The sequence below is a fragment of the Paenibacillus arenosi genome (assembly GCF_014841135.1).
GTDB classification, from domain to species: domain Bacteria; phylum Bacillota; class Bacilli; order Paenibacillales; family Paenibacillaceae; genus Paenibacillus_B; species Paenibacillus_B arenosi.
The window spans coordinates 403,699-461,369 of sequence record NZ_JACYTN010000003.1; the positions used below are offsets into that span (position 1 = coordinate 403,699).

Consider the following 57,671-nt stretch of genomic DNA (forward strand, 5'->3'; position numbering starts at 1 on the left):
CAAGCATTTATCTTCACGATGCTGACGATGGTATACATCGCTCAAGCTTCGATTCATGAGGAACATTAATGAACTAGAAGTTATGACTCACCTCGAGAATGACGAAGGTAAGGAATGTTCTACTAAATTTTGATTTCAAAACTATTAACCAGTTCTAAGGAGGATGTAACAAATGGAATTTTTGGCAGCAGCATTAGCAGTAGGTTTGGGCGCATTGGGCGCAGGTATTGGTAACGGTATGATCGTATCCCGCACAGTTGAGTCTATCGCTCGTCAACCAGAAGCACGTGGTCAATTGCAAACGACTATGTTCATCGGTGTCGGTGTAGTCGAGGTTATCCCTCTTGCAGCTACTCTTATCGCTTTCTTGATTTTCTTCGGAGCTTAATTCATAGTCAGACGGTTTGGCGGGGAAGGCCGATGCCATCCGCGCCTTCGTTTTGTAAGGACCTGTAAGTGAGGTTACCGGAAAGGAGTGACTGTAGTGGCGTTTATTTGGGAGAATTTCGTGTTTGCAATTCTGGGTTTCCTTATTCTATATGTGCTACTCCAGAAATATGCGTTTAAGCCATTGCTAGAAGTAATGGAAAAGCGTCGTCTGTTGGTTAAACAGCAAATGGATGATGCAGCAACTAGCCGTACACAAGCTCAAGCGTATGTGGAAGAGCAGAAAGAAGCTCTCTCTACAGCTCGCAAAGAAGCGTACGATATTATTGAGCAAGCGAAGCAGACATCTGTTCGTCAAGCTGACGAGATCATTGACAAAGCGAAGCAAGAAACGGTTCGTCTCAAAGATGAAGCAGCACGCGACATCGAGAATGAGAAGAACAAAGCAGTTGATGAGCTTCGTCAAGAAGTTGGCAGCTTGTCTGTCGCAATCGCTTCCAAATTGTTGAAGAAGCAAGTGGATGAGAAGGACCAAGCTCAATTGGTTGACGAGTACCTGAATGAGGTAGGAGGCAAACAATGAGCCGAGAATCCGTAGTTGCTAAACGTTATGCCAAGGCGCTGTTCGAATTGGCGAACGAACGTCAATCCGTTGTTGAGACGGAGCAGCAATTGCGCTCGGTCGTAGAGGCAGTACGTAACAACCATCAGTTGGAACTGCTTCTGACAACGCCAAACATTAACAGTTCGGAAAAAGTGGATGTATTGAAAGCGGCTTTCGCAGGAAATGCTTCCGAGATCGTGTTGAACACGCTGCAAATGCTCGTGGAACGCGGTCGCATCTTGCTGCTTGGCGATTTGTTGGACTATTATGTCCGCATTGCAGGCCAAGCGCTCGGAGTAGCAAATGCTGAGGTTCGTTCAGCAGTTGCCCTTAGTGAAGAAGAACAACAGCAGATAGCTGCTGTGTTCGGCAAGAAAGAAAGCAAGACGATTCGTGTGCATAACGTCGTCGATCCTACATTGATCGGCGGTATCCAAGTCCGTATCGGCGACCGTCTCTATGATGGTAGCTTGTCCGGTCAATTGGCACGCGTACAACAACAATTGAATGCAATTGCACGGTAATAGATAAAGCACGGAAGAATGGGGTGAAGCGAGTGAGCATCAGACCTGAAGAGATCAGCACGCTGATTAAAAGTCAAATTGAGAAGTACCAGTCTCAAATCGAAGTGGCAGAGGTCGGTACCGTTATTCAAGTCGGTGACGGTATTGCCCGTGTTCACGGCCTAGAACAATGTATGTCCGGTGAGTTGCTCGAATTCTCAAACGGCGTCATGGGTATGGCCCTGAACTTGGAAGAGAACAACGTTGGTATCGTTATTCTTGGTCCTTACAAAGACATTCGCGAAGGTGACCAAGTTAAACGTACAGGACGTATCATGGAAGTTCCAGTCGGCGAAGCATTGCTTGGCCGCGTCGTGAATCCGCTTGGTCAGCCAGTAGATGGCAAAGGACCAATCGCAACGACAGAGTTCCGCGCAGTTGAGTCCCCAGCACCAGGTGTTATCGACCGTAAATCGGTACATGAGCCTATGCAAACTGGACTTAAATCTATCGATGCGCTCGTTCCTATCGGTCGTGGTCAGCGTGAGTTGATCATCGGTGACCGTCAAACAGGTAAAACGACAGTTGCAATCGATACAATCATTAACCAAAAAGGTAACGGCGTAAAATGTATTTACGTTGCTATCGGCCAAAAACAATCCACTGTAGCTCAAGTAGTTGAGACGCTTCGTCGTCACGGTGCTTTGGACTACACGATCGTAGTAACGGCATCCGCATCTGAGCCGGCTCCGCTTCTCTTCTTGGCGCCTTACTCTGGTTGCGCGATGGGTGAGTACTTCATGTACAAAGGCGAGCACGTTCTCGTTGTTTATGATGACTTGTCCAAGCAAGCGGCTGCATACCGTGAGCTTTCGTTGCTTCTACGTCGTCCTCCGGGCCGTGAGGCATATCCGGGTGACGTATTCTACTTGCACTCCCGTTTGCTAGAGCGCGCAGCTAAGCTGAGCGACGAGAATGGCGGCGGTTCCTTGACGGCATTGCCGTTCATTGAGACGCAAGCGAATGACGTATCTGCGTACATTCCGACCAACGTTATCTCTATTACAGACGGACAGATCTTCCTAGAGTCAGACTTGTTCTACTCGGGTCAGCGTCCAGCGACTAACGTTGGTATCTCTGTATCCCGTGTAGGTGGTGCTGCACAAATTAAGGCGATGAAGAAGGTAGCTGGTACGTTGAAGCTTGACCTCGCACAATACCGTGAGTTAAAAGCATTCTCCCAGTTCGGCTCCGACTTGGATAAATCCACTTTGTCCCGTCTTAACCGTGGTGACCGTTTGATGGAAATTTTGAAGCAAGGTGTTAACCAACCGCTTGCGGTTGAGAAGCAAGTAGTGAGTCTTTACATCGCTACTCGTGGTCATCTTGACGAGATTCCATTGTCTGATATCCGTCGCTTCGAGCAAGAGTTCTTGGCTCACGTTGAGTCTAACGCTCAAGCGATTCTTGATTCGATCCGTGACACAAAAGATCTCTCCAAAGAGACTGAAGATCAGATCGTTGAAGCAGTGACAAAGTTCAAGAAAAGCTTTGCCGTTTCGGCTTAATGAAATATAAAGGGTAACCGGGTGCGCATTGCCGCGTCCCGGTTCACCACGTTCAAGCGAAGAAGCAAGCTCTGCCTCGGGCAGGGCTGATAAGGCAGGTGAAACGTAAGTGGCTAAAGGTATGCTCGAAATAAAGCGCCAAATTAAGAGCGTTCAGAGCACGAAGCAAATCACGAAAGCGATGGAGATGGTTGCAGCAGCTAAGCTTCGTCGTGCACAGGAAGCTGCGCAAGCAGCTCGTCCTTATGCAGATAAGCTTAAAGAAGTTGTAAACAGTATCGCGGCAGGTACGCAAAGTGCTCAGCATCCAATGCTAGTAAAGCGTCCTATCAAGAAGACGGGGTATCTCATCATTACATCAGATCGCGGATTGAAAGGCGGTTATAACGCCAACGTCATTCGTAAGCTGATGGATACGATCGCAGAGCGCCATCGTTCGACAGATGAGTACGCGTTGTTCGTTATTGGACGCAAAGGCCGTGACTATTTCCGCCGTAGAGGATTGCCAATCGTAGAGGATGTTACGGAAGTACCAGATTCACCAACGTTTGCCGACATCAAAACAATCGCCTACAAAGCGGTTCAATATTTTGAAGAAGGTCAATACGATGAATTGAATCTGTTCTACAACGAGTTCATCAATGCGATTACGCAAACTCCGGTTGAAAAGCGTTTGCTTCCGCTAGAAGATAACGCTGCAAGCGGTGCTAAAGCGGTGCAAGCTACGGCAACCTACGAGTATGAGCCAGATGCGGATACGGTGTTGGCTCACTTGCTGCCGAAGTACGCAGAAACGCTTATCTATAGCGCAGTACTCGACGCGAAAGCGAGTGAGTTCGGTGCGCAAATGACGGCGATGGGCAGTGCGACGAAGAACGCAACGAAGATGATTTCTTCTTTGACACTGACATACAACCGTGCGCGCCAAGCGGCCATTACGCAAGAAATTTCCGAAATCGTAGCAGGAGCGAGCGCTCAGGCTTAATGGATAAGGCAGTTTTTCAGTAGGAGGGAACGAGATGAACAAAGGACGCGTGTTAAGCGTTACAGGTCCGGTTATTGACATTGAATTCGAACGTGGTCAACTTCCGGAAATTTTGAACGCGATCAAGATCGAACAAAAATCGACAGCTCCTGGCGTACCTGATATCAATCTGACGTTGGAAGCATCCGTCCACTTGGGCGATAACGTAGTTCGCTGCGTTGCGATGTCTTCTACAGACGGCTTGGTTCGTGGTATCGAAGCAGTAGACCTCGGAGCACCAATTACAGTACCAGTTGGTAATGTAACATTGGGTCGTGTATTTAACGTATTGGGTGAACCAATCGATAACGCTGGTGAAGTAAACCGTGACTTGGTTAACCCAATTCACAGAGAAGCACCTACGTTCGATGAGTTGTCCACTCAAGCAGAAATTCTTGAAACAGGAATTAAAGTTATCGACTTGCTTGCTCCATACGCGAAGGGCGGTAAAATCGGCCTCTTCGGTGGTGCGGGTGTAGGTAAGACGGTAACGATCCAAGAACTTATCAACAACATCGCGCAAGAGCACGGCGGTATCTCCGTATTCGCAGGTGTTGGTGAGCGTACACGTGAAGGTAACGACTTGTATCACGAGATGAGTGAATCCGGCGTTATCGCGAAGACAGCGATGGTATTCGGTCAGATGAACGAACCTCCTGGAGCTCGTCTGCGTGTTGCTTTGACAGGTTTGACGATGGCGGAATATTTCCGTGATCAAGAAGGTAAAGACGTATTGCTCTTCATCGACAACATCTTCCGCTTCACGCAAGCAGGTTCTGAGGTATCTGCATTGCTAGGACGTATGCCATCCGCGGTAGGTTACCAGCCTACATTGGCAACAGAGATGGGTCAATTGCAAGAGCGTATTACTTCTACGAAAAAAGGTTCCGTTACGTCGATCCAAGCGATCTACGTTCCAGCGGATGACTATACGGATCCAGCTCCAGCAACGACGTTTGCTCACTTGGATGCAACGACGAACTTGGAGCGCCGTATTTCCGAGATGGGTATCTTCCCTGCGGTTGACCCATTGGCATCTTCTTCTCGTATTTTGACACCTGAAGTTCTAGGTGAAGAGCATTACAACGTTGCTCAAGGCGTTAAGCGTATTCTTCAACGCTACAAAGAGCTTCAAGATATTATCGCAATCTTGGGTATGGACGAGTTGTCCGAGGAAGATAAGCTGACTGTTGCGCGCGCACGTAAGATCGAGCGTTTCATGTCCCAGCCATTCCACGTGGCAGAGCCATTCACAGGTCACAAAGGAAAATACGTACCTGTTAAAGAAACAGTACGTTCCTTCAAAGAGATTTTGGAAGGTAAGCATGACAATCTTCCAGAAGCAGCATTCTTGTATGTTGGTACGATCGAAGAGGCTGTTGAGAAAGCGAAATCGCTATAATAACAGCTTGATGTGATACGGTCCGATTCTTTCATCTAACGAAGTTCGGAACGGAAGGAGGAACCGCGTTTGAACACCTTTATGTTGGAGATTGTTACTCCCGAGCGCAAAGTATTTGCACAGGAAGTGAACAGCATCAGCGTGAAAGGCGTTGAAGGGGAGCTCGGCATTTTGGCTGGGCATATTCCGATGGTCACACCACTTCAGATCGCTCCAATGAAGATCAAAGTGGACGGCAAAGAGCATTTCGTAGCTGTTCATGGCGGCTTCTTGGAAGTACGTAAGGATAAAGTGGTCTTGCTGGCAGAAAGTGCAGAATTGCCTGAAAATATTGACGTGGATCGTGCGAAGGCTTCTAAGTCTCGTGCGGAGCAGCGTATATCGATGGCAGATCGCAGTAAGCAGGATCATGTTGACTTCCGTCGTGCGGAACTGTCGCTTCAACGTGCAATTGCGCGTCTTAAAGTATCGGAGAACCGATAATAATAGAGAGGCTGCCTTATCCAATTAGGATAGGCAGCCTCTTTTGTTATATATCATGGTGGGGGATAGTAAGATAATATCGATACTGCACAGTCCTCTACAAGTAAGCAGGAATGGATTAATGAGCGTCATTCCAAGTTTGTAGAGCTACAGCGTTCAAGTAGTTCCACGGTTTATTGAAATGCGGCTGGAAGAAGAAATCAACCACAGCTAGCTCATCTACGGTCATATGATTTTGAATACATACCGACATCGTATTAATTGCTGGTGTTAGGTCGATTGTCGAAGCGAGCTGTGCACCCAAGATACGGCGTGTATCTGCTTCATAGACGACTTTCAACGTTAATGGCTCTGCTGTTGGCATGAATGTTGGACGATACGTATCAACTAATGTACTCGTTGCAATCTTCATACCAAGTTGTTCAGCTGCTGTTTGTGTCAGCCCTGTCGATGCGATATGATGCTCATAAATTTTGATACCCGATGTTCCTTGCGTTCCAAGCGAGCGCATACGGTTTTCTTTCAAGTTGCAAGCTGCAATGGTACCCATGCGCACTGCATTTGTAGCAAGTGGGATATACACTTGTTCACCTGTTGGGTTATATAGAACGGAACAGCAATCCCCGGCAGCCATGACGTCAGGATGGCTTGTGCGCATGTACTCGTCGACCTTAATTGCGCCGTTATCAAGCATCTCCAATTGTCCTTGGAACAGCTCTGTATTAGGTTTGAACCCGATGCACAAAATAACGAGGTCGGCATCGTAATGGCCTTTGTCTGTCACAACTGCCTGAACGTTGCCATCTGTACCTTCGAAACGCTCTACTTTTTCGCCAAGTGCAAGGTTCACACCACGTTCTTGGAACGATGCTTCTACAGGAGCTGTAAATTCAGGATCAAGATATTTCGGCATGATGCGCTCTTCCATATCTATCAGTGTTACATGTTTTCCAGCTTCTTCGAAAGCTTCAACTAGTTCGATACCGATATAGCCAGCTCCGATAACGACAATGTTTTTAGCTTCTTGCGCTTTCTCCATAATTGTATTCGAATGGTTATAGTTTTTGCAGAGCAAAATATTGTTCAGCTCAATGCCTTCAAACTTAGGAACGATTGGCCACGAGCCTGTTGTAATGATTAGCTTGTCGAATGTATCTTCTCTTTGCTCATCTGTCTGCAAGTCACGGACGTGCAGCGTATGGTTTTCAATATCAATGTCAGTTACATCGTGCAGCATATGCATCTTAACACCAAGCTCTTTCATTTTCTCTGGCGAAGAGTAGAAGAGTCCTTGTGCATCTTTTACAACTCCACCAACGTATAAGGCAATTCCGCAAGATAGGAACGAGATATTATCATTACGTTCATATACGGTAATTTCAGCATCTGGATAACGCTTTGCTGTCTCGACAATTGCTGCTGTTCCTGCGTGTGTACAACCAATAACGGCTACTTTCATATGAAAATTCCTCCTTAAAGGGAATGAGATAGTTTTATTTTTAATGATTGAACAGTATAGTGAAAGTGAAAATATTCACTAACTAAGCGAAATAAAAAAAGTGGACACTTACTTTGTTTGATTAATCATGTGATATTAATCACAATCACTTGCATATCCATAGTATATATCATGTGAAAAGATTCTCAATAGGGTTTTCAATAACAATTGTGAACGTTGTGTGAAAAAAGGAACAAGCACTTGAACGGGTAAAGTAACAATGGAATGTTGTAGAGGAGGAATAAAAATAACCATCCTAAGAATAGGATGGCAGTAAATCAGTCACTCAGATGTATTAATGTAAAAGGCAGCTCAATTCGTTCGTATGTATTCAGTCGATAGGGGCAAGATATCATGTTGAATCCATTTTTCAGTCACTTGATTGAATAGCTCAGGATCTGCTAAAGAAACACCATGACCCATTTTAGGAAATACAAAACCTTGGCACCTAGGGTTGCTATTTATAATTTTAATCATGGAGTCTTTCATCATTTTCTTCTCTTTTTCACCAACCGTGACTAGTATGTTCCCATTTGCTTGTTCAAAACTTTTTGGGATCGTAAACGACATATTTTCGCTTAGTATTCTGGCTAGTGTATCCTTGGTCATACGTGAATTTTCATCATAGTAGGTTTCATAGAGTGGTTCATCTATGTACATTGACTTGGCTTGGATTCTGGAAAATGTTTTATTACGCGTAAGTGGATGAACAATCCCTAGCGATTTTGTAAATATTTTTGCGTAGGAGATGGGTTTTACTAAAGCACTATTTATCATGGCGTATTGGATTAAGTCAGGCCTTTTGCTGAGAATAGCTATTAACACTTGAGCTCCCAAAGAGAACCCGATAGCTACAATGGTTTTCCCTTGGCCTTTTTCCTCAATTAACTCAATGATTTGGTCCGCACTATTATTAATGGTGAATGGACGGTCATCACTGCTTTGCCCTTGTTCCGGCATATCAGGAACTAGACAATGAAAGTTCTTAAAGTACTCAACTTGTTTATTCCACATCCACCCACTAGCTCCACCGCCATGGATAAACACCATAAGGGGAGCGTGCTTATGTCCATATTCCTTGTAGTGTAGAGACAAACCACTCACCTCAATGTAAGTATTTACATAATTATACCATATGCAAACAAAAACGGAATATAAAAAGGTGAAACAAGAACAAAAGGTTATGCAGTATCTCTAAAATATTCATTAAAAAATGATCATTCAGATGTGTTGACAATTGAGAAAGATTATCATATACTGAGTTTAGTTAAGATTGATAATCATTCTCAAGGACAAAATTGAGAACGGATTATCCCCCCTTATCAGTTAAGACTTACTTCTTGGTCAGACGTTGCAGTAGGTTGGTTGTAAGGTAGTTTCCTCATCCTCCATTGACCGCGGGTGGTAGCCGCGGTCCTTTTTTTTATTCCCGGAAGTTTATATATCTCCCTCTTATTCTGTTCAAACCCTCCTAATCACACAAATACGATTTGTTCCTGTTTATTAAGTGAAAATTTTATTCTCATTTTAGGCGAGCATCATATACATCTTTAATAGGTGGCTTGTTTGGCTATCTCTATGCAGGGTGAACGACGGGCAAATAAGGAGTGCGACTTTTTGCCAGGCGGAGGAGATGATTATGGCCTATTACAACAATTATGTCATGGTAGTTATTTTTATAGCATTAGGCATACTGCTGCCCATTGCTGCACTTACGCTTGGAAGGTACTTACGGCCGAATAGGCCAACAGCGATGAAGATGACGACTTATGAGAGTGGGAACGAGCCTGTGGGGGCGGGACAAGTCCGATTCAACATTCGCTATTATTTGTTTGCGTTGATGTTCGTTATTTTTGATGTGGAAACCGTTTTCTTATATCCATGGGCTGTCGCCTACAATCACTTGGGCTTATTTGCGCTGATTGAAATGTTAATATTCGTAGCCATGCTGCTTGTTGGGTTGATGTATGCCTGGAAAAAGAAGGTGTTGAAATGGAATTCGCGTTAGATTCGATATCCGCTGATGAACGTCGTGAGCTTGAACGTAACGTGTTTATGGGAACGCTAGAGCAGTTAAAGGCATGGGCCCGCAGCAATTCGCTGTGGCCATTGACATTCGGACTTGCTTGCTGCGCGATTGAGATGATGGGGACAGGAGCTTCTCATTATGATTTGGATCGTTTTGGAGTTATGTTCCGCACGTCGCCTCGCCAATCGGATGTCATGATTGTAGCTGGTACAGTAACGAAAAAGATGGCGCCACTGCTGCGCCGGTTATATGATCAGATGCCTGAACCAAAGTGGGTAATTGCGATGGGCTCATGTGCAACAGCTGGAGGCCCTTATGTGAAGTCTTATGCGGTTGTAAATGGTGTCGATCAGGTTGTGCCTGTAGATGTGTATATTCCGGGCTGTCCCCCGAATCCTGCCGCTTTAATTTATGGAATTAATAAGCTGCAAGAGAAAATACGCTACGAGGCGAAGACAGGAAGACGGGTGACAATCCGATGAGTGATAAGCCGGAGGAACTCAGTGTGCAATCATCCCAAAATGAACAAGAATTATCATCTGATGCGAAGCAGCCCATGGCACCCAAAAATATAGCTGAACAAACTGAACATGTAGTAGATACTCCTCAATCTAGACTTGAGCAGTTAGTTGAACAATTGAAGCATGATATAGCGGAAGATGTGGTGGATGAAGCTGTTATTAACGAAGTAAACGGACAACTGCCGACGATTACTATTAAAAAGGAGCATTGGCTTGCAACTGCTCGGTGGTTTCAACTGGAAGAGGAGTGGTCATGCGACTACTTAAGAAATTTAGCTGGCGTCGATCAAGGAGATGAGCTTGAGGTTGTTTATCATCTAATCAGCCTGCAAACTAGGCGGGAGATTGCGGTTCATGTGAAGACAGAGAGGGAACAACCGTGGATACCTTCTGTAACACCACTGTGGCCTACAGCGAATTGGAATGAGCGTGAAGTGTATGATTTGCTAGGGATTGATTTTCCGGGACATCCAGATTTAAGGCGCATCATGATGCCGGATGATTGGGTGGGTCATCCACTGCGTAAAGATTATGATCCGTCAGATTCGGAGGTGTAATCCCATTGATTCGCACGGAGGAATTGTTATTAAACGTTGGCCCTCAGCATCCGAGTACACATGGTGTATTTCGCATTGTACTGAAGCTGGATGGTGAAATCATTCGAGAAGCAACTCCCGTTATGGGCTATTTACACCGTGGCACTGAGAAGTTGGCGGAGCAATTGAATTATACACAAATTATTCCTTACACTGACCGGATGGATTATGTCTCTGCGATGACGAACAATTATGTGCTTGTGCATGCTGTGGAGAAGATGATGAACATCGAAGTTCCAGAACGGGCAGAATTCATGCGCCTCATAGTCATGGAGCTGCAGCGGGTTGCCAGTCATCTCGTATGGTGGGGTACGTATTTACTGGATATCGGGGCGATGAGTCCATTTTTATACGCGTTCCGTGATCGTGAAGTGATTATTGATTTATTCAATGAGCTGTGTGGTGCGAGACTCACTTACAATTACATGCGTGTAGGAGGCGTCAAATGGGATGCTCCGTCTGGTTGGATCGACAAGGTACGTGACTTCATTCCTTATATGCGCAAGCGGTTGAAAGAATACGACAAGTTGGTCAGCGGAAATGAAATTTTCCTTGCACGGATTAAAGATGTAGGCAAATATGATGCGCAGACGGCGATTGCTTACGGGTTGAGTGGTGCTAATTTGCGTTGTACAGGCGTGAACTGGGATTTGCGCAAGCAGGAGCCATACAGCCTTTATGAGCGCTTTGACTTTGATGTGCCGCTGTCCTTCAACGGTGACTGCTATGATCGCTATACGATTCGAATCGAAGAAATTGTACAGAGCTTGCGCATTTTGGAACAGGCGGTAGAGCAATTTCCGTCTGGGGGCGAGACTATGGGGAAAGTACCACGCGTCATTCGTCCACCTGCTGGTGAGGTCTATGCTCGGATTGAATCGCCTCGTGGCGAAATCGGCTGTTATATCGTTTCAAAAGGCAAGGCAGAACCGTACCGCTTGAAATTTCGTAGGCCCTCATTTGTGAATCTTCAAATTTTGCCTGAACTGCTCGTTGGTCAGTCGATGACCAATCTAATTACGATTCTTGGTGGAGTCGATATCGTAGTTGGGGAGGTGGATTGCTAGTGACTGAATTGCTTCAACAGGCGTTAACTTGGCAGAACGGCCTTATTTTTCTTGGCTGGGCAATCGTATTTCTATTTATCGTACTCGGATTCGTTACCTATGCTATTTATTTCGAACGCAAAGTCATCGGATGGATGCAGTTCAGACATGGCCCAACTCGTGTCGGCCCCTTAGGATTGCTCCAATCGGTAGCAGACGTGTTAAAGCTCCTCATCAAAGAAGACACCATTCCACAAAAGGCAGACCGCACCCTATTCATACTCGCTCCTATTATCACATTTGTTCCTGCCTTTGCTGTCTTAGCGGTTATCCCGTACACACCTTCCTTGTATTTTGCAGACTTAAATGTAGGGTTGCTCTATTATGCAGCTCTTTCTAGCTTGTCTACAATCGGTATTATTTTGGGCGGCTGGGCCTCTAACAATAAATATTCCTTAATGGGCGGTATGCGTTCAGCAGCACAAATGATAAGTTATGAAATTCCTCTCGTTATATCTGTAGTTGGCGTTGTTATGCTGAGTGGAGGCTTAAGCTTGAACACGATTGTAGAAGGGCAGGGCAATAACTTTTGGGAATGGAATTTGCTGCCGCAAATGATTGGCTTCGTTGTGTTTATGATCGCTGCCGTGTCCGAGCTGAATCGAACTCCTTTCGACTTGCCTGAAGCAGAGTCGGAGTTGGTAGCGGGTTATCATGTGGAATACAGTGGGTTCCGCTTTGCTTTCTTTATGCTGGCAGAGTATGTGTACGTATTTGCGATTGCTAGCTTAACAACGGTGTTATTTCTTGGTGGTTGGCATCCGCCACTCGCCATATTGGACTTCATACCCGGACTACTCTGGTTCATGTTGAAATTTGTGTTTGTGGTATTTTTCTTATTTTGGCTGCGGGCAACGATGCCTCGGATCCGTGTCGATCAATTAATGAGTTTCGGCTGGAAGGTACTGCTGCCGCTTGCGTTAATCAATATTTTTGTCACAGCTGCGTACATCGAGTTGTTCCTAAAGTAAGTGAGAGAGATCTACAAACCCGCAGCTAAAGCGGGTACACGAGGAGAACCACCGAAATGGGGGGAAGTCTGTGAAAGGGTTATTCAAAGGATTGGCGGTCACGCTGAAAGCCATGACATCCAAAAAAGTTACGTATGCCTATCCTGATGTACCGATGCAGATGCCTGAGCGATTCCGTGGAGTCCAGCATTTTGATCCTGACAAATGTATCGTTTGTAACGCCTGCGCGCGTATTTGTCCTACGGACTGCATCACGCTAACTGGTAAGCCGCATCCAGACCCTACTAAGAAGGGAAAGGTTATCGATACGTACGATATTAATTTTGAAATATGCATTTTGTGCGATTTGTGTACAGAAGTATGCCCCACAGAGGCGATTATGATGACGAACAACTTTGAGCTGGCTACATACAGTCGTGATACGTTGTTCAAGGATAGAGAGTGGCTAAATGCTAACGATCAGCGCATTCGCTACGACAATATTTCAATGCTTCCGAAGGGAGGTGGGAAAAAAGATGTTTGACCTTAGCTTTGTGTGGAATGGTCATTCGATATTATTTCTCATCTTGGCTGTATGCATCATATCAGGTGCAGTATTCATGTTGAACTTCAGCAAAATTATACACATGGTCGTATCGCTGGCCTTTACGTTTATTGGTCTAGCAGGCGTGTATGTGCTGTTGGAGGCGGAATTTGTAGCGACTGTCCAAATTCTTGTCTATGCAGGGGCTATTTCCATTTTGATGATATTTGGCATCATGATGACCAAGCATGACCAGTTGGAAGAGGAACCCCGTATCCAATGGAAAGGAGTATTTGCTGCGGTGGGGTGTTTAGCTCTTTTTGTGGCTATATTTTTCGCTATTCGCAGCACTTCATTTCCAACGGCACCTGCAACGGGGCCACTTGCTGAGGACAATACGTTGGAATTAGGAAAGCAGATCTTCACAGCACACGTCATCCCATTTGAGTTGCTGTCGGTGCTGCTAACCGTTGCTTTTATTGGGGCCATCGTTGTAGCTAAGCATGAAGATGCAGAGGAAAGTGAAGTAGTAAGCTCTCCATCTCAAAAGGAGGCGGAGTAAATGAGTTCAATGCTGGCCTCTTATTTAACTTTGGCTGCTATTTTATTTTGTATTGGACTATATGGGGTGTTAACGAAGCGGAGTGCTGTCATTGTATTGCTGTCGATAGAGTTGATGTTGAATGCAGTCAACTTGAATTTGATTGCATTCTCAAAATATGGGGTTGTACCAAGCTTAAAGGGACAAGTGTTTTCGTTGTTTAATATTGCGATTGCTGCAGCAGAAGTAGCCGTTGGTATTGCCATTTTGATTGCATTGTATCGCAATCGAGCTACGACAAATGTGGATGAGTTTAATGAACTGCGAAATTAACTGGAAAGGAGGGTGACGATATGGAGAGTGTCTATGCGCAGTATGTGTGGGCTGTTCCCATTGCTCCTTTACTTGCATTCCTTGTGCTGACGCTGATGAGATGTGTAGTTAAAGGGAGTGCGGCCTTTATTGGTGTTGGCAGCTCATTGATAGCCTGTGTCTTGTCTATTCTTATACTGCTAGAAAGACTATCGGCAAGCACAAATGTGTATACAGTGAACGTAGAATGGTTGAGCTTCGGAGCTGTTCACTTTGAACTCGGTTATGAGTTGACTAACTTGAATGCGCTTATGCTGGTCATCGTTACAGTAGTTAGTACACTCGTCAATCTTTATGCTAAAGGATATATGGCAGATGATGAGCGCCAAACTGTATTTTTTGCATATATAGGCTTGTTTACCTTCTCCATGCTAGGGTTGGTCATTTCACCTAACTTGCTGCAGCTGTATATATTTTGGGAGCTAGTAGGCGTATGTTCGTTTCTCTTGATCGGTTTCTGGTACGAACGTCCAGCGGCGCGTGCTGCGGCCAAGAAGGCTTTTATTATGACGAGAATCGGGGATGTCGGGCTGCTTATCGCTATTCTAATCTTGTTCTGGCACATGCCGAACCATGCGTTGGATTTTCAGTCGATTGGTCAGGTGTTTGCTAGTGTGGATACGATGTCCCAATACGGGATATCAGCAGGCTTAGCGACTTGGATCGCTTCTCTCATCTTTCTAGGAGCAATAGGGAAGTCAGGCCAGTTCCCGCTTCATACATGGCTTCCTGATGCGATGGAAGGACCGACACCCATTTCAGCGCTAATCCATGCGGCAACGATGGTGGCGGCTGGCGTCTATTTGGTAGCTCGAACCTTTGATATTTTCCAGCTGTCTCAAACCGCAATGTTAATCGTAGCTTCAGTTGGGGGATTTACAGCGATATTTGCTGCGACGATTGCTATTGCTCAACGAGATATGAAGCGAATACTGGCTTATTCTACGGTAAGTCAATTGGGCTACATGATGCTTGCACTAGGATTGGGCGCCGTTACAGCGGGTATATTTCATCTGTTTACCCATGCATTTTTCAAGGCGCTATTGTTTCTGGGAGCAGGCAGTGTCATTCATGCGGTACATACTCAAAATATTTTTCAAATCAACGGGCGTGGTCGCAGTATGAAAATAACAGCATGGACCTTCGCCATTGGCGCACTGGCTTTATCCGGAGTACCGCCATTGTCTGGGTTTTGGTCGAAGGATGCGATACTGAGTGCGGCTTGGGAAAGCAACAAGCTGTTATTTGCAATTGGCGTAGTAGCCGCATTTTTGACGGCATTTTATATGTCGAGGCTATTTTTTATCGTGTTCACAAGAGCAAAGCGTGTACATACAGAAGGTACCGATTCTCCTATTCACGAGTCACCAGCCGTGATGACAATTCCCTTGGTTGTGCTGGCTGTACTGGCTGTGGTGGCAGGCTTTGTTTATACGCCGTTTTATAGCGGTTTCGAAACATGGATTACTGGAGTGGCGGCTAGTGACCATACGAATGTGATTGTGATCATCGTTTCTACCATTGTTGCATTGAGCGGGATTGGGCTCGGGTATTTCATCTATGGACCGAATGGGGTTCGAGAAGATCGGTGGAGCAACGTGATTAAGCCGTTATATCATCTCGTAGAGCGCAAATATTATGTGGATGAGCTGTATAAACTGTTTGCTGTCTACCCTCTCAAAGTGCTGGGAAAAGTACTTGATGTTTTCGATCGTTATATAATCGATGGGATTGTTCGGTATACGGCAAGCTGCACGGTTCAATTCGGTAAGCTGTTTACACGGATACAAAACGGTCAATTGCAGTCATATGGCTTGCTATCGTTGTACGGTTTCTCCGCTTTATTGCTTTTGCTGCTGCTGCTCGGAAAGGGGTTGTGGTAGATGATTCCATGGTTAACTTTACTTGCGTTTTCACCGCTAGTTGGGGTGTTACTGCTCAGTTTAGTGCCTTCTGATCGTGTGAAGCTGTTGCGATGTATCGGTATTGCAGCCTCGCTGTTGCCTTTATTGCTAGCCTTCTTCATCTATGCCTATGTGAATGTTGAAGGGCAAGGTAGCAGCTTAACCGAGCGATACAACTGGATTGCGATACCATTAAATATCGAGGCGATACAGCCTTATGTGCAGTCTTGGGCGTTCGAGATCGATTACCATTTGAGTATCGGCGGGTTGTCACTTCCGCTAGTGGTGATGACAGCGATTGTGACAGCTATGGCTGCATGGGCTTCCTTAACGATTAAGCAGCGCGTGAAGAGCTATTACATATGGTTTTTGCTGCTAGAGGTAGGTATGCTAGGTGTGTTTATGGCACGAGACTTGTTCTTATTTTTCTTATTTTTTGAATGGACACTTGTGCCGATGTTTTTCTTGATCGGGATATGGGGGTTCGCCAAGCGAGAGAAGGCGGCCAATCGTTTCCTTGTATACAATGGTTTAGGTTCTGCCTTGCTGCTGGTAGCCTTTCTTATCCTAACTGTAACAGCAGGTCTTGCTGTTCATGGGGATGCAGGAGCCTCGTCGCATCTCGTTTACAGCGGTGATTTGGAGCAAATGATTCGTCAGCTAGGTGATGCACAGTCGTTCGTCAATACGCTGCCTGGACCAGCCAGCAGCTTTAATCCTTTTTATTTATCGGAAGCTTGGAGAGCTACAGCTTTTATTTTGCTCCTTATCGCTTTTGGTATTAAGCTTCCGATTTTTCCTTTTCATACGTGGATGCTGCGTGTCCATGTGGAAGCTCCGACACCAGTAGTCATGCTTCACTCAGGAGTATTGCTGAAGATGGGGGCGTATGGACTGATTCAATTCGGCCTTGCCATACTCCCTCAGTCATTTGCTTCTTGGTCAACGGTACTGGCTATCATCGGTCTTGTGAACATCGTGTATGGAGCCCTTCTTGCTTATGTACAAAAAGAACTGCGTCTCTTACTGGCTTACTCCAGCATCAGTCATATGGGATTTGTCTTACTTGGGATTGCGGCAATGAACGATATTGGCTTGCAAGGAGCTGTCTTGCAAATGGTATCGCATGGCTTTATTTCAGCCTTATTCTTCTTGTTAGTAGGCTGTTTGTTAGAACGAACAGGTACGAGTCGTATTGATGAGCTAGGAGGATTAGCCAATCGGCTTCCGTTCTTAAGTGCATTGCTGCTGCTAGCGGGCTTAGCTTCTCTAGGGCTCCCAGGACTATCAGGATTTATGGCGGAGCTGTTATCTCTGCTAGGCTTGTATGGCCAACTGCCGTGGGCAGCCATTGCAGGAGGGCTTGGCATCATCTTGAGTGCTGTATACGTCTTGCGAGGTGTGTTGGCCATTACGTATGGGCCATTGGATATGCGATTTGCACAGCTTAAAGGTACACAAGCTGTTGAAGCATTGCCAGCTGTTGTATTAACGTTTGCCATTATTTTAATAGGTGTACTGCCAGCCGTTGTTACCATACCAATTGAGCAAGGAATAGAGCGTATGATCCACATTATCCAGGCGGGGAGGTAAGAGCATGAATACACAGCTGTATCAACCGTTGCAAGGGAGCGACCTCCTGTTAATGGCACCAGAGCTGACGCTCGTCATTGCAGTTATTGTCATGTCTATCGTTGACTTGCTACTTCCTCGCCGCATCAATCGCAGTTGGATCGGTGGAATGTCTCTTACTGCGGTGCTGGTATCGCTAGGAACGGTTATTTGGACACTAGTAGATCGTTACCAAGGCGCGATTGCTGGCCATAAAGTTGGTGTGATCGAGTTATTAGGAGGCAGTTATCGGATCGATGATTTCGGGCTGCTGATAAAGGTTGTTCTGTTACTTGGAACTGCACTTGTAATCATGATAAGTATTGGCCATATTCGTGAATCTGATATTCAGCATCGTGGCGAATACTACTATTTACTGCTGCCAGCGGTGCTTGGTGGGCTCGTACTGGTATCCTCCACTGATCTGATTACGTTATTTGTCGGTTTAGAATTGTTAAGTATTAGCTCTTACTTATTAGTGGCGATACGTAAGCGGGATCGTCGATCCACAGAGGGGGCTTATAAGTACATTGTGCTAGGCAGTACAGCATCCGCATTCATTTTGTATGGAATGTCATTCTTATATGGGATGACAGGCACGACTCATCTTGGACAAATTGCGGAGGCGCTCGCTCAAAATGCGGGTCAATTTCTTCCTCTCCTCTATCTCAGCCTGTTGTTTCTTCTTGTCGGTTTCGGATTCAAAATAGCTGCAGCTCCTTTCCATGCTTGGTCGCCAGATGTATATGAAGGAGCCCCAACTCCAGTTGCTGCCTTTTTATCTGTCGTATCCAAGGGTGCTGTTCTTGCCTTATTATTTCGGCTTGTATTCCATATTCTATTTGGCTTTCAGTTTGCTGGTGGGTTGGGCGACCTTTCGTCTGCGGGTGCTTTCATTAATGAGGATTTATCCCTTATCCTATTATCCATTGCAGCACTATCTATGATCGTAGGCACAACGATGGCACTTCGACAGGTGAAGGTGAAGCGCCTTCTCGCTCTATCTGGTGTTGCTAATGCGGGCTATTTGCTTGTACCGCTAGGTTTGAATATTTTTCAACCTGCTGCATGGTATAGTTCAAACTTTTCGACATTCTGGTATTACTTGATTGCCTATGCATTTACGACTATAGGTGCTTTTGCGATTTTAGCAATTGTATGCAGAGCAACTGAGCACGAGGAGCTTAAAAGTTTTGCTGGATTGTACTATAAAGCGCCATGGCTCGCTGTAGCGATGACCATATTTGTACTGTCTCTGGCAGGTATTCCGATTACAGCTGGATTTTTTGGAAAGCTATACATTTTGCTGGGAGCAGTTGCAACACATGCATTGTGGCTTGCCATTATTATGATGGTGACGAGTGTCATTTCGTTTTATGTGTATTTTGGTTTTATTCGGCAAATGTTTATGCGTGACTCTGACAGTATGTCACACTCACAGACTGCCAAGGCTCAAAGTTTTGAACTAGTATCACCCAAAGGACATGTTGGACCTGTTAGTTCTACACGTATTCACGTGTCTGTTGCTTCGGGCGCTGTGGTTGCGTTTAGTGCGGTGTCCGTCATTATATTGGCCATTTTTCCAAACGAGTTAATGACTTGGGTAAATACGCTTCTATCTCTTGCGAACGATATTTATGCAGCTTCTTAATTCCTATATTACCGTTTGAATCTGCTCTATGTGGTGGTAATGATAAGTAGCTAAAGCAGCAGCCTGAACACACGGATAGTACGTCCGATAAGAGGATGCTCGATCATCCTTTCAAGATTCGTTGAATGATCTGCTGACCCAAGTAGGGTACATGAATGGTTTCGTTCAACTGATGCAGCCCGTACTACGATGTGATTCAGGCTTTTTGCTGTGATTTGATTTTTGGAAGAAAAAATAAATTACTACCACATTTTGAAAGAAAGAGTATGGTGCTTGGCAATATGATATAATGATGCCTATTCTTAACGATTCATGCCAGATGAAAGCTGTATAGCAGGACTATCGTACTAAAATCGCAGTGGCAGACAGGATTGAGAGATGTTGTGAAGAATGGTTACGTATGTGAATTAGGTAGGTATTTTTGAAATAGGGAATATCGGTTAGAACATCATGGGAAGTGAAATCAATGTGGGAACGATCTAGTAGAAGTATGCTCCTTGTATGGGTGGTTGTACTGCTGTTAACGACGATTCTAAGCAGCGTAGGTCCAACTAATTCGAAGCTAGGATGGGGAAATGATGGGTATCCATCGAACTCCTCAGCTGTGGAGTTAGCGTCTTCGCGCAGTAAGCATGCGAACGAGGAAGCGGGTTGGATTGTGAAATGGAAGTCAGGGAGCAGTCCCGACCCTACCGTTATGAGCAGCAGCAGCGTGTTGAGTGTACAGGAAACGATGAATATTTCGGTTATGAAGCCCGCTGAGGGAGTGGAACTGAAGCAGTGGATGAAATTGCTTCATGCTTCGCCCGCTGTGCAATATGTAGAACCGAATCAACAAGTGCAGACATTGGCAGTGCATGCGGAGCCGAACGATCAATATTATAACCGTCAATATTATTTGAAACAGACGGGTGTCGATCAAGCATGGAATTATTTACACAGTGAAAATAAAGGAATGAATAGCTCCAATCTTACCGTTGCGTTAATTGATACGGGTGTGGACTTGGAGCATCCTGATCTAAAGCCGAATCTGACAAAAGGCATTAATCTACTTCATGATGGACTGCCGAAGGATGATAATGGACATGGTACGAGTGTAGCGGGAGTTATCGCTGCGGTGGGAAATAACTTCAAAGGGATTGCCGGAGTAAGCTGGAACACAAAGGTAATGCCTATAAAGGCGCTAGATTCACGTGGATATGGTGACGAAGATAAGCTCGGCGCAGGTATTTTATATGCGGTAGATAACGGTGCAAAAATTGTTGTCATGTCTGTAGGGCTTTACCGATACTCCAAGTACATGCAGGACATCGTTAATTATGCGGAGCAAAAGGGTGTGCTGCTAATTGCTGCGACAGGAAACGATGCGATGAAGCTTGAAGAACGCGCTGCTGTTAAGTATCCTGCTGCGTATCCTACTGTGCTTGCAGTTGGTGGAGTAACACCGCTTAACCGTGTAGAGGCACGATCTAATCGTGGGCCTGAAGTAGATATCGTAGCACCATGGCATGTGTACACGACAGCGCTTGGTGGAGGTACTCGTGAACAGGAAGGTACCTCGATGGCTGCCCCACAAGTGGCTGGGGTGGCAGCTTTGTTGTGGAATAAGCATCCTGATTTGAAACCGTATCAGATTAGGGATCATTTACGGATGACAGCTGAGGATATTGAAGATGCGGGTTGGGATCCTTCTAGTGGATATGGCTTGCTGCGCGCAGAACGTGTTGTACAAGAGCCAATCAAGCGCGAAGCTGGAGTAGATAATACGACTAAAAATAAAGCCACTATTTTTCCGATTGATACGAGCCGGAGTGGGTATATAGATGATAATGGTCGTTCCGATTGGTATCGAGTGGATGTTCCCTATGATGGAACGTTGCAATTGAAGTTGGAGCGAATTGTGGGGAATGGAACGTTAGAAATTCGCCATGAGCATGAGCAAACTCAGAAGGTGAGGCACTATAGTGGAATTAGCCGCTCAGTAAGTCTCCCTGTGAAAAAAGGCAAACATTACATTCGAATTCGTCAAGAGCAAGCAACTGTTGGGCAGCCTTTTGCGTACAAAATATCGTCTCGCTTTATTATTTATGAAGATCCGTTCGAACCAAATGATGAACAGTACAAAGCACATATGTTACCGGCACGTAATCAACAAGTTGTAGGCACGTTCAGTCATACACGAGATGCCGATTGGTATCGCATTCAGCTTGATACGAAGACGACATTAAAACTGAAAGTAACGACAACAACAGCACGAATTGATCCACTCATCACAATGAAGAGTACGGAGTGGAAGGAATCTCAATTTTTTGATGAGACTCGTGAAGGTGAGACAGAAACGGTTGTCTTGGAAGGGCTAAATCCAGGGAGATACGATATTAAAGTTCAAAATGCAGTTACATCTCGTTCTGAGCCTGCAAGCGGACTCTATAAAATGGAGGTAGAGATACTTCCTCAGTATTCAGATCCAAATGAGCCTAACAACAAAATGTATGAGGCGTTATCCATTGTTCCGCAGTACGACTATTCAGCCGTTATCCATGCGACTGAGGATGAGGACTGGTACCAATTTAAAGTTACCGAGCCTGTAAATGCGTCTTTAAGTGTAAGCCAAATTCCGCAAGGGCGGAAAATGGATGTTAGCCTACAGACGAAGAGGCAAGAAAAATTGATAGGTGCTCGAAACGAACGAGGACAAACGAAACTGGTCACCGGGACGAAATTAGAGCCGGGCACTTATTTCATTCAAGTTAGAGCCGATGCGGCCTTCTCTCATCAGCCTTATAAGCTGCGTTTAGAATTGGATAAACTGACTGCAACCTCAACTGCATCAGTAGGTGATGGGTCGTCGAATGAGCAGAGTTCTTTGAACGCGAAGCCATTTCCTCTTGATGCTGATGAAGAAATGACGCTGCAATCGAACGAAGGAGATGCTCCAACTTCCATGATGACCAGAGCGGATCGATTGCGATTATGGTTCGTATTTTTGAACTGGCTATGGTAATTATGTAGAATAGGAAGAGTATCATGCTAAAAGTGGTATGGTTCTCCTTACGCATGAAACAGCAATGGCAGGTTGCATGAGGGGGGAAGGCGATGGAGGATACGCTGCGAGACGTATCTATGGCCGCTGGAATGAGCGGTATTGTGAACATGGTTATTGCGCTGATTTGTATTGCTCTTTCTTGGTGGGCGTTGCAGCATCTGAAGCTGGACCTGTTTATTAGGCAGCCCCAAGGTCCACAGGGCAGGGTTATTCGCCTGTTATTGGCGATTATTATGGGGCGCGCTGTAGCAAGTTTTTTCATTGATTATTTGACTTGGACGAATGCGCTTCGATTTTTAATCTAGTCAAAAATGGAAGTATGTCGAATAACATATGGTGTAGTTGTCAACAATGGTGATAACTGCTAGAAACTTGTGGAATGCTGTTGTCGAAATTTACGCTTGTCCATCTTTCAACGAGAATGTTATTATGTTAGGTGGACATTTAGAACACGTACCATTATGTATAGATATAAAGATTAGATGGGGCGGAAAAATAGCGCGGAGGGAAATAGGATGAGTAAATTTATCGTCCGCGGAGGCAAGCGACTGAAAGGAACTGTGCGTGTTAGTGGCGCGAAAAATGCAGTTCTTCCCATTCTTGCGGCTTCGTTGCTCGGAGAAGAAGGCATCAGTGTTATTCACGATGCTCCTCCACTTGAGGATGTAAAGACGATACATCAAGTACTTGAAAAGTTGGGTGCGAGCCTAAGTTATGAAGGCGAAACCGTTAGAATCAATGCAGAAACATTAGTTTCTCATGAGGCTCCTTATGAATTGATGCGCAAGATGCGCGCCTCTTTCTTGGTGATGGGACCGCTTCTAGCTCGTACTGGAAAAGCACGTATTTCACTGCCGGGCGGCTGTGCAATCGGATCAAGACCGATTGATCAGCACTTGAAGGGCTTCGAAGCAATGGGAGCCGAAATTGGACTTGGACAAGGTTATATTGAAGCAAAAATTGACGGCCGTTTAAAAGGCACAAAAATTTATCTAGATGTAGCTAGTGTTGGCGCAACTGAGAATATCATCATGGCAGCTACACTTGCTGAAGGTACTACTGTACTGGAAAATGCAGCACGTGAACCAGAAATCGTTGATCTTGCGAACTATCTGAACAAGATGGGTGCTAAAGTTCGTGGTGCTGGTACAGGAGTTATCCGTATCGAGGGTGTTGAGCGTCTGCGTGGAGCAGAGCATACTGTTATTCCAGACCGTGTTGAAGCTGGAACGTACATGGTTGCTGCTGCGATGACAGGCGGAGATGTATATGTGGAAGGCGCAATCGCTGATCATCTAGGTCCTGTTATTTCTAAAATGGAAGAGATGGGTGTTACGGTTCAGCCGGACGAGAATGGTATCCGTGTTATCGCGGACAAACCGCTTAAGGCTGTAGATGTGAAGACATTGCCGTATCCAGGATTCCCTACAGATATGCAATCTCAAATGATGGCACTTCTTTTGGCAGCTGAAGGTACTTCTGTTGTTACTGAGACTGTATTTGAGAACCGCTTCATGCATGTTGATGAATTCAACTTGATGAGTGCAAATATCAAAGTCGATGGTCGTGCAGCTGTCGTTACTGGTGGATTGAAGTTGACAGGAGCTAAAGTTACTGCAACTGATCTTCGTGCAGGCGCGGCACTAATCTGTGTAGGTTTGGTAGCGGAAGGTACGACAGAGGTCGGCGGAACGCACCATATCGATCGTGGATATGTTCATTTGGCTGAGAAGTTGTCCGCTTTAGGCGCAGATATTTGGCGTGTACATGCAGAGCCATCTACTGCTGATGAAGACGGAAGTATCAAACGCAGTGATGCATCGAGAGTTAAGTCAACAATGGCGTAAGCTATGTTAGGTCAGATGACATTAATGATGCATATTCATCATTGAATCATATTTGAATGGAGAAGCCGTTTCCTTAGGGGACGGCTTTTTTTGTATGGTTCGATTGGTGTATGGGGAGTTGCAGATGATGTCAGCAGCACTCTACTTATATAGACGCGAGAGTCGCCTGTATAGTTCCATATTTTTACGAAAAATAGTACGTTAGGTCTATAGGGTAAGGCTAATTGGTTCTATCACCTCTTAATCTTGCATATTGTTGAACATAGAATTGGTGATAAGAGAGTGAAGAGAAGTAGAAAAGGAGAGCGGCGGATGTCGAGACGTTGGAGGCTTGGGAAGTCTCTTAAATCAAAAGGTGCTATGCAATTCTATTCGCGGTACTGGAAAAAGGAGAAGCGCAAGTTCCTAACTATAACGGCAGGTGCTTGTCTGCTCGTTCTTATCCTAATGCTGCTGCCATTAAGCATTGTCGAACCTAGTAAGTATGGATCGGGCAACAAAGCAGGGGCAATTGTGCATACAGATAAGCAGGTCCCACAAACAGAGGCAGGTTCAAAACGTAATGCCATATCAAACTCTGAACAGAAGAAATCCACCGAACGGCGGAATGATTTAGTTCAAGAGCGTGCCAGCGCTGACGAAATGATCAAAGAGCCTGATGACCAAGCACCTTATGTGGGCGTATATGTAGCGGACAAGCAAGCGGTAGAGCGTGTGCCTTTGGAAATCTACGTGCGCGGCGTTGTAGCAGCAGAGATGCCTGAGCGCTTCGAGCTAGAAGCGCTCAAGGCGCAAGCGATCGCAGCACGAACGTTTATTGTCCGTCGGCTTATGCACGCCAAGAACCACGAAGTGCCTCAAGGTGCCGATGTGCTTGGTTCAGTCGCTCATCAAGCATATGAACCGTTAGCTAAGCTAGAAGATCGCGAAAATCCGATGCGGCAGAAGTTGAACCGCGCGGTTAATGAAACGGCAGGCCTAATCCTTACTTATAAGGATCAGCCTATCCAAGCGGCATACTTCTCAACAAGCAATGGTCATACAGAAAATGCAGAAGACTACTGGGCTTCCCCGCCAATCCCATATTTGAGAAGTGTGCCGAGTCCTTGGGATCGCGCAATATCTCCGCGCTTCACAAACATAGTCAAGCTCGACGCTGCCGATATGCTGCGCAAACTAGGCGTCGCTTCGTCCGCCGTTCCCGCCTTCGAAGCGCTCGCGGTGGACGAGGATGCGGCTTCAGAGCAAGGAAGCCGCACAGTACGTGAGAGCATCAAGGTCCTCTCCCGCACGAAGGGCCAGCGTATCGCCGAGCTAAGCATCGGCGATACCAAGCTAACCGGCCGGCAACTTCGAGAACGCCTTGGATTAACGTCTAGTTCGGTAGAGTGGAAGTGGGAAGATGGCAAAGTGGTGCTCACCTCTTACGGCTATGGGCATGGAGTAGGGATGAGCCAGTATGGGGCACAGGGTATGGCGCTGAAAGGCAGCAAGGCTGAACAGATTGTAACCTATTATTATGTCGGTACCACGTTGAAGAAGATAGAGGATGTGTGGCCGAAGAAGCCTTGATCGTTCGAACAAGGAATTCGTTAATTATCCCGCTAGTTTCGTATCTTACTAGCATGAAAATTAGAAAACTTAGAAAATATCAAATGAATACGTATAAAAGGAAAAGCCGCGGTAACAATGGTTACTGAGGTGATACCAATGAATGAACAGAACCAAAATAACAAAGGTTCGAAAATGAATTCGTCTAGCACGCAACCGTCTTCTATGGAAGCTTCAAAGCTTTCAGGAACTCCAGCGGTTCCAGCAACTGGATGGAGAAAGCTGTTGTCTAAGAAGTGGGTATTTCCAGCCTTGTATGTCACCGCAGCAGCCCTTATCTTAACGTTAGTATGGATCTACCAAGGATCCAATCAGCAGCTGAAACAGAACCCAGCCGCGGTTCAAACAGAGGGTAAGTCAGTGACGGAGAGCAACTCAGAGCGAGCAGCAGGAGAAGCTGTAGAAGTAATGGCGGGCAATGAAGTGCTTGGCTGGCCTGTACTAGATGCACAAGCCGTTGATGTTGTCATGGGCTTCTATGATGCAAATGCAACGAAGGAAGAGCAAGAAAAAGCAGTAGTACAGCATAACCAAACGTTTACACCGAATGTTGGCATCGATTTGGCTAGAAAAGATCAAAAGCCTTTTGATGTCGTGGCAGCATTGAGCGGTACAGTGGTTCGAGCTGAAGCTCATCCAACGATGGGGAATGTGGTAGAGATTGACCACGGGAATGGACTTAAGACATTGTATCAAAGTGTAACGGACGTTAAAGTGAAAAAAGGCGATGCTGTTAAAAAGGGTGACGCTCTTGCGATTGCTGGAACAAGTGAGCAGGAAAAAGGCTTAGGCGTACATGTACACTTTAGTGTGTATGAAAATGATAAGCCTGTTAACCCGACAACTTTGCTTACGAAAAATCAATAAAATAAACAGAGCTGTCCCGAGTGTAGCGTGTAAGAGTCTGCCTCAGTGGGGCGGCTCTTTTTTTGCTTCCCAAAAAAATTACAATGTCCCTAAGCTTGTCAGGCTTGGTTATAAAGCATAAGTGGGAAGACCCCTCATATAATGTACCAAACTAAGTCAAGTAGGGGAGGCGGGAACGTGCACGATTACATCAAGGAACGGACTATTAAAATCGGCCGCTGTATCGTGGAGACCAAACATACGGTACGCACCATTGCCAAGGAGTTCGGTGTATCCAAGAGTACGGTGCATAAAGACCTGACCGAGCGGCTGCCGGAAATAAATCCGGATTTGGCGGACCAAGTCAAGCACATTCTCGAATACCACAAGTCCGTTCGCCACTTGCGAGGGGGAGAAGCAACCAAGATAAAATACAAAAAGACAACTGGCAAAAAGCGTGAGGTGCTTGCAGCTGGTAAGTCTTGACTCACTCGCTACATGTGAACAGCAGTACGCCTTTGTCCGTTCCGTAAATATAGTACACGTTCTCATTAGTCATTGAACCGAGAGCTTAATATATGATATCTTTATCGAGTAAATAACTTGCTGGAAATGGTCGGAAATGATCGTAATTTAGAAGAAATATAGAATGTGGAGGCTCTCGATGCTATGTTGAGCAAGGATATCGGAATAGACTTAGGAACGGCGAATGTTCTCATTCATGTGAAAGGGAAAGGAGTCGTCTTGGATGAGCCGTCAGTAGTCGCGATTGAAAGCGATAGCAAACGCGTATTAGCTGTCGGCGAAGAAGCTCGTAAAATGGTGGGGCGTACACCTGGAAATATTGTACCTATCCGTCCGCTTAAGGATGGAGTAATTGCAGACTTCGAAGTGACAGAAGCAATGCTCAAGCACTTTATTCAACGTGTCGGCGGTCGCAAATGGTATTCCTATCCGCGTATATTAATTTGCGCGCCGACGAACATCACATCGGTAGAGCAGAAGGCAATTCGAGAAGCAGCTGAGCGTAGCGGCGCCAAGGAAGTCTTCCTAGAGGAAGAGCCAAAGGCAGCCGCTATTGGTGCGGGTATGGATATCTTTGAACCAAGCGGCAATATGGTTGTTGACATCGGTGGCGGTACGACAGACGTGGCGGTATTATCTATGGGCGACATTGTAACAGCTTCGTCCATTAAAGTAGCTGGAGATAAGTTCGATGCTGCTATTATGCGTTATATCAAACATAAATATAAGCTGCTCATTGGTGAACGTACATCAGAAGATATCAAAATTACAATCGGCTCTGTTCGTCCCGAAGGCACTAAGCAGGAAATGGACATTCGTGGACGTGATATGGTGTCTGGTCTTCCGTATACGGTGACGATAACATCTGCTGAAGTGCGTGAAGCGCTGTGGGATTCGGTTTCTGCTATTGTTGCGGCATCCAAGTCGGTATTAGAACGGACACCACCTGAGCTATCTGCAGATATTATTGATCGTGGTGTTATTTTGACTGGTGGCGGAGCGATGCTAGATGGCTTGGACGAGCTAATGGCGGATGAATTGAAAGTACCTGTACTTATTGCTGAGGATCCGATGCACTGTGTTGTAAAAGGGACAGGAATTATGTTGGACAATCTTGATCGTGTCGTTAAGAAAAAGCGTTTCTAATCCGATATATAGATTATATATCTATATGCGATGCCTTTTACCCTCATAGGGTAAGGTGTTACGGGAGGAAGATGTAGCATGATCCGTGGATTATATACGGCAGCTTCTGGTATGATCACGCAGCAGCGTCGACATGATACGATTACGAATAATATTGCAAATGCACAGACCCCTGGCTTCAAATCCGTACATACTTCTGTGCGCTCATTCCCAGAGATGATGATTCGTCTTATGGGCAGTGACAAAGCAGCTGGTGCTCAGCTTGGTCAGCTAGGTACAGGTGTGTTCGGGGAAGAAAGTCAAATGTTGTTCGTTCAGGGCGATCTGATGCAGACGAAACAGATGGGAGACTTTGCACTCGTATCTGATATCGAAGTACCTGGTATGAACTTTGATGCTTCTGGCAAGTCCATTGATGCGCAAGGGAACGTGACTTATAAGCCGGAAGTATTCTTTACCGTTCAACAAGGGGAAGAAGTTCTCTACACAAGAGATGGACATTTTACAGTGAACCAAGATCAAGAGTTGGTTACGGCAGATGGAGCTCTTGTATTGGGTGCTAACAATGCTCCAATTATTTTAGTTGATACGCCTATACAGGATTTGCGTGTAGATCCTCAAGGACGAATGTTTAATGCACGTACGGGTGCAGATTTGGGGCAACGCTTATTGCTGTCGCGCGTTGAGAATCCAAATGATATGATTCGAGCTGGACATGGAAGTTTCCGTCTGGAGAATGGTCAAGCAGCTGTAGTGGCTCCTGAACTTGTTCGTGTAGAACAAGGCTATCTCGAACGTTCGAACGTGGATACGTCACAATCTATGGTAGATATGATGTCTGCCTTCCGAGCGTATGAAGCGAATCATAAGATGATTCAATTCTATGACAAGACGTTAGAGAAGACCGTCAACGAGATTGGCCGTGTATAGTCACGAATACGTAAGGGTAGGAGCGTGTTGATATGAACATTTCTATGATCACTGCATCGACTGCGATGAATGGTTTGCAAAATAAATTGGATGTTATTGCGGATAACGTTGCTAACGTAGATACAAATGGATACAAGCGGAAGACCGCTACTTTTGCTGATGTTATGACAAATGTTCTTCAGCAGGGTGATGATTTCGAGCAACCTGGCCGTGCTACTCCTTCTGGGTATACGATGGCATATGGTTCAAAATTGAACAGTATTCAGCGTGATTTTTCATTAGGTGAACTTGTATCAACAGGTGTGGATACAGACATAGCGCTGCAAGGGAACGGCTTGTTCGAAGTTCAGACCGCGGAAGGAAATGCTTTCGTTCGAGAAGGACAATTTCAGCTTATGCCAGATGAACGTGCTGGTGCTGCCCCAGGCGGCATATTGACGACAAAGCAAGGTCATGTTGTCTTGGGTGCTAACGATCAGCCTATTCGAATTCGAAATGGATTTGAGCTTCGTGTAGACTCTCTTGGAAGAGTATTTGAATACAACAGTGCTGTAGGCGACCCTATCCAAGTGGGGGTGTTGAAAATTGTCGAGCCTACTAAGCCTGAACTGCTTATGCAGGCGGATGACAATTTGTATGTCATTCCAGCAGGGACGCCAAGAGAAATGGTAGTAACGACGTTGAACTTGACGAATATTCCACCAGATGGTATGTTGCCATTGACGGTGCGACAAGGTATGTTGGAGAAATCTAACGTCTCATTAACGGATGAGATGGCGGATCTTATTCAAGCCCAACGCGCCTATCAGATGGCAGCTCGGGCGCTTACTTCTGGTGATACCATGTGGGGATTAGCGAACAGCCTGAGGGGCTAAAGCAAAGCAGGTGAATAGTTAATGGAGAACGGGAAAGAGCGAATAATGACGAATTCACAACCGTTGAGCCGCTCTAATCGTTATAAAGAAGAAGGCGGTTTGGAACGAAGTAAGTCTCCTTCCTCTGCTAATACAGAATCAGCTAATAAGAAGGGGCAGCATTCCCATTCTAACGATGTTGGCAAGAAATCCTCTACGTTAAAATGGGTGTTTCGACTTGTTGTTGTACCGATGCTTTGTCTGCTTATGGCATATATCGGTTTGGCTCTTGGCTATGTTGTAATCGGTAATGGGGAATTATCCGAGGCGCTATCTTTAAAGCCTCTCATACATGTATATAATCTTGTGTTTGGTTAGTGCTCTATGAATGGCAAATACACACCTTGTGACGATTTCGGGCGTTCATCCCGTGTGTTACAGGGTGTTTTTTGTGCGGTTTTATTTTTGAGTAGGGGCATGTATAATAGGTTGAAGGAAAGAAGAAAATGGGGGTTACTGGAGGTTTTGGGGTGAATGTACCGAATTTTCTGACAGCGATTCGATTTGTGCTCATCCCCGTCTACTTAATGCTCTTCTTTGTCGGAGAACGATACATTGCTTTTGTTGTGTGGCTATTTGCAGGATTGACAGATGTGCTGGATGGTTATCTAGCGCGTAAGCGCAATGAGATCACCTTTGTAGGAAAAATGTTGGATCCGCTTGCAGATAAGCTCATGATCTTGGCAGTAATGTTCTCTTTACTATGGTCTAAGGACATGCCGATTGCGGCAGTGGCTGCCATGCTTGTTCGAGATGGAGGTATGATTCTTGGCTCGTTATGGTTCTATTTGAGGGGTAAGAAGACATTAGCGGCGAATACTATGGGTAAGCTGACAACGGTGCTGCTGTATGCAGCAATTGTCATGATTTATTTTCAGTGGCAGTATGCAGTAACAGTATTGTGGATCGTAATCGGATTTTCTTACTTAACATCGCTCTTATATGTAATACAAATTATAAGGGTAAACAGTCAAACGAAGGATGTCGTTCATTAAATGTTTGCTTTAATCGTTGTTACATAATGAAATGGAATGCAGTTGCATGTGTCAATGTGCAGATGAAAAGAGCTTCTTGTGAACGGCAGAACCGCATGAAGAAGCTCCTTATCTAAACCTTCACGCCTGCAGTCGATGAAGGATGTTCTTAGTGTTTGCCTAATCAAGCTTTTTTATTCAGGAAGGAGCCAATAATCATGGAGCTTAACATTCAACAAATTCAAGAAATAATTCCACACCGCTATCCATTTTTGCTTGTAGATCGAATTATCGAGATTGAGGAATGCCAACGTGCGGTAGGAATTAAAAATGTCACGATAAACGAACCGTTCTTTGCAGGACATTTTCCTGGATACCCTGTAATGCCGGGGGTACTTATCATTGAGGCGCTTGCACAGGTAGGTGCTGCAGCGATGCTTATTAAAGAAGAAAATCGTGGACGCATCGCATTTTTCGGCGGTATCGACAATTGTCGTTTCCGCGGGCAAGTAGTTCCTGGTGATACGCTTCAACTTGAAGTTGAAATCACACGCATAAAGGGAACAGTCGGTAAAGGCAGAGGAGTTGCAAAAGTGGGAGACAAAGTCGTAGCAGAAGCTGATATTACGTTTGCTCTTGCTAAGTCAGAATCTTAATTCAGCGTTGCGCCAATTCCAATTCAGTATAAAGTGAACAATCCGCATTATGTGTAAGCATACATGAGAACCGAAGCTGAATAGAAAAGCTGTTAGATAGCAGCGAGCACGGCAGCTGAGTGGAACGTTTCAAGGAGGGAAATACGTGCTTAATAAATTAGAAGAGTGGAACCGTGGTGCGAAGAAGTGGTTATGGCTTCTTGTCATTATCGGTGTGATTGCTTCATTAGCGGTTACGGTACAACGTGTGCAGACTGAGCAATCATCCAAGCAGGTTGAAGTTGTTATGGATTACCGCGACCTGATTGATGTCTCATTGTACCAAGTGAATCCAAAAGCGTATCTAAATGAACGATTGGATGTGCTAAAAGAAGCTGGTGTTCAATCGATGGCCGTGTTCGAAAGCTCCTTGCGTGAGCTTGAGAGTGCCAAACGTATTTATTTGTATAACTCAAGTCAGGTAGCTATGCTTCAAGGCAAGCTGCCATCTATGACTGAAAACTATACTTATGTGTTATTTAACAGCGAAGAAGAGGCGAAGCATCTTGCTCCCGTGATTCGCAGCACCTTTACTCAGCTTGAGGTGACGGTCCGCGATTGGAAGCTGGAGGATAAAGTGGGTCTTGTTCTTGAAACGCCAATGGAATTTGCAACGTTGCAAGCATTGCCGCATGATCCGATAGCGTTGGAATTACTGGCAAGCAAAGGGTTTACAATTGTGCCTCGCTTGTCTGACTCTATTCCCTATGATGCGGAGCAAGTGGATAAGCAGTTGGAACAATTTGCGCAGCTTGGTGTGAAGCGAATTTTGTTCGATGGTGAATCGGTAAAAGGATTCACGGATGATGAAGAGAAGAAAAGTTTGGCGAACTTTGCTGAACTTTTGAAGAAGCATCAGATTGGTATTGCTACGATCGAAGGTTTGAAAGCTCCACAGAAAGGTTTTAACCGTCTGGCTTTCTTGATTGACTATAATGTAGTTCGAATCCACTCCATTGGAGAATCAGAATCTTTCAATGAGCCAGAAGTGCTAGGGGATCGTATGGCACTTGCTGTTAAGGATCGCAACATTCGTATGTTCTACTTGAACGCGATGGTGAAACGTGACGCAAAGAAGAACATCGTTGTTGATTCTACAGACAATTTGATTCGTTCGATGCAAGAACCTGGCAAAGGCTTAGCTATGATTGCAGAAGACGGATTCTCATTTGGACAAGCAGTTCCGTTTGAAGTTGTGGATGCTAGTTGGCAGCGATATGCAAAAGCGCTTGTTGTTGTAGGTGCTGTAGCGTTAATTGCGCTCCTCCTTTCATATTTTGTTCCATTTGTGATGCTGCCTGCATTCGTGTTAGGCTTAGTAGGAGCCGCTGGCTTGTTTGTATTAAAGAAGTCAGGATTGCTGGAACAGGCCTTGGCGCTTGGTGCAGCAATTAGTGCACCGACTATTGCAATGATATTGGCGATACGACGTATCGAGATGTCGCCACGAGTTACTTCAATTGGTCGTCGACTTGGCTTGGCGATTGCATTGTTCGTACGAACTTCGCTTATATCGTTAATTGCAGTTCCTTTTGTCATTGCATTGCTGAACAATATTACTTATAGTCTCGTGCTAAACCAGTTCCGCGGCGTAAGTTTATTGCATCTTGCACCAATAGCATTGACAGCTTTGTATGTATTCCTCTATCGTGGCGAGTCTGTATTCAAGGAAGCGAAGCGTTGGCTTGCTATGCCAATTACCGTTCTTTGGGTATTATCTCTAGGTGTAATCGGTATTATCGGTATGTACTACTTGTCTCGTACAGGTAACGCAGGTTCGGTAAGCTCTCTGGAGATGGCATTCCGTACTTTTCTTGAAAGTACATTTGGTGTCCGTCCACGTAACAAAGAATTTTTATTGGCACACCCAATGTTGTTAGCTGGTGCGTTTATCGCACTTCGTTATCGTTGGGGTTCGTTCTTATTTATTATCGCGGTAATTGGGCAATTGTCCATGGTGGATACTTTCGCCCACATTCATACTCCGGTTATGATTTCGTTGGCGCGTACGCTGCTTGGCATGGGGCTGGGCTTAATTATCGGCGTCATTGCAATTGTAATTTGGACTGTGGTAGAAAGGTGTTGGGAGGCATGGCGTCCGAAGTTCGAACAGTAGTCATATCTGGCTACTACGGCTTCAATAACAGTGGAGATGAAGCAGTTCTTAACTCGATCCTGAATGCGTTGGAGCGTGCAGGTCGGGAGGCTGGAATTCGCATTGAACCTGTTGTGTTATCTGGAGATCCGGCTGCTACGACAGCATTGTATGGCGTTCGTGCTGTACATCGTATGAAGATTGGTGAAGTTAGACGAGCGTTGAAGAACAGTCACGCCCTCATTAGTGGGGGCGGAAGCTTGCTCCAAGATGCAACTAGTGCAAAGACGATTCCTTATTATCTTGGAGTTATTAAACTTGCACAGTGGCTTGGCAAGCCGACATTTATATATGCACAAGGAATTGGACCTGTCCAGCGCAAGCTGTTCTATCCATTTATCAAAAATGTGTTTTCGCGTTCTGCGTATGTATCGGTGCGTGATGTGGAATCGGCTGCTTTGTTGGAGAAGATGGGTCTCAATAAAAGTACCATTGAAGTTGTACCTGATCCTGTTATGGGAATGAGGCTTCCATCTGGTACACCTCAATCTTCTGGGTTGGATGAAGAGGGAAGACCAATTGTCGGTGTGTCCGTTCGTTTTTGGAATGAGGATCGATCGGATATGGATCGTATTGCGGATATGCTGCAGCAATGGATGGAACAGCAGCAATTGCATATTCGTTTTCTTCCGTTTCATGGTCACTCGGATGAGACGGCATCCCGTTATGTCATGGACCGTCTAAGCAATGTGGACAAGCATGGCTCGGCTGTCAGCATCAGTCCGATATATCCACATCCTTTGGACATGCTAAAGGAAGTAAGTCGTTGCCGTGTACTTGTTGGTATGAGGCTGCACTCTCTTATTTATGCAGCATCTCAGCACGTACCTGTATTGGGAATATCCTACGATCCTAAGATCGACCAGTTTCTCAATCGCTTAGGTGAGCAGGCGATCGGAACGACGAAGCAGCTTCATCCTCAGCATGCGGTAGAGCAAGCGTCTTCTGTATTAAGTAATACAGTAAGATGGCGTGAGCAGCATCAAGAGGTTATTCAGCAACTTATACAAGAAGCAGAGCTGCCAGCGAAACAAGTGGTGCAGTTACTGCGTCAAACGAACTAGGTGATATGATGAACCCGACAAGGGATTATGCAACAGTCTCAATATATGGTGTGCCATTTTCTAAAATGACGATGCAGGAAACGGTCGACTGGATGACTTCTGCTATTGCAGAGCGGAGACCTACTCATGTCATTACTGCGAATCCGATTATTCTGATGAATGCAATTGAAAATGAGCGTCATATGCGGATTATGGAGCAAGCGGACATTATTGTAGCTGACGGAACAGGTATCGTATGGGCAGCTGATTACATCGGAGATCCTTTGCGGGAGCGAGTTACAGGATTTGACTTGCTTTATGAACTGATGAAGCAGGGTAATGAAAAGGGTTGGAAAGTATATATGCTGGGAGCAGCTCCAGAAGTGGTCGAGGCCGCTGCCAGTCGATTGCAGCAGCTGTATCCAGGTATACAGATCGTTGGGTGCCGTGATGGATTCTTTACTGAAAAGGAAGATGAAGCCGTTATTAACGAGATTATACAGGCTCAACCTGATCTGCTATTTGTCGCTAGGGGAGCTGAAACTCAGGAACCGTGGATTGCTCGCTATCGGGAACAGTTAAATGTTCCTATCATGATGGGTGTTGGCGGAAGCTTCGATGTTATCTCTGGAAAGTTGAAACGAGCTCCGAAATGGATGCGTTCTTTACGTCTAGAATGGTTCTACCGCTTAATTAAAGAACCTTGGCGCTATAAGCGAATGCTTGCGCTTCCTAGATTTGTGTGGAAAGTGGTGCGTGACAAAGGAAAGGTGAAGAAAAAGTAATGAATTCGCCTATAATCTCACGATTTCGCCTATTTTCCTACTGATTTGGGCGCTGGTGTTTCCATTTCGAACGGAGTATAATTCAATCCGGAGTCAAATGGAGGTTGATAATAACCGATGGTAACCGTATATGTACTTGGTGGGCTGCTGGCATTGCTTTTAGCCACTGGCTTAACACCGTTAGTTAAAGCTTTTGCTATTAAGATCGGAGCAGTTGATGTACCTAATGCTCGAAAAGTACACACTCGGATTATGCCTCGCATGGGTGGACTCGGCATTTTCGGTGCATTTGTAATAACACTGTTAGGCTTAATGGTTGTTGCACCTGACCTATTGTTATCTACTGAGCGAGACAGCAACCTCGTATGGGGTCTTCTAGCTGGTGGCTCGATTATCGTATTGATTGGGGCATTGGACGACCTTTATGAATTGTCGGCTAAGGTTAAGCTCCTTGGACAAATTATTGCAGCATGTGTAGTTGTGTTTGGATTCGACCTAACGGTCAATTTCGTAAATGTGCCTTTCGGCAATCAATATTTGTCTATTGATGATTGGATTGCAATTCCACTAACTATCTTCTGGATTGTTGGTGTGACAAATGCAATCAACTTGATTGACGGATTGGACGGGCTTGCGGCTGGCGTATCTGGTATTTCGATTGCTACGCTGCTTGTGATGGCCGTATTTATGGGTAATCCAGTAGTCATTCTATTATGTGCGTTGCTACTAGGCAGTATTATTGGATTTTTGTTCTTTAATTTTCATCCGGCCCGCATCTTTATGGGGGATTCGGGTTCATTATTTTTAGGCTTTAGTCTCGCGGTCTTATCTATGTTAGGATTCAAGCAAGTTGCAATCGTATCTTTCGTTACACCGCTTCTTATTATTGGAGTGCCATTATCTGATACGTTCTTTGCTATCGTTCGTCGCTGGTTGCAGAAGAAGCCAATTTTTGCACCTGACAAAGGCCACTTGCATCATTGTTTACGTGAATTAGGCTTCAGTCATCGCAAGACGGTACTTATTATTTACGGTATCGCAACGTTCTTCGGTATACTTGCTATCGTTCAGTCCGTTGCCGCTTCGCATCATGCGAACTGGGTTACTTTTGTAGTCATCTGCATCCTGTTGGTTGCGTTGCAGTTGGGAGCTGAAGTCATCGGTATTGTGAGTAAGAAGCGAAGACCGATGCTGGATATGCTTCATCGTATTCGAGTTAAAGTAGATTCGCGTTCAGATTCATAACCAATTAGATAAACCTCCTTTCCTAGTGTGCTGCTAGTGAGAGGAGGTTTTTTTGCTTTTTCTATGTAGTTCTTATGTGCTGTTTATTTAGTGCTTTCTGTCGCTTTTTGTAATCGATTTACATCCTAATCTAAACAATTAAGGGTTTCCAACCGATAACATGAGTACACAAATTATTAGGTAAGGAGCGAAGAAAATGATAGCACTAAGGAAGACACCCGCTTTGAAGAAATGCTTAGCGATTATGCTGACATTAGCCCTTCTCATCACGATGGTGCCGCTACCATTTGGTTCGGTAGCTCAAGCTGCGGGCGGAGGATTTTTCGTATTCCCAAATGAGCAATATGACGCAAAAAGCGCTAGAGTTACTAGTGATGAACGTATTACTCTAGACGGATCCATTAACGGTGTGGGCGCAAAGGGAATCTCATATACTGTGCAACAAATTACGATGACACCTGATGATAAAGAACATGTTGTAGCTTCACGTGAGGAGCAAACGGCAAATATAATTATCAACGGAACGAATTTGAAAGTATTTAACCTTCAATTGTTCTCTGGTTTGAACCGTATTACGTTCAAAGGATTGCAAGGTTCGACGGAAGTGTACGATTCGATCTATGTTGAATATCGTAACGGACCGACTCTGTCTGATTTGCAAGTGTCTTTGAATGGCGCGCGGCAAGAGTTGAAAGAAATCGGAACGACTATTGTTAAATCAATTACACCTACGAATAAAGATTCAGCTTCTGTAAGTATTACTGGTAAAGCAAAGAATGCTGAAAAAGTTCAAGTTGTTGTTAATAACAATAGCTGGACATTTAATGTTTCTAAAAATAACAATTGGGAGTTCTTTGCATCGCCAATTGTACTTAACAAGGGTAAAAACTTAGTTAAAATTCGTGCGATTAATGGTACACAAACAGTAGAGACTGTACGTGAGGTTGCGCTTTACAACAACACGGTTACATTCTACGACGTACATTTTAAAAATGGCTCAGACAAGGTTGATCTATCAACAAATCCTACGTTGAATAAGCCGACAGATATGATTATCTACGGTAAAGCAATTATTCCAATTGCAAAGGGAACAACGAATCCTGCTATTAACATTGAATACTCCTTAACAGGATTACCTAGTGTTATGAAGGCGACTTACATGAATGAACAAATTATCGATGATTATGTCCTTGTTGATTTTGAAGTTCGTGAAGGTACCCACTTAAATGGTCAGCTAGATAAACTGATGCAATTAGAGTTGTCTGGAACTAATCTTTCGACTGGCTTCAAAGATAGAAGTACAGTAATGGGTTTTACATTGACAGCGGCAGATAAGCCAATTATTCATGATATCCGTTATCTTAGTAACTACCGTCCAGGTATGGCCGAAAGTGATGTATTAAATCTTTCAGGAACTAAGTTAGATAAAGCTGAAATATCTTCTTTGCCTACAGCGATAGAATTCTTGGTGGCTAATTACGGCGCTCAAGATATTAAAATTGCTGGAATTAGGGATTATGCGGACAAGGCCTTGGATACTACGCAAGTAGACAAAGCAAAACTTACTGAGAAAATAGTAGGTGGAACTGTTGTTGAAAATATTAATGGTGTGCCCACTACACTAACACGTGTCATTTATAAGCTAGATACACTACCGATTAGCGGTAAACAGAAAATTGAGTTTAAAATTAATGATTCAACTACGCCATATTTTGCAACAGTAACGTTGCTGTATGGACCATTTGTAAAATTTGATTCTGTGTACGATGGGATGCAAATTAAATTCGACACAACGACGGGGAAACTAAAAGATATTATTACTGAAAATAAACATTTCAAACTCTTGGAAGGTACGTTGTTGAACGTAGCTGATACAAGTTCCATTGAATACTCCGATGCTACAAAACGTAATGTTTATTTGTATTTAAATAATACAGAATTAAAGTTGGAGCAAGTACCTGGTAAGGATAAAACTAAATTTAAGCTTCTTGATGATACATCAACTACTCCGAATAATGCCAAGGATAACATTAGTAAAGCAGCAGATGCGTTATTTATTGGGGAGAACAAAATTAAATTTGTATATCGTACAAAAGAAGCGATTTATGAAAAAGTAACGACAGTTACTATTATTCCGCTTAATATTCCAGTTATCCCGGCTCCGGATACGGATGGTGTATTCCCTTACAGTGTTACACAAGGTGCGATTATACCAAAGCCGAATAATGATAAGTTCGAGAAAAAGAGCGGCATTTACTATACTCGCGAGAGTAAAATGAATGTTTATGGAACTTTTGACTTCTATGACTTAGGCCGAACAGAAGCCGAAATAAAATCACAAATCTCCAACCTTCGTCTTCCTGGAGCAGGAAATGTAAAAAATTCTGACAAGTATAAAATTGTGATTACTTCACCGAATTTGAATAAAAAGCTCTCTTGGACATTGAGTGATAAGTTCACGGCTATCCAAAATGGTCAAGTATTGTACGAAGATACGGACGGAACATCTGTTGATGGACTAACGGTTCAATACAATGCTGATCTGCAAAGTTTTGCATTTAAAATTTCTAATATGGATATTCCGCTAGACGGCAGTCCTGTGGTATTGAACATTGCTGTTTACAATAACGGTGAGAGTGGCCCACGAGCTACTGCTCGTTTAGAAGTTGTACCAATTAACGTGCCATACATGGTTGTTCAACCTGTTGATCAAATTCGTGTAATTAATCAGAACTTCTTGGAAGTAGTTATTCATTCTCCAGGGGCTGATAAGGTAGTAATTAATAAAGTTGAAGCAAAAAGACAAAAGTATGATCGCTTCTACGACGGTAGTATCGTCTATGAAGATGCATTCCGAACGGTTGTTACTGGACTCAAGCCGAATCGCGAGAATAAGATTGAGTTTACGATTACACGCGGCGATGATGTAGAGAAGGCTCATTTCAATGTTAAATATGTACCAACGACCATTCCAGGTGCGCAGTACATGGAGACTATGAAATCTTCTCACAAAGCATTCGATAATAATCTGCGTCTTGCATTCCCGAAAGGGACATCACTTATACGTCGTGACGCTAATAAGTCAGAAGAATTTAAACATCAAGTGTATTCTGGTAATCAAATGTTGTTCTCGATTGCTAACCCAGAAAATGGTCGTGTGAATCAATATGACTTTGAGGCAGATAAGCTTCCAGCTAATTTTGACTTGGAGATGAACCAAGCTGGTAACGTATTCCGAGGAAGTTTCCCAGAAAGCTTTATCAAAGCTAGCCCAGTCTACTGGATTGATCCAGGTTTGGCTGATGATCTGATGACGAAGGCAGAGTACGATCCAATTGCTTTTGGTAATGATCCATATCAATTCCCGAATGCGCCTGTTGGCATGTTCTATAATCGTACAATGGATCGTGAACTTGTTCCTTCTAAAGAAGGAAAGCTTACGCTATCTTACGATAAAAACATGGCACAAGAAGGCGGTAAGCTTGTTACCGTATTCCGCTTCGATCCAGAATTGAAACAATGGGAAAATATCGGCGGTGTCGTGGATGATAAAAAACGCACAATTACAGTGCCGTTCCGCAAATTCGGCTACTATGTAGTAGCTAAGCTGGGTTCATCTTATAACGATGTTGTACAGCATCCATACGCACGTAACTATGTCGAGTCGGTACTTGGTAAAGGGGTTATGAACCCTGAGCAGCCATTAAGCTCTTTTGGAACAGATATGTATGTGAGCCGTGCTGAGTTTACTCGCATGATTGTGAAAGCACTTGATCTGCCGCTTAATTATGAAGGACCTCGTCACTTCGATGATGCGGATTGGCCATCTGATCAAGATTTGAGCCAAGTTAATATAGCTGGTCTGTGGGATTTCCGTTACATTGAAACTGCAGCGCGAGAAGGTATTGTGAGAGGTATTTCACCAAATGTATTCGGTGTAGATTCCAACTTGACTCGTCAAGATGCATCGGTAATGATCGCAAAAGCGATGAACTTGAAGATGGAGACAGATCGCAGCAAGATTCGCAAAGATTTGTTGAAGTTCTTTAAAGACGCTGACAAGATTGACTATTACGCGCAGCCTGCCGTATTGGCAATTGCTAAGAAAGGCTTGATCGAGGGTATGCCGATCGATCCTTCTGATCCAGAGAAGGGCTTTGTATTTAATCCAGAGGCAAATATGCTTCGTGGAGATGCGGCTGTAATTATTGCACGTGTCATGATTGATATGAAGAAACTGCCTAAGATGTCTTAAGCAATTATAAGGTGTTAGTCAGAAACTAAATCTGATACTAAACAGTTGATTGATTCTATAGGGTGGGGAGTAGCATCTTATGTACTTCTCCCATCCTATTCTCAAATAGCAGATTAATTAGATTATCTTATTTAATTATTTATTAGGTTAATAATTACTATGGTTTATTATGTAATTAGCTTGTGTTGTTATGTGCTGTTATATGGTTTGATTTCAATTGCTTACTGTTTTTAATGGCTGCAAAACACTGCAAGATTTGAAAAAGAAAAAGTTTTTTTGCTCTAGCCGCAACTTTTTTGCAACTAGCGCGTTTAATTACATGAAGTCGAAAAACAAGCGGAAATAATTTATTAGTCTTCCCTGTTTTTCACAAAAATATGCTTTACGCTAGGCTTTGGTACATGTATAATGTCTAGAGTGGAAGAATTATCTCTATTTAATCCCAATTCGATTACGAGTTTCTGTGACACATCTCGTGTGTTACAGACTTCATTTTTATAAACCATTTCGCTCTACTTATAGGAAGGGGGTGAATCGGCGATGAGGGAAATGAGAAATCTTTCAGAGCAACACTCTCAACAACCGAAGCAATTTAGAGGAGGAGAAAAAAAGGTTATGAAGAAAAGATTGGCTATGCTACTTTCCGTTGCTATGGCGTTCTCTATGTTCGCAAACGTAGCATTCGGTGCTGAAGCACAACTCACAACTAAAGAAAAATTTGAAGCGTTGGTGAAAGATGGTATCTTCGCTGGCGTTAAAGACAAAGATGGTAACATCGATCCACAACTTAACCAGCACACTGACCGTGCTCAGTTTGCTAAAATCTTGGCTCTTACTGCTGGTTTGTCTAAAGAAGAAGGTAACTCCTTCAAAGACAAAGGTTACAGCACTAGCTGGGCTAAAGGATACATCGAAGCTGTTACTAAAGCTGGCTTCATGTCCGGCGTAGGTCAAGATAAGTTTGACCTTAAAGGTAAAGTAACAGGCGAGCAAATGGCTAAAGCTTTCACTTTGGCTCTTGGCTTGAAAAAAGTTGAAGATGCTCCAGCAGTAGAAGGTGTGTCCAAATGGGCAACTGGCTACGTTGCAGCAATCAAAGCAGCTGGCTTTGACTTCTCCGTAAACGGTAAATGGAACGTTGCAGTTCAACGCTCTGTATTGGTAGAAGCTGCTTACGATGTTAAGCAAAAAACTTCTGTTAAAGTTGATTCCGTTAAAGTAATCGACGAGAAAACAATCGAAGTTAAGTTCACTGACGGTGAAACTGTAAAACATACTCTTGACACTGCTCTTGTAGAAGGTAAAGAGACTACTGTAGAAGTTACACATAAAGGTGCTAAACACCAAGTTAAAGTTACGTTGCAAGCTCTTGCAATCGAAGCTAAAACTGTAGGTGCTAAGACTTTCGAAGTTAAGCTTAACCGTACAGTTGATACAGCTAAAGCTAAATTCGAAGTTAAGCGTGGTTCCACGGCTATCGACGTGAAAACTGCTACTTACTCCGATGACAAATTGACTTACCGTGTAGAAGCTGCTAACAAGCTTTCCGAAGGTGAGTACACAATCAACTTGGTAGTAGGCGACAAAACTGTCTCTGCTAAAGCTAAAGTTGAAGCTGAGAAAGTAACTAAGATCGAACTTATCGGTGAAGAAGCAGCTACAAACGATAAGTACACTGAATTGAAAATTCCTTTCAAAGTATTGAACCAATACGGTGAGGATGCTTCCAAGATCGCTAGCTTGAACTGGACAGTATCCAAAGGAACTCACAGTGTTAAAGATGGTGTGTTGAACATCAGCACAACTGACAAATTTAACTACAAAGAAGCTATCGCAGTAATGGTACATGATGCTAAAGCTGGCGTAGTAGCTAACAAAACTTATACTGTAGGTTTGCCATCCCGTGCTCATACTGTAGAAGTTAAATCTTTGTACAATATTGACAACCAAAAATTGACTTCTTCTACTGACTTGACTAACAGTGAGTTCTATCTTTTGATCGACGTTAAGGACCAATACGGTAACAAAGTTGACAAAGAAGACGTTAAGAAAAACGTTATTGCGTTGTCCAACAACCCATTGGCTCTAAATGTTGAAACATATGCTCAAATCGATAAAGGTCCTCATGCTGATAGCGCTGCTATTAAGTTGAAAGCTCCTTCATCTGATATGTTCCGTCAATCTGGTGAAGTAGAAATCACAATTACTGCATTGGGTAGCGGTCAAAAGCTTACTCATAAAGTTAATGTTGAACAAGGTACAGAGTTGAAATCTTTCCAACTTCAACACCCAACTGACATTGTGGCTGCAAACGATAAAAAAGTGAAAATTCCATTCGAAGCATACGGTGTGAATGGCGAAAAAATCACTAAGTTCAAGGAATTGAACAAAATGGAGCAAAATAGCGCACTTAACTTGAGCGATAATTTGCAATTGTTTGAAGACAAGAAAACTGGTGATGCATACCTAGAGTACAATGTTGAGAGTGCTCACAAAGGTCTAAAAGGTTATGCTTACTTGATGGCGACTGTAACTAAAGGCGCTGTAAGCAGCAACATCCAGTTCGAAATTAAAGACGCAGCAACACCTAAAGCTATTAAAGGCTTCCATAAAGATGTAGCTAAAGCTTACGGTGAAGGTGCAACAGCAGAATTGAATAAGGATAAAATTGAAATCCTTGATCAATACTCTCGTGCGTTCAAACTTGCAGACCTTCCAGTTGAAGCTGGTAAGGACGTGTATGTAGGTATTAGCAACGTTAAGAAGATCAACGAAGGTACTCACTTCAATATCTCTGCTACGGGTGCAACTTACAATACAGGCGAAGTTATCGCATATAAAAACGCTGATAATGTTAAGATTAACTTGACAGCTGATAAAAAAGGCGAGCAAGTAGTCGAGTTGGCGTTGTTCCATAACGTAAATGGTGTGCTTACTGCAATTCCTGATTCTCAAACAACTGTTGTTCTTAGCGTAGTAGCTCAAGACAACATTTCTTCTTATGAGATCAAACCACTTGGCACATTGTATGCTGGTGACAAAAACATCTTCAGCGCTTCAACGGCTACTTACTCTAAAGATCTTAAAGTAGTGGGTAAACGTGGTAACGGTGACGAGATTGTATTGAGCACTAACCAATACACAGTTAGCGTTGATCCTAACTATGTAACAACTTCTAACAACGGTAGAACATTGACTGCTGTTAAGATGGAAAAAGCTGAGTCTGTTGAGCTTGATCTTACAGTTCTTGTTAATGGTGCTGGCTTGAAGTCTGACGAAGTTAGAACTAAGTTGACAGTATCCAACAAACCGCAACAAATTCAAGAACTTAAAACAGACAAGGATAAAGTTGGTGGAAACGTAACTGCTGTTGATGGTGAGCTTGTTACAATCAAAGCAGGTACTACTAACTTGAACGATGTTCTTGGTGTAATCAAAGCTAAGGATCAATACGGTCTTGAAGGACACCTAAACAGCGTTGCTAACGGTGTAACCGTACAAGTTAACCGCATCGTTGGTACTGACGGAAAAACTAAAGCTCTTAACGTTACAAACAACGGTTCTAAAGATGCTGCATTCGCTACAGGTGCAATTGCTGCTGGCGACACTGTATACGTAACTGTTGCAGTTCATGGTAAAGTAATCAACCTTGTGTTGGATGTTAAAGCTTAAGAAAAAGTGATCTAATCACTTCCAAAAGGGTAGATGTCTAGGTTATACCTAGCGTCTACCCTTTTTTTATACCCATAATCTGCAGAGAATATTAAACATTTTTAACTATCCAATTCCAGTTGGAACAGGTAAAGTAGTAGTATATTGATAATGATAAGGAGTGTGTGTCTGTTGATATCTAGTAAAAAATTAATGATAAGCCTCTTATCATTCTCTATGGTTGGGGCGTTGTATAGTCCTCTATTGTTACCATCGAATGGTCAAGTTATGGCTGCTCAAAAGAATGTGGCTGTCCAACAACCATTTAAACCAAGCCAGTTAAACAAAGTGAAGTTGAGCGCTACAAGCTATTTAGAAGTTAATGAGGTACAGTTCTATCATGTAGAGGGTGATAAGAATGTGTATTTTACAGTAACGGTACATAATCAAGGCAGCAAATCATTAAGTTTAATGGATTATTGGTTTTCGATAAGATCAAATCAAGGCAATAAATATCCTATTCAATTAATGGGCCTTACAGAGAAGAAGGATAATATTGTTCCAGCAAAGTCCAAAAAGACATTTAAAATACATGCTAAAGTAGACAGTAAACTGAATCTTAGTGACTTGAAATTATCGGTTATAAAATGGGACTTTTCTTTATCTAATGGTAGTTTCGAACGTGTAATTGGATCGGTTTCCATTCCTAAAAACTATGCTTACATTACACCAGTGGGGAAACAACGTGAGATCAAACAAGGGCAGAATACTCTTGTTACATCTGCTTCTAACTTAGAGTTAACGACTGTAGGTAATCATGTTCAAGCATCTTTAACTGTCGACATCAAAAATACTTCAAATAGTGCAGTAAATCTCGACTCACTTAAGTTCTATTTACGTACGAATACAAATCGATATTATGTTCTAGATGCTGATCAATCTAAAAAATCATTATTGCCAGGTGAATCTGCTCGAATCAAGTTTTATTCGAAATTACCTACTGACTTGAAGAAAGCAACGTATCAGTTGTTTATTGCAGAAGAAGCAGGAGCAGGAACGGTCACAGGTACAGACGCACCAAAAGCAAGTGCAAGTCTACCTCTGTCGTATAATCATTTGAAGACAATCGACACAAGAGGTTCTGTTACTTTAAAAGGGCAGTCGTACAAGCTCTTGGTTGAAAATCAGTTTGTAGATACAAAAATTTCGAATGTGATGGTTGATACAAACTCTGAGTATCATAATGTTACCATTTCTTACGCGATGAAAAATATGGGAAAAACAGCGATAAAGAAACCTAAGCTTCAGTTTGAACTATTGACGAATGTGGATACTTCGTACCCTGTACAAGCAGGTCCAACTGATACGCCAGAAGGTAATACTAATTTACTCCCTGGTGTAACAGAAGAAGCAACAATTACGGCTTCTATCCCTGCAAGTGTATCTCTATCTAATATGAAGTTGACCGTGAAGCGTGTTGCTGATGAAAATAAGAACAATGATTATTTGCTAGCTCAATACATGGTACCGGACACTACATCGGTCACAACTGAGTCCAAAGCGACGTACGTAAATAAACAAGGTACGTATGAAGTGAATGTTGATAACTTCGAGCGCTTACCTTGGGATTCAAAAGATATTATCAACACAACTATTACCATTAAAAACACAGGTAAAAACACACAACCATTGCCTAAGTTCGCAATGACTGCTTGGTTGAGTGGTGTGAAAGTCGATAGTAAAGACATTCAATTGCTACATGTTGATGGTGCAATTGGGTTGAAACCAGGTGAATCGGCTAAGATTATCGCAACATCTAAAGTATCGAGTGACTCTAAGTTCGAAAATGCAAAGATCCGACTAAGCGAAATTGTAGATGACAAACCAATTAGTACGATTGGTAACTTTATGATTAAGGCTGCAGATGCGGATTTGCCAACGTATGATCCTGCTTCAACAGCATACTACACATTGACACAGCCAGGTGTAGAAGCGCAAATGAATGTCCTTGAAACAAACGTGTACGAAGGAAAGAATACAAATGTAATTCGTAGCCTACTATCATACCGTAATACAGGTGAACGTTATTCCAAATTACCAAATGTTGTAGCTTACTATTATGAAACATCAACAGGAGTGCAAATACCTGCTAAGCTTACATTAAGTGATAAAGAGGTAACTCCAGATGGCGTTAATTTGATTTCTATTACAGCCGATATTCCTAAAAAGTACAAAGCTAGTGACTTAAAGCTGCTTGTAGGTCAGGGTATTAGTGAAGGTAAATATATAACGGGTACGACTAAGGCGGACAGTTATGTAAATGGAGCATTTTTGTCTCTTACTGATGATAAGCGAGAATCAAAATTATTATTTGAAGTTCTAGACTTGCGTCCATTTGAATTTAAATTTAATAAGATTTTTGCTAGAAGCTCGAATGGAGATCAGGTTGATTTCAATTTCGAATATACCTTGAAACAAAATAATCCATTTGAAGAAATGTTGGTAGATAGAAATCTGGTTATTGAAATTGAATATAACGGCAACAAGTTCTCTCAGTCCTACAAACTAGGAGAAGGTAACGGAAGCCTAGCTGTTGGGGACAAAATTTCTAAATCATTTGCTGTCGATGATTATGCAATGAAAGGCGTAGGATCATCTGGCTTTAAGCTTAATGTATATGATGAATTAAATGGAGCGAAGAAGCTACTAATGAGTCATCGAGTAAACAACTTTGAGTAATAGGTGGGTAAGAAATGAAGCAAATTAAATTTAAAGCTGCGTTCATTCTAACATTATGTCTTGGTACGAGTATTATGGTTGCGAGCAGCTTTAGTGCGCTAAGTGCCCAGCCAGGAAATTCTCAAGATCCACTTGTTACGAAGAGCTATGTTGATAAGCAGATTCAGGATTTGAAAGCCGAATTAGGCAAGGGTAATGGCTCCGGCACAACAGGAGGTAATAAGCCTTCTGAAGGTACAGACAAGCCTGAGGTAGAAAGTTCAGCTCTAAAGATAGTTACAATTAAGCCTGGTCAAATGCTAATAGGTAAGGCAGGTACTGAATTCGTAGTCCGTGCTGGAAAGTCAACGGCTTACAGTTCGGATGCGAGTGGTGTGTCTGACTTAACAGATGGTAAAGACTTAACTAACGGCATGACGGTAGTGAATAATCATCTATTGTTATTCCCAAGGGATGGCCGTGGTATTACAGCTTCCGACACACCTAAAAATCAAGTTGTCGTCGCTGTGCGTGGCGGCTATGAAGTGAAACAAGCTCCTGTTGAGGAGTCAACGGAGCAATCAACAGGAAAGTAACTTAAATACGCACGTAGTACTTGATTAATTCGTCAGCCTGATGCTGACAATGACAAAGTATGCACTTCATGTAATGAAGAGCGGCAGCGATGCCGCTCTTTCTTGTTATAGGAAGAACCAGAAATGATTCCTTCGAGTGTATGTGTAAGTACAGCACATACTATGACCATCTAATCCACTGATGTTTATGGTGAACACCATACACAAACAAGGAGGGAATTTTGATGGCTAACAAAAAGAAATTGGTTCCTGCAAGTAAGGATGCACTATATCGCATGAAGTATGAAATTGCAGCTGAGTTAGGGCTTCCTGTATCTTATAACGGCATTCAGAGTGGATTGGCGGACACTGAATTTGGCTCAGAATTAGGTACAATTCCCGTATCGGGATATGGAATTTCTTCGCGTGATAGCTGGGGTCACTTATCTTCAAGAGATGCTGGTTCTGTTGGTGGGACGATAACAAAACGCCTTATTCAACAAGCCGAAAAAACACTTTATGGGCAATTATAATTAATAAGTAATATAAGGAAGATGAAATTTGTCAACATTGATTGACATGTCCCCCTAAATACAGTAATATGATTTCTCGAAGGCTGGTATAACAACCTTTTCCAAGTGGAAAAGGTACTTTTTTTGTTATAGGCATTCCTAAGAGAATAGCCTACATTATTGGTATGGGGGGTTGAGTCCAATGTCTATTAAAGGACGCCACTTATTCACTTCCGAATCCGTTACTGAAGGTCATCCAGATAAAATCTGTGACCAAATCTCAGATGCGGTATTGGACGCCTTTCTCGCTAATGACCCGAATGCTCGGGTAGCGTGTGAAGTATCCGTCGCGACAGGACTAGTTCTTGTTATCGGAGAAATTAGCACTAAAGCCGATTATGTTGATATCCCATCTATCGTACGCAACACGATTAAAGATATCGGTTATACACGTGCGAAGTATGGTTTCGATTACAATACGTGTGCAGTTTTGACTTCCCTTAACGAACAGTCTCCTGACATTGCGCAAGGGGTTAACGAAGGAATTGAAACACGTACAGAAGATGCTAAGGAAGAGCGCGATAATATCGGTGCTGGCGACCAAGGCTTGATGTTCGGTTTTGCAACGAACGAGACGCCTGAGTTAATGCCGCTTCCGATCGCGTTGTCCCACCGTCTAGCACGTCGCTTGTCCGAAGTGCGCAAGAACGGTACGTTTGGCTACCTGCGTCCAGATGGAAAGACGCAAGTAACGATTGAATATCAAGATGGCAAGCCAGTACGTGTAGATACAATTGTTGTATCGACTCAACATGCTGAGGATGCTACTCTTCAACAAATTCAATCCGACATCCTAGAATATGTTATTAAACCTGTTGTCCCAACTGAATGGTTGGACAGCGAGACTAAATATTTCATTAACCCAACTGGTCGCTTCGTTATTGGTGGACCTCAAGGGGATGCTGGTCTTACTGGCCGCAAAATTATCGTTGATACGTACGGTGGTTATGCTCGTCATGGTGGCGGTGCGTTCTCCGGTAAGGATCCTACAAAAGTTGACCGTTCTGCAGCATACGCAGCGCGCTACGTAGCGAAAAATATCGTAGCAGCAGGTCTTGCTGACAAGTGTGAAATCCAATTGGCTTATGCAATTGGTGTAGCACAACCAGTATCCGTAAACGTTGATACGTACGGTACAGGCAAGGTCGAAGAAGAAAAGCTCGTTGAGCTTATCCAAAACAATTTTGACCTTCGTCCAGCAGGTATCATTCGTATGCTCGACTTGCGTCGTCCTATTTACAAGCAAACGGCTGCTTATGGTCACTTTGGCCGCACAGATGTTGAGCTTCCATGGGAGCAAGTTGATAAGGCTGAAGCATTGCGCGAGCAAGCTGGTCTATAATATTTTCACTCGCAATTTTTCGTTATCATTATAATTAGAGAGCTTTGGACAGTGTCCAAAGCTCTTTTTTTATATCCTTACTTGCCATAACTCTAAACATTTACACACATTTGTCCGAAAATATATGTACGAGTGTCTTTTTTCGGAGGGATAAAATACATGAAACGATATCTATCAGCAATACTAGCCATAATGCTTATACTGCAAGGAAGTTTGGCCTATCAAACTGCTCCTTATGCGGCAGCACAATCGGGCCAAGTTACAATTCTCAACAGTGGCCCTCAAGTCATTAGTTACTCACCAATTTCAGGAAATGAAGCGGTGCAGAAGGATGCCGTTTTTTCAATCACATTTTCAGAGCCTGTGCTAATGAAAGATAACGGGTTCATAATGGTTTATCAAGCGCAAGATAACAAAGCAGTTGGGAAGATTGAGAAGAAGGATGTCACGATTCATCAATCTGTGGCATCGTTCAGGATTCCTAATTTACAAGCGAACACCTACTACTATCTTCAAACAGATTCAGCAAGCTTTGAAGGCAGTAGTGGGAGCTTTGCGGGAATTCAAGGTGCCTACCAATGGCGCTTTAAGACAAGCGGAGATGCTAATACTGGTCCAATTACAGTGTCAGCACAATCTCCTGCCAATGGTGGCATTGGTGTACCTGTTAGCACATCGTTAGAGCTTACTTTTAATAAGGTCGTATTTGCCAATCAAGGTCATGTTGTGATTAAAGATCAAAATGGTGCGACCGTAGAAACGATTGCTATAACAAGTTCACGTGTCACTCAATTAGGCACCAACCAAATTAAAGTCGCAGGACCGTTTAATTTGAAAAATTTCACGACGTACCATGTAACGATTACACCTGGTGCACTTAAAGATGGTAACGGACAAGACTATGCTGGTTTAGTCGATGGGCAATGGAGCTTCCGTACGGTATCGGCTAACAATGTTGCTCCGACGTTGACCGCTACAGCTCCGCAGCACAAAGCAGGAGGAGTCGCTGTTAATGCAGAGATGAATCTTGTTTTCAATGAAGAGATCCTTAAAGGTTCGGGAAATATACATGTGAAACGACTTCGTGATAATGATACGAAGACGATTAATGTACAATCTGGGGACGTTTCTGTGGTAGGACATAACGTAACTTTACGGTTGGGTGGTTTGCAGCCTAATACAGAGTACTACGTGCTTATAGACAATGGGGCATTTATTGATTCAGATGGAATACCGTATGCAGGTATATCTACCGCCAACGTGTGGAACTTTACCACTGAGGTGGGTAAGGATTCCTCTGCATTGGCGGTTACACAGTACTTGCCTGCTAATGGAAGCTCGGGGATATCTACTAAACCCCAGCTAACTCTGACATTTAATAGACCTGTGTATCCGGGTAATGGTAATGTTGTTATTAGAAGGGCGAGCGATGATCAGCCTATTCAAGAGTCTAGCGTCAATTCCTCAGCTATTTCAGGAGGAGGAACAAATACGATACATATTCATTTATCGAGCACGCTTACGGATAATGAAAACTATTATGTATTAGTATCAGATGGAGCATTTCGTGATGTAAATGGTGTTTCTTATGCAGGTATCCAAAATAAGAATACATGGTCTTTTAAAGTATCCTCAGATACAAGTTTGCCAGCGATCTCTTCTGTATCTCCAAGTGATCAATCACGTAATGTGCCGTTAAGCACAGAACTCGTTATGACAATGAATAAGGAAGTACAATTAGGAAACGGAAGTATTACGTTGAAGCGAAGCGGTAGCTATAGCCATCCTGTAGATGTGAGTGTTAATCCTTCGAACAAGCGTCAGGTTCGTATTAAGCCGCGTTCTGCACTTGCATCTGGTACAAGTTATACTGTAGATATTGGTAAAGATGCTGTTAAAGACCTGGCGGGTAATTCTTATCCTGGGAGTACAAATGCATGGCGCTTTAATACGATAGTACCTGATACAGTTGCACCCACACTAGAATCAGCAGTTATGGCCAAAACCAATATGATAGAGCTAACTTACAATAAAGATTTAGATAGCTCAAGCATCCCTTACACGGATAACTTTAAGGTTGTTGTCAATGATGAAACGAGACCATTAGTAAGTGTATTTGTACATGGCGATAAAGTGCAAATTTATCTTCAAAGTGGAATTGCTGTAGGTCAAGTGGTTAAGTTGTCCTATACGCAAGGTGTTATTCCTCTGAAAGATCGAAATGGGAACCGAGTGCCGAGCATTTCAAATCGGGATGTAACAAACAAAATTGAAGAATCGATGTCTCGTATTACTAGTGCATTAGCTGTTGGAACCGTTGTACAAGTTACATTTAACGAATGGCTAAAAGAAATTGATACTCGTGCTACCTCGCAATTTAAGGTGACCATTGATGGAATAGCTTACACACCGATAGCTATTCAAGGTGGTAATAGCTCGATGATAACGTTGACCCTAGGTACAACGATTACGGATGGGCAAGTTGTAACGCTTCAGTATCAGCCAGGTTCATATCCTTTGAAAGATAAGTATGATGCGAATATTGCAGGCATTGGTCCTTTGTACATTCGCAATTCGGTAGATACGAAAGCGCCTAACTTACTGTCTACCCACGTAGATGGGGGAAAAGTAATACTCACTTATAATGAGGGGCTTAATACAGAGCTACTTCCTATGAAAAGCCATTATTCTGTACTGGTCAATGATAAAGCACGGTATGTGGATAAAGTTGAAATACGTAGCAATCAAGTCATTTTGACTCTAAAGTCCGGCGTAACGAATCGGAATGATGTAGTTACTCTATCTTATGTGCCTGGTGCACAAAGAATTGTAGATTTATCAGGTAATCACGCACCACAATTTAGTCTTATAACAGTAGGGAATCAAACGGATACAAGTCTACCACAATTAAATAAAGCATATTTAAATGGGGACACCTTAACGCTGGAGTTCTCAAAGCAATTAGACAACTTATCGATTCCGGCGCAAACAAGCTTTTCGCTACGTGCAGACAACAAAACGGAGGCTATTCGATCCGTACGTGTCAACAATTCGATTGTAACATTAACGTTATTCAATTCGATTAGTAATGCACAATCCATTAAGTTAACATACAGCTCGCCATATGCTTATCCGTTAGTGGATATGGGCGGAACTAAAGTTCGCAGCTTCTCTAACTTCGACGTTGCACTCGGTTCTTCTAATGGTTCCAATAATGGAGGTACGTCTTCTGTGGGTCAGCCTGCAAACACAGAAGAAGCAGCTTACACGTTGTTTTTATCAAAAGTGTTGTTAGTTAAGACTGAAGCTACAACTAAGAACATAGATATGTCACGGAATAAGCAGCATACAAACAAATATACAGTCAAGCAGGATCACTGGAAGTCCTCTATGGAATACGCGATCCAAAAAGGACTAAATGCAGTTGTTATTGATGTACCGACAAGTGAGAAGGCAGCTATGGTAGCAATCCCACTTAAGCCAATTGAGGAAGTCATGAGTGCTGGTAAAGATCTTAAAATTGGTGTGCGATACGGTGACTGGATGTACACCATTGCACTTCGTGATCTGCCGCTGCAAAATATTTCAAATCAGCTGAATACTTCTGCTTCAAGTGCAACCTTGCTATTGCAAATTGAGAAGCAAACAGGTTCATCTTCGTTGTATACGGGTTGGTTGACGAAAGAGTCGGGACAAGATGTTACAGGCGTACATGATTTCAATGTATCTGCGTTTACGTCTGTTCCATCAGTTAAGGCGATTGATGTTCAGGTGAAAACACAAATTAACTATCGCTCTAGTACTGCACTTGATAAAAATAAAACGATTGCAGTTATGCTTGATTCTCTAGCCGTGCGTCTAGGCTATGTGCCAACTCAGATTCAGTCTGAACAAGGTGCTCATGTTCTGCAAAGCCAAGCACCGAGCAATGAACGTATTGCTATTGTTAACAGTACAAGAACGTTCTCGGATACAGCTGGACACTGGGCAGTTGGGGACATTAATGCACTAGCTGGAAGATTTATAGCGGATGCAGCCTCAGGGGATCAGTTCCAACCAGATCGCAGCGTGACTCGTGCTGAGTTTGCGGTAATGATTACAAGAGGCTTAGGTCTAAAAGGTGATCCGAACCAAGTTAGTAGCTTCAAGGATGTATCCAGAAACCATGCTGATGCACCTTACATAGGGGCAGCAGTTAAAGCAGGCATTATTTTAGGATATGAAGATCGAACATTTAAACCGAACGATCCGATTACTCGTGAGCACATGTCGATGATGATGATCCGTGCGATGAAGACGGCAGGCTATACACAACAGCTCTCGAAGTCTGTAGATAGCTATTTCGCTCGATTCAGTGATCGTGGCCAGTTCGCTTCCAAATCCAAAGATACCGTTGCTCAGGCGTTGGAGGCAGGTATTATTCAAGGAATGAGCCAAAACACATTCGGAGTTCGTACGAAAGCGACTCGTGCACAAGCTACATCGATGATTAGACGTATGCTTGAGAAAATACAATACATGTAGTCAACTAAAAGCTAGCAGTTTGAAGCTCTTTCATTCTGCTAGCTTTTTTGTGCAGTTTTTCTAGAATCATAGCGATATGGTTAGTAAATACAGTGAAATAGACGAAACTTTTTATGGAAATTAGGAGTCTATAACTATGAATATAGTAGTGTATACATATAACTGTATACTCTTGGCAGAAATAAGCGGGTTAATAGGTAATAGAAATGAGTGGCTTAAGCGTAATGCAGAATGGGAGAAGCCGCGACTACTTTGGGGAGTGAATCGAAAGTGACAGAAGCAACAACGCAAGTACGTACAACTCGTCGTTCAAAATGGATGGTGTTTCTTATCAGTACAGCCATGCTAGTGACGATGAATGGAGCAACTGGGTTGACTGCGTATGCAGATAGTCAAACAGAAGAGCAGTATCAGACTCAACAATTACGAGCCAATTCATCCATGACTAGAACGTCTGAAGAGATTGTAACTTCAGGTGTGCTGCGTCAGCAATACAAATACAAGTCCAAGACGAACATTCATGTATTGCGTGCTGATTTGAGCAATCCATATGTGAAGCTTGATGTCATGACCGGAAAAGAAAATAAATTAAATACCCATCAAAATGTATCGGGTATGGCAAAGGAAAATGGAGCAGTTGCCGCTGTTAATGGCGACTATTATGATATGAAGAGAGAAGGGGCACCAATGGGCGCTCAAATCTCTGGAGGCCAGATGATAACCAGCCCATCTGAGCTCATAGGGATGTACGCTTTTGGTTTGTCCAAAGACCGTAAGCCGAGTATTGATCATTATACGTTCGAGGGCAACGTTACAAGCGACAGCGGTGCCACGTTCCCGCTTGCAGGTATAAATAAAACAACATATATGATGGAACCGAATAACTCGTACAGTCACGTAAACAACATGTACATTTACACGAGTGCTTGGAAAAATAAAGAACGACCTAAGAACAGTTCCACAACCGCAACAGAAGCGCTTGTGCGCGATGGAGTCGTAGTAGAATTTGGCGATAAAGGTGGTTTGCCTATCGTTGTACCGGAGGACGGATTTATTATCCGCGGACACGGGAAAGCAGCAGACTATATGCGAGAGCATATGCAGGTTGGTGCTGCAGTGAAAGCAGACTATCATTTGCTTTCTAAGACAACGGGACAGCAGGTTAATCCAAATCAGTTCGACATGATGGTAGGCGGTCACACACTATTAGTAGAAAATGGAGCAGCATCTGGCTATACTCGTGAAATTGCTAATATAAGTGGTAGCTCATCCCGTGCGAGAACGGCTATTGGTTACTCCAAGGATGGAAGATTCGTTTATATGGTAACTGCAGAGAAAAGCGATTCTAGCAAAGGATTAACACTGAAAGAGCTTCAAGATGTCCTAGTAAGCTTGGGAAGCTGGAAGGCAGTTAACTTGGATGGTGGCGGATCAACAACGATGGTGCATCGCCCACTAGCTGAACAGGGCACTACGTTGACGCATAATACGGAGTATGGCCAAACACAGCGAAATGTGGTTAACGGTATTGGCGTGTATACAACAGCACCTCAAGGTGAAGTGAAAGGTATGGTACTGTCAGGTTCGAAGAAATTGTTTATTGGTCAGCAAGCAAGCTATGCGGTAAAAGCGTATGACCAATATTACAACCCAGTTGAAGCAGCGAACCTTAATACTGCGTGGAAGTCTGGAAATAGCGTGCTCGCATGGAACGGAGAATCTTTTGAAGCGAAGAAGTCGGGCGAAGGACAAGTTATCGCACAATCAGGCAGTTCCAAAGAAACACTGTCCGTTGATGTTATCGGCGCAACTGATCTAGAGGCGTTGTATATTGCTAGTTCAACGGCACCGCTGCAAGCAGGAACTTCAGTTGCAGTACCTGTACGTGCGAAGCTTAAAGACGGAAGTACGGTGAATGTACCAGCAGAATCGATCAAGTGGGAATTCAAAGGCTTCCAGGGCAATGTGAAAAATGGAGTGCTGCATGTAACAGCTGTAGATAAAAATGCAAAAATAGGCTATGCGTTTGCTAGCTATGACGGTATTAAGACGATGATTCCATTGTCAGAAAGCACGGAAACACTGCTTGAGAACTTTAACGGTTCCACTTTGTCTCCAAGCTTTGCTGGATTGCCAAAGGCAACTACAGCAGGTCAAACCTCTGTTGTGGGCGGTTATGAAGGACGTAGTGCATCAGACAAAGTATTAAAACTTAATTATGATATGTCAAATGGTACTGGCAATAAATTTGCTTATTCCATTGTAAATGGCAGTAAGGGTATTTCACTTGGAGGAGCGCCTACTTCATTTACGCTTGACGTGTACAGTGATAATAGCAGCAATTGGCTGCGTGCCGAAATCATTGATGGCAGCGGTAAAGCGCATATGGTCGATGTAGCTAAGTCATTGAACTGGAATGGATGGAAGAACCTTAAGGTTGATTTGTCTGATGTTAAGGGTGGTGGCCCTTATACGTTGAAGAAGCTGTATGTCGTTAATCTTGAAGATGGTCAAGAGCAGCGTGCTTCCGTTGGAGAAGTTGCTTTTGATAATATGAAGGCGATGCTGCCAGCAGGTACAATCTCAATGCCGAAGGCAGATATGAAGCTGACAGTAGGTAGCAAACAGATTACAGTGAATGGCAAGAAGAAGACCATTGATGTGTCTCCTCTTGTGTTGAATGGTACAACTTATGTACCGGTTAAAGTGATATTGGACGAATTCGGTGGTCAAGCTACTTGGAATAGCGGAGCTAAGAAAGTTACGGTACTTCGGGGAGATGATTATTTGGAGTTAACGGTTAATGACAAGTCTTACTTCAGCAATGGTCAACGTAAGTTGGCGGAAGTGTCACCCATTATCCGAAGTAGCAGGACTTTAGTCCCGTTGAGGCTCGTTTCCGAACAATTAGGCCTATCCGTAAATTGGGAACCAAAGTCGAAGTCCATTACTATCCGCTGATATGGTATGATAAAGGT

The 57,671-nt window shown here is 43.6% G+C and carries 46 protein-coding genes (1 of these 46 running past the window's edge); 44 read left to right on the forward strand and 2 right to left on the reverse strand.

Annotation, left to right across the window (positions count from 1 at the left end; all coding sequences use genetic code 11):
• The 8 genes from atpB to IFO66_RS07770 form a co-directional block, all read left to right on the forward strand.
• A protein-coding gene (gene atpB / locus IFO66_RS07735; RefSeq protein WP_192024571.1) for a F0F1 ATP synthase subunit A crosses the window boundary here: on the forward strand, positions 1 to 69 show its final stretch. The gene continues 708 nt to the left of window position 1, outside the view; only the last 69 of its 777 coding nucleotides appear in the window; its start codon lies beyond the left edge, outside the window; the stop codon is at positions 67 to 69.
• Positions 70 to 172: 103 nt separating this feature from the next.
• Entirely contained in the window at positions 173 to 388 is a 216-nt protein-coding gene (atpE, locus tag IFO66_RS07740) for a F0F1 ATP synthase subunit C (RefSeq protein ID WP_028593843.1), read from the forward strand.
• Positions 389 to 484: 96 nt separating this feature from the next.
• Entirely contained in the window at positions 485 to 970 is a 486-nt protein-coding gene (gene atpF / locus IFO66_RS07745) for a F0F1 ATP synthase subunit B (protein WP_144992060.1), read from the forward strand.
• On the forward strand, positions 967 to 1,515 hold the full coding sequence (locus IFO66_RS07750; protein WP_192024572.1) for a F0F1 ATP synthase subunit delta: 549 nt from the start codon (positions 967 to 969) through the stop codon (positions 1,513 to 1,515). The genes atpF and IFO66_RS07750 overlap by 4 nt, the downstream gene beginning before the upstream one ends.
• A 32-nt stretch (positions 1,516 to 1,547) precedes the next feature.
• On the forward strand, positions 1,548 to 3,062 hold the full coding sequence (gene atpA / locus IFO66_RS07755; protein WP_028593840.1) for a F0F1 ATP synthase subunit alpha: 1,515 nt from the start codon (positions 1,548 to 1,550) through the stop codon (positions 3,060 to 3,062).
• 109 nt (positions 3,063 to 3,171) lie between these two features.
• Entirely contained in the window at positions 3,172 to 4,047 is an 876-nt protein-coding gene (gene atpG / locus IFO66_RS07760) for an ATP synthase F1 subunit gamma (RefSeq protein ID WP_337912659.1), read from the forward strand.
• A gap of 34 nt (positions 4,048 to 4,081) precedes the next feature.
• A complete protein-coding gene (gene atpD, locus IFO66_RS07765) occupies positions 4,082 to 5,488 on the forward strand; it encodes a F0F1 ATP synthase subunit beta (RefSeq protein WP_192024573.1) in 1,407 nt (468 codons plus the stop codon).
• Positions 5,489 to 5,557: 69 nt separating this feature from the next.
• On the forward strand, positions 5,558 to 5,971 hold the full coding sequence (locus IFO66_RS07770) for a F0F1 ATP synthase subunit epsilon (protein ID WP_028593837.1): 414 nt from the start codon (positions 5,558 to 5,560) through the stop codon (positions 5,969 to 5,971).
• Between the two features lie 118 nt (positions 5,972 to 6,089).
• On the opposite strand, the gene IFO66_RS07775 is transcribed toward IFO66_RS07770, so the two are convergent.
• The gene (locus IFO66_RS07775; protein ID WP_192024574.1) at positions 6,090 to 7,430 is read right to left on the reverse strand and encodes an FAD-dependent oxidoreductase; all 1,341 of its coding nucleotides are present in this window, start codon (positions 7,428 to 7,430) and stop codon (positions 6,090 to 6,092) included.
• 351 nt (positions 7,431 to 7,781) lie between these two features.
• The gene (locus IFO66_RS07780) at positions 7,782 to 8,519 is read right to left on the reverse strand and encodes an alpha/beta fold hydrolase (protein WP_420488656.1); all 738 of its coding nucleotides are present in this window, start codon (positions 8,517 to 8,519) and stop codon (positions 7,782 to 7,784) included.
• Positions 8,520 to 9,108: 589 nt separating this feature from the next.
• Here IFO66_RS07780 and IFO66_RS07785 point away from each other — a divergent pair.
• The 36 genes from IFO66_RS07785 to IFO66_RS07960 all read left to right on the forward strand — a co-directional run bounded on the left by IFO66_RS07785 (position 9,109) and on the right by IFO66_RS07960 (position 57,654).
• The gene (locus IFO66_RS07785; RefSeq protein WP_273015141.1) at positions 9,109 to 9,477 is read left to right on the forward strand and encodes an NADH-quinone oxidoreductase subunit A; all 369 of its coding nucleotides are present in this window, start codon (positions 9,109 to 9,111) and stop codon (positions 9,475 to 9,477) included.
• A complete protein-coding gene (locus IFO66_RS07790) occupies positions 9,462 to 9,980 on the forward strand; it encodes a NuoB/complex I 20 kDa subunit family protein (protein ID WP_192024577.1) in 519 nt (172 codons plus the stop codon). The genes IFO66_RS07785 and IFO66_RS07790 overlap by 16 nt, the downstream gene beginning before the upstream one ends.
• On the forward strand, positions 9,977 to 10,576 hold the full coding sequence (locus tag IFO66_RS07795) for an NADH-quinone oxidoreductase subunit C (protein WP_273015143.1): 600 nt from the start codon (positions 9,977 to 9,979) through the stop codon (positions 10,574 to 10,576). Before IFO66_RS07790 ends, IFO66_RS07795 begins: the two co-directional genes overlap by 4 nt.
• 5 nt (positions 10,577 to 10,581) lie before the next feature.
• Positions 10,582 to 11,682: an NADH-quinone oxidoreductase subunit D gene (locus tag IFO66_RS07800; protein WP_192024578.1), complete on the forward strand. Its 1,101-nt coding sequence runs from the start codon at positions 10,582 to 10,584 to the stop codon at positions 11,680 to 11,682.
• A complete protein-coding gene (gene nuoH, locus IFO66_RS07805; protein ID WP_192024579.1) occupies positions 11,682 to 12,692 on the forward strand; it encodes an NADH-quinone oxidoreductase subunit NuoH in 1,011 nt (336 codons plus the stop codon). Before IFO66_RS07800 ends, nuoH begins: the two co-directional genes overlap by 1 nt.
• 70 nt (positions 12,693 to 12,762) lie before the next feature.
• A complete protein-coding gene (nuoI, locus tag IFO66_RS07810; RefSeq protein ID WP_192024580.1) occupies positions 12,763 to 13,215 on the forward strand; it encodes an NADH-quinone oxidoreductase subunit NuoI in 453 nt (150 codons plus the stop codon).
• Entirely contained in the window at positions 13,208 to 13,777 is a 570-nt protein-coding gene (locus IFO66_RS07815) for an NADH-quinone oxidoreductase subunit J (protein WP_192024581.1), read from the forward strand. Before nuoI ends, IFO66_RS07815 begins: the two co-directional genes overlap by 8 nt.
• Positions 13,778 to 14,089 (forward strand): NADH-quinone oxidoreductase subunit NuoK, encoded by a 312-nt coding sequence (gene nuoK / locus IFO66_RS07820; RefSeq protein WP_192024582.1) that lies wholly within the window; start codon positions 13,778 to 13,780, stop codon positions 14,087 to 14,089. It begins immediately after the preceding gene.
• Between the two features lie 20 nt (positions 14,090 to 14,109).
• Positions 14,110 to 16,011, forward strand: coding sequence for an NADH-quinone oxidoreductase subunit L (nuoL, locus tag IFO66_RS07825; protein WP_192024583.1), 1,902 nt, complete (start codon positions 14,110 to 14,112; stop codon positions 16,009 to 16,011).
• Positions 16,012 to 17,625 (forward strand): complex I subunit 4 family protein, encoded by a 1,614-nt coding sequence (locus tag IFO66_RS07830; RefSeq protein ID WP_192024584.1) that lies wholly within the window; start codon positions 16,012 to 16,014, stop codon positions 17,623 to 17,625.
• 4 nt (positions 17,626 to 17,629) lie between these two features.
• Complete coding sequence (locus tag IFO66_RS07835) at positions 17,630 to 19,294, forward strand: NADH-quinone oxidoreductase subunit N (protein WP_192024585.1); 1,665 nt, start codon at positions 17,630 to 17,632, stop codon at positions 19,292 to 19,294.
• Between the two features lie 466 nt (positions 19,295 to 19,760).
• Complete coding sequence (locus IFO66_RS07840) at positions 19,761 to 22,298, forward strand: S8 family peptidase (RefSeq protein ID WP_192024586.1); 2,538 nt, start codon at positions 19,761 to 19,763, stop codon at positions 22,296 to 22,298.
• A gap of 92 nt (positions 22,299 to 22,390) precedes the next feature.
• Positions 22,391 to 22,645 (forward strand): DUF1146 family protein, encoded by a 255-nt coding sequence (locus IFO66_RS07845; protein WP_192024587.1) that lies wholly within the window; start codon positions 22,391 to 22,393, stop codon positions 22,643 to 22,645.
• 210 nt (positions 22,646 to 22,855) lie between these two features.
• Complete coding sequence (murA, locus tag IFO66_RS07850; protein WP_192024588.1) at positions 22,856 to 24,187, forward strand: UDP-N-acetylglucosamine 1-carboxyvinyltransferase; 1,332 nt, start codon at positions 22,856 to 22,858, stop codon at positions 24,185 to 24,187.
• A 312-nt stretch (positions 24,188 to 24,499) separates the two neighbouring features.
• Positions 24,500 to 25,759 carry a stage II sporulation protein D gene (gene spoIID / locus IFO66_RS07855; protein ID WP_192024589.1) on the forward strand — a complete coding sequence of 420 codons (1,260 nt, stop codon included), beginning with the start codon at positions 24,500 to 24,502 and terminating at the stop codon, positions 25,757 to 25,759.
• A 138-nt stretch (positions 25,760 to 25,897) separates the two neighbouring features.
• Positions 25,898 to 26,665 (forward strand): M23 family metallopeptidase, encoded by a 768-nt coding sequence (locus IFO66_RS07860; RefSeq protein ID WP_192024590.1) that lies wholly within the window; start codon positions 25,898 to 25,900, stop codon positions 26,663 to 26,665.
• A gap of 177 nt (positions 26,666 to 26,842) precedes the next feature.
• Entirely contained in the window at positions 26,843 to 27,130 is a 288-nt protein-coding gene (gene spoIIID, locus IFO66_RS07865) for a sporulation transcriptional regulator SpoIIID (RefSeq protein WP_028593821.1), read from the forward strand.
• 183 nt (positions 27,131 to 27,313) lie between these two features.
• Complete coding sequence (mreB, locus tag IFO66_RS07870) at positions 27,314 to 28,315, forward strand: rod shape-determining protein (protein ID WP_192024591.1); 1,002 nt, start codon at positions 27,314 to 27,316, stop codon at positions 28,313 to 28,315.
• A 78-nt stretch (positions 28,316 to 28,393) separates the two neighbouring features.
• Positions 28,394 to 29,245, forward strand: coding sequence for a flagellar hook-basal body protein (locus IFO66_RS07875; RefSeq protein ID WP_028593819.1), 852 nt, complete (start codon positions 28,394 to 28,396; stop codon positions 29,243 to 29,245).
• Positions 29,246 to 29,277: 32 nt separating this feature from the next.
• Positions 29,278 to 30,120, forward strand: a complete 843-nt coding sequence (locus tag IFO66_RS07880; protein ID WP_192024592.1) for a flagellar hook-basal body protein — start codon at positions 29,278 to 29,280, stop codon at positions 30,118 to 30,120.
• A 21-nt stretch (positions 30,121 to 30,141) separates the two neighbouring features.
• Positions 30,142 to 30,477 (forward strand): DNA-directed RNA polymerase subunit beta, encoded by a 336-nt coding sequence (locus IFO66_RS07885; RefSeq protein ID WP_192024593.1) that lies wholly within the window; start codon positions 30,142 to 30,144, stop codon positions 30,475 to 30,477.
• Between the two features lie 152 nt (positions 30,478 to 30,629).
• The gene (locus tag IFO66_RS07890) at positions 30,630 to 31,154 is read left to right on the forward strand and encodes a CDP-alcohol phosphatidyltransferase family protein (RefSeq protein ID WP_192024594.1); all 525 of its coding nucleotides are present in this window, start codon (positions 30,630 to 30,632) and stop codon (positions 31,152 to 31,154) included.
• A 197-nt stretch (positions 31,155 to 31,351) separates the two neighbouring features.
• Complete coding sequence (fabZ, locus tag IFO66_RS07895; protein ID WP_192024595.1) at positions 31,352 to 31,789, forward strand: 3-hydroxyacyl-ACP dehydratase FabZ; 438 nt, start codon at positions 31,352 to 31,354, stop codon at positions 31,787 to 31,789.
• 145 nt (positions 31,790 to 31,934) lie between these two features.
• Positions 31,935 to 33,944, forward strand: coding sequence for a DUF5693 family protein (locus IFO66_RS07900; protein WP_192024596.1), 2,010 nt, complete (start codon positions 31,935 to 31,937; stop codon positions 33,942 to 33,944).
• Positions 33,920 to 35,047 carry a polysaccharide pyruvyl transferase CsaB gene (gene csaB, locus IFO66_RS07905; RefSeq protein ID WP_192024597.1) on the forward strand — a complete coding sequence of 376 codons (1,128 nt, stop codon included), beginning with the start codon at positions 33,920 to 33,922 and terminating at the stop codon, positions 35,045 to 35,047. Before IFO66_RS07900 ends, csaB begins: the two co-directional genes overlap by 25 nt.
• Positions 35,048 to 35,055: 8 nt before the next feature.
• The gene (locus IFO66_RS07910; protein ID WP_192024687.1) at positions 35,056 to 35,811 is read left to right on the forward strand and encodes a WecB/TagA/CpsF family glycosyltransferase; all 756 of its coding nucleotides are present in this window, start codon (positions 35,056 to 35,058) and stop codon (positions 35,809 to 35,811) included.
• A 117-nt stretch (positions 35,812 to 35,928) separates the two neighbouring features.
• Positions 35,929 to 37,056 carry an MraY family glycosyltransferase gene (locus tag IFO66_RS07915; protein ID WP_192024598.1) on the forward strand — a complete coding sequence of 376 codons (1,128 nt, stop codon included), beginning with the start codon at positions 35,929 to 35,931 and terminating at the stop codon, positions 37,054 to 37,056.
• Positions 37,057 to 37,252: 196 nt separating this feature from the next.
• The gene (locus IFO66_RS07920; RefSeq protein WP_192024599.1) at positions 37,253 to 41,311 is read left to right on the forward strand and encodes an S-layer homology domain-containing protein; all 4,059 of its coding nucleotides are present in this window, start codon (positions 37,253 to 37,255) and stop codon (positions 41,309 to 41,311) included.
• Between the two features lie 615 nt (positions 41,312 to 41,926).
• Complete coding sequence (locus tag IFO66_RS07925) at positions 41,927 to 44,983, forward strand: S-layer homology domain-containing protein (RefSeq protein ID WP_192024600.1); 3,057 nt, start codon at positions 41,927 to 41,929, stop codon at positions 44,981 to 44,983.
• A 171-nt stretch (positions 44,984 to 45,154) separates the two neighbouring features.
• Positions 45,155 to 47,701 (forward strand): hypothetical protein, encoded by a 2,547-nt coding sequence (locus IFO66_RS07930; protein ID WP_192024601.1) that lies wholly within the window; start codon positions 45,155 to 45,157, stop codon positions 47,699 to 47,701.
• A gap of 14 nt (positions 47,702 to 47,715) precedes the next feature.
• Positions 47,716 to 48,276, forward strand: a complete 561-nt coding sequence (locus tag IFO66_RS07935; protein WP_192024602.1) for a hypothetical protein — start codon at positions 47,716 to 47,718, stop codon at positions 48,274 to 48,276.
• Positions 48,277 to 48,500: 224 nt separating this feature from the next.
• Positions 48,501 to 48,788 (forward strand): alpha/beta-type small acid-soluble spore protein, encoded by a 288-nt coding sequence (locus IFO66_RS07940; protein ID WP_192024603.1) that lies wholly within the window; start codon positions 48,501 to 48,503, stop codon positions 48,786 to 48,788.
• A 181-nt stretch (positions 48,789 to 48,969) separates the two neighbouring features.
• A complete protein-coding gene (gene metK / locus IFO66_RS07945) occupies positions 48,970 to 50,169 on the forward strand; it encodes a methionine adenosyltransferase (RefSeq protein WP_192024604.1) in 1,200 nt (399 codons plus the stop codon).
• A 159-nt stretch (positions 50,170 to 50,328) separates the two neighbouring features.
• Positions 50,329 to 54,693, forward strand: coding sequence for an Ig-like domain-containing protein (locus IFO66_RS07950; protein WP_192024605.1), 4,365 nt, complete (start codon positions 50,329 to 50,331; stop codon positions 54,691 to 54,693).
• 136 nt (positions 54,694 to 54,829) lie between these two features.
• Positions 54,830 to 54,967: a hypothetical protein gene (locus IFO66_RS07955; RefSeq protein WP_192024606.1), complete on the forward strand. Its 138-nt coding sequence runs from the start codon at positions 54,830 to 54,832 to the stop codon at positions 54,965 to 54,967.
• A complete protein-coding gene (locus tag IFO66_RS07960) occupies positions 54,964 to 57,654 on the forward strand; it encodes a stalk domain-containing protein (RefSeq protein WP_192024607.1) in 2,691 nt (896 codons plus the stop codon). Before IFO66_RS07955 ends, IFO66_RS07960 begins: the two co-directional genes overlap by 4 nt.
• Positions 57,655 to 57,671 lie beyond the last annotated feature (17 nt).

What these genes read in the sequence shown, in the direction of transcription:
- atpE (WP_028593843.1), top strand. Translation starts at nt 173, where the DNA reads ATGGAATTTTTGGCAGCAGCATTAGCAGTAGGTTTGGGCGCATTGGGC.
- IFO66_RS07750 (WP_192024572.1), top strand. Translation starts at nt 967, where the DNA reads ATGAGCCGAGAATCCGTAGTTGCTAAACGTTATGCCAAGGCGCTGTTC.
- atpD (WP_192024573.1), top strand. Translation starts at nt 4,082, where the DNA reads ATGAACAAAGGACGCGTGTTAAGCGTTACAGGTCCGGTTATTGACATT.
- IFO66_RS07775 (WP_192024574.1), bottom strand. Translation starts at nt 7,430, where the DNA reads ATGAAAGTAGCCGTTATTGGTTGTACACACGCAGGAACAGCAGCAATT.
- IFO66_RS07780 (WP_420488656.1), bottom strand. Translation starts at nt 8,519, where the DNA reads ATGGTGTTTATCCATGGCGGTGGAGCTAGTGGGTGGATGTGGAATAAA.
- IFO66_RS07785 (WP_273015141.1), top strand. Translation starts at nt 9,109, where the DNA reads ATGGCCTATTACAACAATTATGTCATGGTAGTTATTTTTATAGCATTA.
- IFO66_RS07790 (WP_192024577.1), top strand. Translation starts at nt 9,462, where the DNA reads ATGGAATTCGCGTTAGATTCGATATCCGCTGATGAACGTCGTGAGCTT.
- IFO66_RS07795 (WP_273015143.1), top strand. Translation starts at nt 9,977, where the DNA reads ATGAGTGATAAGCCGGAGGAACTCAGTGTGCAATCATCCCAAAATGAA.
- IFO66_RS07815 (WP_192024581.1), top strand. Translation starts at nt 13,208, where the DNA reads ATGTTTGACCTTAGCTTTGTGTGGAATGGTCATTCGATATTATTTCTC.
- nuoK (WP_192024582.1), top strand. Translation starts at nt 13,778, where the DNA reads ATGAGTTCAATGCTGGCCTCTTATTTAACTTTGGCTGCTATTTTATTT.
- nuoL (WP_192024583.1), top strand. Translation starts at nt 14,110, where the DNA reads ATGGAGAGTGTCTATGCGCAGTATGTGTGGGCTGTTCCCATTGCTCCT.
- IFO66_RS07830 (WP_192024584.1), top strand. Translation starts at nt 16,012, where the DNA reads ATGATTCCATGGTTAACTTTACTTGCGTTTTCACCGCTAGTTGGGGTG.
- IFO66_RS07835 (WP_192024585.1), top strand. Translation starts at nt 17,630, where the DNA reads ATGAATACACAGCTGTATCAACCGTTGCAAGGGAGCGACCTCCTGTTA.
- IFO66_RS07840 (WP_192024586.1), top strand. Translation starts at nt 19,761, where the DNA reads ATGTGGGAACGATCTAGTAGAAGTATGCTCCTTGTATGGGTGGTTGTA.
- IFO66_RS07845 (WP_192024587.1), top strand. Translation starts at nt 22,391, where the DNA reads ATGGAGGATACGCTGCGAGACGTATCTATGGCCGCTGGAATGAGCGGT.
- murA (WP_192024588.1), top strand. Translation starts at nt 22,856, where the DNA reads ATGAGTAAATTTATCGTCCGCGGAGGCAAGCGACTGAAAGGAACTGTG.
- spoIID (WP_192024589.1), top strand. Translation starts at nt 24,500, where the DNA reads ATGTCGAGACGTTGGAGGCTTGGGAAGTCTCTTAAATCAAAAGGTGCT.
- IFO66_RS07860 (WP_192024590.1), top strand. Translation starts at nt 25,898, where the DNA reads ATGAATGAACAGAACCAAAATAACAAAGGTTCGAAAATGAATTCGTCT.
- mreB (WP_192024591.1), top strand. Translation starts at nt 27,314, where the DNA reads ATGTTGAGCAAGGATATCGGAATAGACTTAGGAACGGCGAATGTTCTC.
- IFO66_RS07875 (WP_028593819.1), top strand. Translation starts at nt 28,394, where the DNA reads ATGATCCGTGGATTATATACGGCAGCTTCTGGTATGATCACGCAGCAG.
- IFO66_RS07880 (WP_192024592.1), top strand. Translation starts at nt 29,278, where the DNA reads ATGAACATTTCTATGATCACTGCATCGACTGCGATGAATGGTTTGCAA.
- IFO66_RS07885 (WP_192024593.1), top strand. Translation starts at nt 30,142, where the DNA reads ATGGAGAACGGGAAAGAGCGAATAATGACGAATTCACAACCGTTGAGC.
- fabZ (WP_192024595.1), top strand. Translation starts at nt 31,352, where the DNA reads ATGGAGCTTAACATTCAACAAATTCAAGAAATAATTCCACACCGCTAT.
- csaB (WP_192024597.1), top strand. Translation starts at nt 33,920, where the DNA reads ATGGCGTCCGAAGTTCGAACAGTAGTCATATCTGGCTACTACGGCTTC.
- IFO66_RS07910 (WP_192024687.1), top strand. Translation starts at nt 35,056, where the DNA reads ATGAACCCGACAAGGGATTATGCAACAGTCTCAATATATGGTGTGCCA.
- IFO66_RS07915 (WP_192024598.1), top strand. Translation starts at nt 35,929, where the DNA reads ATGGTAACCGTATATGTACTTGGTGGGCTGCTGGCATTGCTTTTAGCC.
- IFO66_RS07920 (WP_192024599.1), top strand. Translation starts at nt 37,253, where the DNA reads ATGATAGCACTAAGGAAGACACCCGCTTTGAAGAAATGCTTAGCGATT.
- IFO66_RS07925 (WP_192024600.1), top strand. Translation starts at nt 41,927, where the DNA reads ATGAAGAAAAGATTGGCTATGCTACTTTCCGTTGCTATGGCGTTCTCT.
- IFO66_RS07935 (WP_192024602.1), top strand. Translation starts at nt 47,716, where the DNA reads ATGAAGCAAATTAAATTTAAAGCTGCGTTCATTCTAACATTATGTCTT.
- IFO66_RS07940 (WP_192024603.1), top strand. Translation starts at nt 48,501, where the DNA reads ATGGCTAACAAAAAGAAATTGGTTCCTGCAAGTAAGGATGCACTATAT.
- metK (WP_192024604.1), top strand. Translation starts at nt 48,970, where the DNA reads ATGTCTATTAAAGGACGCCACTTATTCACTTCCGAATCCGTTACTGAA.
- IFO66_RS07950 (WP_192024605.1), top strand. Translation starts at nt 50,329, where the DNA reads ATGAAACGATATCTATCAGCAATACTAGCCATAATGCTTATACTGCAA.
- IFO66_RS07955 (WP_192024606.1), top strand. Translation starts at nt 54,830, where the DNA reads ATGAATATAGTAGTGTATACATATAACTGTATACTCTTGGCAGAAATA.